Here is a 57671-nt window from a genome sequence, read left to right on the forward strand (position 1 = left end):
TTAATTTGTTTCGCTTGCTCAGCAGCATTACCTGTATAAGATGCAGGTGTCATTTCAGCAAGACGCGCACGATCTGCTGCAGGAACAGCTTCTAATTCGTTACCATTCACAAAATTCACCATCATTTCGCGAGTCATTGCTTGACCACGAGTAAGGGCTTTAAGTTTTTCGTATGGTTTTTCAACGTTATAACGACGCATTACTGTTTGAATTGGTTCAGCAAGAACTTCTTGAGCGTTGTCTAAGTCTTCAAGAATACGGTCGGCATTCAATTCAAGTTTGCCCACACCTTTCAAGCAAGCTTCAAATGCGATCAAGCTTTGTGCAAAACCAACGCCCATGTTACGAAGAACAGTAGAGTCAGTTAAGTCACGCTGCCAGCGAGAAATTGGAAGCTTTTCACCAAGGTGAGCAAGGACTGCATTAGCAATACCCAAGTTACCTTCAGAGTTTTCAAAGTCGATTGGGTTCACTTTGTGTGGCATTGTTGAAGAACCAACTTCACCTTCTTTTAATTTTTGTTTGAAGAAACCAAGAGAGATATAACCCCAAACATCACGGTTGAAATCGATAAGGATTGTGTTAAAACGGCGAAGCGCATCAAACAATTCAGCCATGTAGTCGTGTGGCTCAATTTGAGTTGTATACGGGTTAAACGTGAGACCTAAAGATTCAACAAATGCTTGCGAGTGAGCAGGCCAGTTAATTTCAGGGTAAGCAGAAAGGTGAGCATTATAGTTACCTACTGCACCATTGATTTTACCTAGAAGCTCAACATTGTTGAATTGTTTGATTTGGCGTGCAAGACGGTATGCCACGTTTGCCATTTCTTTCCCCAATGTTGTTGGGCTTGCAGTTTGACCATGTGTACGAGACAACATTGGTTGATCAGCGTGTTTTTCTGCAAGTGCAACAATTGAGTCCACGATTTGTTGCATAGACGTAGCTAGTACTTCACGACCGCTTTTCAGCATGAGTGCATGAGACAAGTTGTTGATGTCTTCAGATGTACAAGCAAAGTGAATGAATTCACCCGCATTTTTAAGTTCATCAATGTTTGCAATTTTCTCTTTTAAGAAATATTCAACCGCTTTTACATCGTGGTTGGTTGTGCGTTCGATTTCTTTGATACGGTTAGCATCGTCTTCAGAGAAATTTGCAACGATTGCATCTAAAGCTGCATTTGTTTCGTTAGAAAAAGCTGGCACTTCAGTAATTTCTGGGCGATTTGCAAGTGCTTGTAACCAGCGCACTTCAACAGTCACACGAGCATGGATTAAACCAAACTCAGAGAGGAAAGGGCGCAAAGCATCACATTTGCTTGCATAGCGACCATCTAATGGAGAAAGTGCGGTTAAAGCGTTCATAGCAATTCCTTAAACTTTGGAATGAAACGTAAAACAGAACTCGATATACATCAGGTTAAACCACCTGAAACTGTAAACGAGCGAGATCTTGAATATCTTTCAGTAACTTGCGTTTGGTGAAGATCATGCTCCATGAACTTCCACCTGACTGACGCCATAAATGCGCCATCTGTAAACCTGTAAACAATGAAGCACGAATACGATTGGTGTGCGAAGAATCCTTAAAAGCTTCTGCATTGCCTTTCACCATAATGCGAGGATTAATCTGTCCTGCAGTTTCGACATAGGTTTGAGCAAGGTTTGCAAGAATACTTGGATGTAGATAATTATGATCAAAAAAGGAGAGTTGTTTTAGTATTTTTTCTTGTGATTTTTCAATAATTTCAACGAATTTTGGGTTGCTATATACTTTCTTTTCTAAATGTAATAATGCCATCGCATAGGACATTGGAAGTTTTGCATTGGCAAATTTAGGTATTCTTGATTTTGGTGCAGTATTGAATGGTTGGGTGATGCTACTTTCTAAAGTTTTCAATCCCAGAGAAATATCTGCAAGCTGGTTAAAAAAATCTAAGGTTTGACAATTCTTATTGGAAGTAGGGCGAATATTTAAACTCGCCTTAATTAATTGTTCTAAATAGAAGTTACCGTTTTCACCAATATTTTGTCGACCTGCAATGGCTGTCATATGTGTCAGCTGAGTCGATTGAAATACTGCTGCCAAAGCCAAAGCTCTGTTTTGACGATCATTCAGAGTCTGAAGCTGCTGGAACGGTAACTCTGTCATGCCTGAAAATTCCTTTAAATAAAATCAGGTTTAGGCGCATTGGTATGATGAATCACACCGCCACCTAAACAAACTTCATCCGCGTAAAACACAACGCTTTGTCCTGGCGTAACAGCACGTTGAGGTTCATCAAATTCTACACGTACACCTTGCGGTGCATTTGGGTCATTAAATAAGACACATGCTTGATCAGGTTGTCGATAGCGAGTTTTCGCTGTGCAACGGAAACCATTTTCTGGAATCTCTTGCTCACCTGCAACCCAATCAATCGCTTCAGACCATAACATGGTACTTTGCATGAGGGGATGCTCATGACCTTGGCCAACAACTAAACGATTGCCTTCGATATCTTTGTGTAATACGAACCAAGCACCTTCTTCAGCGCCTTTCATTCCACCGATACCAATACCACCACGTTGACCGAGCGTATAGTACATTAAGCCGTGATGATCACCAACCTCTTTACCATCTTCAAGGACAATTTTACCCGGTTGAGCAGGTAAATATTGCTTCAAGAAGTCATTAAATCGGCGTTCACCAATAAAACAGATACCTGTAGAGTCTTTTTTCTTCGCTGTTGCAAGATCTAAATCTTCAGCAATTTTACGAACTTGAGGCTTTTCAATTTCACCGACAGGGAACAAGGTTTTGTTAATTTCACGACCATGAACGGCATGTAGGAAATAAGTTTGGTCTTTGTTGTTATCCACGCCACGGAGTAAAGGCGCATATTGCTCACCTTTAGAGTTGGTCATGGTTTCACCGCGACGAGCATAGTGTCCTGTTGCGATGAAGTCAGCACCTAATTTCATGGCATGATCGAGGAATGCACGGAACTTAATTTCTTTATTACATAAAATATCTGGGTTTGGGGTGCGCCCCGCAGCATATTCAGCCAAGAAGTGCTCAAATACACGATCCCAATATTCCATTGCGAAGTTGGCTGTATGTAATTTGATACCGATACGATCACATACGGCTTGCGCATCTGCAAGATCATCCATAGCCGTGCAGTATTCTGTGCCGTCATCTTCTTCCCAGTTTTTCATGAAAAGACCTTCAACTTGATATCCTTGTTGAAGTAATAAAGCCGCAGAGACAGATGAGTCTACACCACCTGACATACCGACGATGACACGTTGTTGCATAGGATTAGGCATCCAAATTTGAAATTAAGGGAGAGTTTTGGTGCTCATAAACGAGCGATAAAGGAAATTTTTGTCCTGATTGGGCATCTTGAATGGCTTTGATGACCAATGGGCTACGCGCGCGTGCCGTTTCTAACAGCTCATCTAGGCTCATCCAAACTGTACCTACGATACCTGTATCTAATGTTGCATTGGCAAAATAATGTGTTGATTTTGCTAAAAAACAGAAGCGGTAATAGGTACGATCTGGAAACATAGGTGGGGTATAGGTATATATACCCAATAAATCTGTGACTTCAACTTGGTGACCTGTTTCTTCCATGGTTTCACGAACCGCGGCTTGAATAAGGGTTTCACCAGCTTCAACATGACCTGCAGGTTGATTAAAAACGGTGTGCATGACACCTTCTGTTTGTTCTTCTACAAACAGATATTTACCATCTTTTTCAACCACTGTTGCAACAGTGACGTGAGCAGTCCAAGCGGTCATAAAAAAGCACCAGATGAAGGGAAGGCATATTGTATAAAATTTTGAGGTGTGTGGCTATGATGGGAGGGGATTTCTTTGAAGGCGTTCTATCTTAAGTTTAACTAAGAAGTTCTTTGGATCAATAATTTAATAAAGGGCGTGGAACATGAAGAATCAACAAAAAAGCCCAATTTAAGTAAATTGGACTTTTGAATGTAATTTAAGATTATGATTTATATGAAATAAAAAAGATAATTTCGCATAAGGTGTATTATGTTAATTTTAGGAAAACTTAATCGAAGTGAAATATATAGCTCAAATCATAGAATTTAATGAGGATCTCGAATTCATTCTAAAAATTAAGGTTCGTAATGAAATTCTAGAGGTATTTAGTTCTTCAATACCCTCATGTATTGATCTCAAAAAAAATTACCTTATAGATTTAGAAGCTACTATTTTTGATAATTACCTTATTGAGAAAATACATTATCCCCATCAAATTAAGCAAATAGATAATAGTCTAAGATATGAAATTATTGGATATTTAAAAGAAGGGAAGATAGATGTTAATGGCTTAATTTTTGAAGATGATATTTTAAATAGAGATTTTTTTTACTTAGATAACAATACAGTAAAATGGACTATCGATAGAATTAATGCTGACTTTGATGACAGAGATTGATTCCATTTAACATAATGGCTGTTATGCGAAATTCCATAGATATTTTAATTCTCTTGAAAATAAATATTTATAAATCAAATATCTCTAAAAGGAGCTGTTTCTAATACTTTTTTTATCTCATTTTCTTTTTTTACTTTCCATTGATCACTGATTAAACCAAAAAGTTCAATTTGTTTTGAAAAAGCGAGTCGACGGAAATCTTGTCCTCTAGTTCTATTCTTAAGTTCAAACTCAAACGAATAGCTAGATATAAAATTATCCATTATCCAATAAAGCAACTCTTCAAAATCCTTAGTTGTTTTTTCAAAAAAAACTTCTCCTCTTTCTTCAGAAATATACCAATATTTATTTTCAAGGATTAATACATATGGAGCTCCATCATTCTGAACTGCGGGCCAAACTCTTTTTTTTCCCAGCCCAATTTTTTCACAAATTTGATCAACCTTACGTTGAATTTCTAAAAATGTAAGCATTATTCTTTGATTCTCCAAATGTTCTTAATATCTATTTAACATAAAATCTCTTATGCGAATTCAAAATTATTTATAATTCCCCGAAACCTTTACATAATTCTGCGCTGAATACGGCAGAAACGCTTTTTCTTTATCAGTCAGTGGACGCACTTTTTTCACTGGGCTACCCACATACAAATAACCACTTTCTAATACTTTGTTGGGTGGAACAAGCGAACCCGCACCGATCATCACATCATCTTCAACAACAACATCATCCAAAATAATCGTTCCAATACCGACTAAAACACGATTACCAATAGTACAACCATGTAATTTCACATGATGACCCACAGTAACGTCCTCACCAATAATGAGCGGTGAACCTTCAGGTTTATCAGCTTTCTTATGACTGACATGCAACATGGAATGATCTTGGATATTGGAATTTTTACCAATCCGAATAAAATTAACATCACCGCGGATCACAGCATAAGGCCAGACTGAAACATTCTCAGCCAAGAAAACATCACCAATCACTAACGCAGTTGGATCAATATAATTTGTTGTATCAAATTGTGGGTAAGTCTCTAAGTATTTGCGGATATTTTCAGTCATAAAAAATTGCCTGTTTTTATTCATTATAAACAAAAAAGCACCCAAAAGAATTTGAGTGCCTTTATATCTTTAGTCAAGCTGTGACTTAAAACAAATTACTAAAGAACTGTTTGATATGATCAATCATACGCGAGAAGAAACCAGCTTCTTCAACAGCTTGCAAAGCAACAAGCGGCTTCTCCGCAATAACTTTGCCGTCAAGTGTCGCTGTTAATTTACCTACAACTTGCCCTTGTTGAAGAGGGGCATTTAAGTTCGGTTGAACCGCAATTTGAGTCTGAATGGCATTTGCTTGACCTTTTGGCATAGTCACGTTGAAGTTTTCAGCAAGACCCACACTCACTTGATTGGATTGACCAAACCAAACTTTAGAAGTGGTCAACTCTTTTTGAGCGGGTTGAACACTGACAGTTTCAAAGTTTGCATAACCCCAAGATAACAAATCACGTGTTTGCGTTGCACGTGCTTGCATTGATGGAGCACCAAAAATCACTGAAATTAAACGCATCGGGCCACGTTTAGCTGAAGTCGTTAAACAATAACCAGCTTCAGAAGTATGACCTGTTTTAAGACCATCTACACTCGGATCTGTATATAGCAACGCGTTACGGTTGCCTTGCTTGATCCCGTTAAAAGTAAACTCTTTTTCAGAGTAAATAGGATAATACTTTGAACTGTCATGAATGATGTGCTTCGCAAGCGTAGCCATATCTTTCGCAGTAGAATAATGACCTTCAGCAGGCATACCTGTTGAGTTCATAAAGTTCGTGTTGGTCATGCCAATACGCTTTGCTTCTTGGTTCATGCTGTGTACAAATGTACCTTCATTCCCAGAAATATGCTCAGCCATCGCCTTAGATGCGTCATTACCAGATTGAATGATAATCCCGCGTAACATTTCCAATACGGTTGCTGTGCCATTGAGAGGTACATACATACAAGATTCTGTACTACTACCACGACACCAAGCAGACTCGTTCATCCGAACTTTTTCATCTTCTGTGAGTTCACCGTTCAACAACTTTTGTTCAATAATGAAACTGGTCATCATTTTGGTCATTGAAGCAGGCGCAAGTTTTTCATTTTCATTTTTACTTGCGAGAATTTGACCTGTTTCATAATCCATCAAAACGTAAGACTTGTTATTGAGTTCTGGTGGTGAAGATAAAACAGTTGCTGCATAAGTAAATGAAGGTAATAGTAATAATGCAGCAATGGCGCTTTTTCGGGTCATTCTATGTAGTTCCAATCTTGTATGAACGCAAAAATCAGCTTTGCATTCTAGGACAAAGCAAAGCCGACTTCTAGCAGTGGAGTCGGCTTATTTCAATCGAATTGTAACTATTTCGTGCTCTATTTAACTGAAGACTGATATTTTTTTATATCCTCGCACACTTGTTGATTTGCTTTGTCTCCAGCGTTTTTCGCATCTTGTCTCGCTTGAGCTAATGCTTGCTGATAATCCTGTTGTTTAATTAGATTGTTCAGCGTGGTTTGAGGTGAGTTTTCGTTAGGTAAATAGTCTTTTAATAGCTTTTGATAGCCTGCTTTAAACGCTGCATCTTCTTCCACTAAACTTGGGCATGATTCTGAAAAGACATAGATTGCAGCGAGTTCATCTTTAGTCACTTTTTGTTGAGTAACTTCGATATTTTCTTTTAAGTCTTGAGCATTGGCGAAAGTGAAACTTGAAAACAACATTGAACTGCTGATAAATGCGGTTGAAATCAATTGTAAAAAACGGTTTTGCATAAATGACTCAAAAATTAGTAAGTTAGTTATAAGAATAGAATAATCTTTTTTCGTGTTTAAAAAATAGAGAAAGTGTATTAATGCTGTTGGAACTCAGAAAGTAAAGAAGAAAAGTTCGGATTTGAACAAGGGGATGACTATATGCCGAGTTTTCAAGATTAAAGGCGTTTAAAACCTCAACATCCATGCGTGTGCTCATTGTTGTGTGTGGGGATTTTGATTAGGCTATCGAACAGATGGGATTACATGAATTGAGTGAATTGTTTTGAATATTTTGATTGCCAACGATGACGGTGTGTTCGCACCAGGAATACAAGCATTAGCACAAGCATTAAAACCTTTGGGTCGAGTCGTAGTAGTTGCTCCAGAAAGTGAGCGGAGTGGTTTTTCAAGTGCATTAACGCTTGATCGTCCATTGCGACCCGTGCAAATTTCAGAGGATGTATGGGCAATTAATGGCACGCCAGCGGACTGTGTTTATCTGTCCATGAATGGTCTATTTGATTTTGAATTTGATCTAGTTGTAAGCGGGATCAACAGTGGAGCGAATTTAGGTGATGATGTGTTGTATTCAGGTACAGTTGGGGCCGCGTTTGAAGGCCGACTCATGAAACAACCTGCAATCGCAGTTTCATTGGCTGGTCCAAATGTTCGTTCGTATCAAGATGCTCAAGATTATGCACAAGCTGTAAATTGGGTATATGAGTTTATTAAAAATGGTTTGCCTGAGTTACCACCGCGTCATATTTTCAATATTAATATTCCGGATACGGCTGAAATAAAAGGGACATTAGTGACTTATCAAGGAAGAAGAAAACAAACGAAACCGATTACCACACAAGTTGACCCGAGAGGCCGTCAAGTTGTTTGGATTGGTTTGGCTGGAGAGGCCGTAACAGATCCCGAAAAAAGCCAACTGGGTTATCAGTCAGACTTTTATGCCATTGCAAATGGATATGTCAGTGTGACACCGATCCAAATGGATGCTACCAACTATCAGGTGTTGGCTTCACTTGAATCTCAGTTAGAGCTTTAATTGAACGACCACAGGTAGGATGTGTTATAACTTTGTGAAAAATATATTTGAAACGGTGAATTTAGCATTAATTTTGCTACTCTTAAGCCGAATTCAGTCTTTTTAATCTTTTGTCAGAGAGGGAAATCATGCTTTTGGCCAGACCCAAAACAGTTTTGAAGTTGTCTAAACCATCTATTCACTCAGCATTGATCGCGGTTGCTGTCGCTTCTTTTCTTGGTTTGTCGGGCTGTGCATCGAAACCCCAAATCCACAATTCTGCTCGTTATGCGGTTGCTCCTGACTTCTATACAGTTCGTTCTGGCGACACTTTAAGTAAAATTGCGGCACGTTATGGATTGAGCTATTTGAGCATTGCGGAGATGAATGATATTGCACCGCCTTATCGCATCTATGTAAATCAATCTTTAAGATTAAAACCCTCTGGCAATCGACAAGTGACACGTTCGACCACGCGTCCTTTGACAGCGACTGAAACTCAGATTCAACGTCAAACCATTCAGTTACCAACAAAACCAGCTGTGGGTACGCCACCACCACAAACCACACCAGTACCAGCGGTAACTGCTGCAGTACCGACGACTTCGACTAAAGCAACTTCATTACGCTGGGTGAAACCATCGAATGGTCCAGTCATTGAAAACTTTAATGTGGCAAGTAATGTCAAGGGATTACGTTTTGGTGGCAATGTTGGTGATCCAATTTTTGCAGCAGCTGATGGTCAAGTGGTTTACGCTGCTGATGGTTTAAAAGAATATGGTAATTTGGTGCTCATTAAACATATTGATGGTTATATCACTGCGTATGCGCACAATAACCGGATGTTAGTGAAGAGTGGGCAAAACGTAAGTGCAGGGCAACAAATTGCAGAAATGGGCTCGAGTGGTGCAACCCGTACGATGCTTGAGTTTCAAGTTCGTTTAGATGGTAAGCCAATCAATCCAGCAAATATTTTGCCAATCAACTGAAGATATTTAGTGCAATTTAACAATTTCTTCGTATAATACAATGAGTTGCTTTTGTTAATTTTTGTTAATTAGAGAAGCATCTCATAATTTCAGAGGGAAATTTATGTTAGATCAACTTCGCTCGATGGGCGTATTTGCATGTGTTGTTGAAAAAAGCTCTTTCAGTGGTGCTGCTCGAGATTTAGGCATTACGACGAGTGCGGTTAGTCAGCAAATTCGTTCACTAGAACAAGAAATGGAAGTAACACTTCTGCACCGTTCCACAAGAAAACTAAGTTTAACGGAAGCAGGGCTGGCCTTTTTTCATAGCTGTCAAGAAATGCTCGCTGCAGCAGAGCGCGGTAAAATTCGAATTAATGAGTTACGAGACGATTTAGTTGGTGATTTACGTATTGCAACAACGCCAGAACTCGGTGCAACCCATGTAGTTCCTGCGCTGTCGCATTGGATTTCGGCACATCGTGGTTTAACCGTTCACTTTGAAGTTGAAAATCAGTTTGTCGATTTGATTCAAGAAAGAATCGATATTGCAGTGAGAATGTGTTCTCGCGTAGATGAGTCTAATCACTTATCTTGTCTGCCGCTTGCACGCGTGGATCAAGTCTTGGTGGCTTCACCAAGTTATTTGAATCAAAATGCAGTTATTTCAAGACCTGAAGATTTAGCACAGCATGATTTGATTCCAGTAAATATTGTAAAAAATCAGCAAATGATGACATTTGAACACAGTACATCGCGTGAATTGGTGAATGTGTCCATGGAAAATCGTTTACAGACAAACAATGTTTATGTCGCTAAATCATTGTGCCAAAATGGTCACGGCATTGCGCGATTATTATATCTAGATGTGCAAAAAGAATTAATGAATGGCACATTGGTTGAAGTTTTACCTGAATGGAAGTTACCTGCATACACTTTGAATGCAATGACATTAAAACGTGAACAACAACCAATGAAAATTCATCGCTGCCTAGATGCTTTAAAACAATATTTCAGCCAGTTGCCTGGTGGTCGAGTATTCCAAGAAGCATCTTAAGTGTTCTTCTTAATAAAAAAGCCGCAATATGCGGCTTTTTTATTGATCTTGGCTTAAGCCAAGAAGTTTTTAATCGCTGGAACTAAGCGTTTTAATAAATCATCAGCTTGTTCTTGATTCATATTCAACGCTGGCAACAAACGAACGACATTACCTGCGGTGACATTAATAATTAGATTGTGCTCTATGCGTGCAATATCCACCAACTCTGCGCATGGTTTTGGTAATTCAATACCAATCATCATACCAAAGCCGCGAACAATAACGTTTTGATCTGCAAGTTGTGTACGGAATTGATCAACTAAGTATTGGCCAATTGTTGCTGCATTTTCAACAATATTTTCTTTTTGCATCAAATCGATAATCGTGTACACAATGCGCGAACCTAATGCAGTACCACTATAAGTTGATCCGTGGTTACCTGCAGTAAGAATACCTACACCTTTACCTTGAGTCATCACTGCACCAATTGGGAAACCATTACCCAAGCCTTTAGCTGTCGTCATGACATCAGGAATAATATTGGTATGTTGATACGCGAAATATTTTCCTGTACGACCGTTACCTGTTTGAACTTCATCTAGCATCATCAACCAATTATGTTGATTACAGATTTGACGAATTTCTTCAAGATAACTAAAACCTTGAGGGGCAGTATTTACACCACCTTCGCCTTGAATCGGTTCAACGAGAATCGCGACGATATCTGGATGGTTGATTGCTGCTTCTTCAATTGCCTCAATGTCACCAAAAGGTACTCGGATAAAACCTTCAACGAGCGGGCCAAAACCTTCTTGTACTTTTTTATTGCCTGTCGCAGAAAGTGTTGCCATTGTACGACCATGGAAAGAATGATCAGCTACAATGATTTTCGGAAGAGCAATACCTTGCATATGACCATATTTACGCGCAATTTTAATTGCACCTTCATTTGATTCAGCACCACTATTCGAGAAGAAAATTTCTTCCATACCAGATACTTCAGCTAACTTTTGCGCAGCTGCAGTCTGCCAAGGTACTTCATAAATATTACTGGTGTGAATAAGCGTCGCCGCTTGTTCTGCAATTGCTTCTGCCAAAACTGGATGTGCATGACCTAGACCACATACTGCAATGCCAGTCAGCGCATCTAAATATTCTGTACCTTCAGCTGTATAAAGATACGAACCTCGGCCACGCACAAAGCTGATCGGTTGACGGCTGAATACAGGCATCAAATGAGATGGTTGATCAGTTTGAACTGGAGCGAGGGTGATATTGTTCATGTCTAACTCGTATTTGTTAGGTGGAAAATAAAAGTTTATCTAAGCAAAATCTGCTTAAGATTAAAAGCCTAATTGCAAATTAAACTGGAAAAATTTACCAATCCATACTCTTTACGGCGGTTTTAGGTATAATGCAGGCAGAATAGTTGAGGATTTAATCAATGACTGAACAAGTGCGTGATACAGAAGCGTTAATTCGTGATCAAATTGCAAAACATGCAGTTCTTCTTTATATGAAAGGCACACCACAGTTCCCACAATGTGGTTTCTCTGCACGTGCAGTTGAAGCATTGAGCCAAATTGGTCGCCCATTTGCTTATGTAAATATTCTTGAAAATCAAGACATTCGTGCGACTTTGCCACAAATTGCAAACTGGCCAACATTCCCACAATTATGGATCAATGGTGAGTTGATCGGTGGTAGTGATATTATGCTAGAAATGTTCCAAACAGGCGAATTAAAAACGCTCGTGGAGCAATATAGCCCAGCGCCTGAAGCTTAATTTAAGCGCAATAAAAAAAGCACCAATGGGTGCTTTTTTTATTTTGAAAACTTCAAATTAGTTTGAAGTCTCATCAGCGAGTTGAGAAGGTTGTTCTTCAGCATTGATCGCTTTATCTTTTTTAGCTTTGTCTTTTTTCTTCTTTTTTTTCTTTTTCGTTGGCTCTTCTTCAATTTCAGCACCATCTTCAATGGCTTGCCAATATTCTAGCTGCTCCATGACAGCAGCATAAATTGAACCTTTGGTATAGCGACCTTTTTTATTTAATTCTCCGACAGGACGCGCCATGAGAATCTCAAGTGCTTGATCAATTGTGTTGATGGCATGAATATGGAATTGACCGGCCTCGACAGCATCAATCACATCTTGACGTAACATTAGATGCTGCATGTTTTGACGTGGAATAATGACACCTTGTTTGCCTGTTAAACCTTGAAGTTTACATGCATCAAAGAAACCTTCGATTTTGGCATTGACGCCACCAATCGGTTGTACTTGACCCAGTTGATTCATTGAACCCGTAATCGCCCATGACTGATCAATCGGCAGTTGGCTGATCGCAGAAATTAAAGCGGAAAGTTCTGCAACGGTTGCACTATCACCATCGACTTGACCGTAACTTTGTTCAAAAGCCAAAGCGGCAGAGAAGTGCAAGGTTTGTTCACGTCCGAAATGTGCTTTCAAGAAAGATGACATTAACAGTACACCTTTAGCATGAAGTGAACCTCCTAACTCCACGCTACGTTCGATATCTAAAATATCGCCGCCACCCTGATACACTGAAGCAGTCAATCGTGATGGTAAGCCAAACTCGACATCTGCGTAGTGAATCACAGACAAAGCATTAATCTGACCGAGTCGATGACCACGCGTTTCGATAAGCTGTGTACCACGAGATAAATCTTGCCAGTACAACTCTCGTAAATAACCTAGACGATATTGGCGGTGTTTGAGCGCAGTGCCGATATGTTCTGCTGTCACCATAGTTGCATTAGATTTGGATGCATGGTGATGAGATTCATGAATCAGATCACCTAAAGTTAAGGCATGTAGTGACAACGAACTCTGATCCTCTGCTTGACGACTTGAGTCGGTCAGTAAAGCAGCCAAGGCAGAACGATTAAATGGAAGGAGTTTAGAGGATTGAACATAGTCTGCAATCAAATGCATATAAGCTTGTTCATTTTCGTCATTACGTTGTAATGTGTCAGTAAAATCAGCTCTGATTTTAAAGATACTTCCTAACTCAGGCTCCACCTCCAGAATCTCATAATAGATTTCTGGTTCAGCCATTAAAATGACTTTCAATTGTAATGGAATCGATGCTGGCTCAATTGAAATGCTGCCCGTCAGCGTTAGCATGTGCTCTAGAGATGAGAGTTTAATTTGACCAGACTTAATCGCTCGTTTGAGTCCTTGCCATGCATAAGGTTGTTCTAAAAGCTGCTCAGCCTCAAGCATTAAAAAACCACCATTGGCACGATGCAGTGCACCAGGTCGTATTAAAGTGAAATCAGTGCTGATAGTGCCATTTTGCGTTAATTGTTCAACATGGCCAAGTAAGTTGTAATGTGTGGGGAAATCTTCAAAGATGACTGGTGCCCCAGAATTTGGCTTGTTGCTAATGACTAAATTTGCTTGATAACGCGCAGGGACACGGTTAAATAATGCAGGTGAAAAATCAATTTCTTCCTGTTCGAGTACGGTCTCCACATTGTCGATAATATCTTGAGCATATAGTTTTAAATATTGTTCAAGATGTTTGATATCTGGAAATTTATTTAAAATATGTTCCATGCGGGGAATAATGACTTGTTTGGCAATGTCACGATTCAACTCAGACACCATATCTCGAGCTTCATCTTCGAGATCACCAATCTGTAAACCTAAACGCTCAAGCTTTTTATCCATATAACGAATATTGGACGCAATTTCAGAACGTTCTTTGCTACTCAGTGCATTGATGTCATCTTGAGACATCTCTTGAATTTTATTGTCTTTAAGATGAACAGGAATAAAGCAGTGTTCTTCATTACGACTGATCAACTTTAAATCAAGCTCTTCACCTTCTTTGGTAAGCTCAATCAAAGCTTGTTGTTGTTCATGACCTGTCGTTAAACGAATTTTTTCAATCCGATTGTGATACGTTTCAGCACTAAAACGACGTTCGAGCTGTTTGAAAATGGTTTGCCATGTTTGATGTAGCGTACTTTGAAACTTTGCGCCTTGTCCTGCAGGAAAGTTAAGCGCAATTGGGTTGCGTGCATTTTTGAAGTTGTATACATAAACCCAATCATCCGGTGTAGGCATATCTTTGGCATGTTGTTGGAGTAAGCGCTTGATCATGGTGCGTTTACCCAACCCTGCAGTACCCACAGCAAAGATGTTATAGCCTGAGTATGGAAGGGCAATGCCTGCTTCTACAGATGCTTTAGCACGATCTTGTCCTAAAAAATTATTAAGAGGCTTGATACGTTTTGTAGACGCAGGAATATTGTCATAATTTGGAATATGCGTCAGTTGTTCTGGTTTGAGTGCTGTTGCATTCAAGGTGTTTTGCGTGGCTTCATGTTCAAATACGGATAGGAGCTTGTTTTGTGAGTTTTGTTCTAAGTTTGTGGATGTCGTGGTTAAAGCTACTGCGGTAGAACTAATTTGATCGTGTCTCTGGGTCACAGGTGAAATCCAAAACTATAATTTACATTTGATAGTTTAAGGTATACAGGTTTAGCCAAAAATATCAAGTTGAGATAGATCAAATTGATGAAATACTCGGTGAAGTTTGCGTAAATTATATTGAAACCAAGCGCATTACAGAGTTGAATAGCGAGAGTACTTTTCACTGAAAATAACAACGCAATGACATCACAATCTTCGTCACCAGAATCAGCTGGATGGACTTCGGCATTTAAAGCCTTTCTTGATCGACGCGCGATCATTATGCTTTTTTTGGGTTTCTCATCAGGTATCCCAATTTTTCTGATTTTTTCAACTCTATCTTTCTGGTTGAGTGAAGCCGGTATTCAGCGTAGTACCATTACCATGTTTTCATGGGCAGCCTTAGCTTATGCCTTCAAGTTCATTTGGGCACCTTTGATTGACCGATTACCATTGCCTTATTTAACAAGGAAATTGGGTAAACGACGAGGGTGGTTGTTGGTTTCACAGATTTTGGTCGCAATTGCTATTTGTTCAATGGCATTTACTGATCCGAGTATTCATGGAGGAAGTATAGGGCCATTTTCAAGTTTAACGTTCATGGCGATATCCGCAATCTTTCTCGGATTCTCATCAGCGACACAAGATATTATTGTGGATGCTTATCGTATTGAGTTGACACAAGATACGAGTGTTCAGACGGTTATGGCTTCGACCTATAACGCAGGTTATCGAATTGCGACCATCGTAACTCAGCTCGGTGCATTACTCTTCGCTGCATCACTTGGTACAGCCATGGGTAACTATATTTATGAGGCGTGGCAGTCCACCTATTTGCTCATGGCTGGATTGATGATGATCGGGATTGTGACGACTTTAGTGATTCATGAACCGGTAGTAAATCAAGAACCTCATCAGTATCAAGCAAAGGATTATTTTCAGTTATTTATCGTCTTTGTGATTTCAACAGTAGTCTTCGTTTGTGGGTTTCTCCAATTTGGTGCTTGGATTTCACAGTTAAATATCGATGGTAATTTTCTGTCATTTATCGGGCAAGTTTTACGTTTCTTCGCAAGTGTGGCGTTGGCTGTGTTGGTCGTATTTGGATTAACCCGAGCAAAACTCATTGATGAAAAAATAGTCGTCGAGACATGGCTATCACCGATTTTAGATTTCTTCAAACGTTATGGTTTGAAAGTTGCGTTAGCTATTTTATTACTCATTGGTTTTTATCGAATTTCAGATATTGTCGCTGGGGTGGTCGCCAATCTTTTTTATCTTGATTTGAATTTTGATAAAGAAGAAATCGCTTGGTTTAACAAGTTTTTCGCCATTTTTTTTGTAATTTTAGGTGGCTTCCTTGGAGGCTTATTAGCTCAGCGTTATAACATTATGAAAATGATGTTGGTGGGCGCTATTGTTGCCAGCACGACCAATCTCATCTTTGTGGGGCTCGTAAAATCTGGACCAACGATGAATCAAGTCTTGGTACAAATGGGAGGTCAACAGCATCAAGTGACTCCTGATGAAGTGGGGAACTGGTCTTTAAAGCTCCCTGCATCTAATTTTGCTGAACATAATAGTATTCAAGTGTTATCCACCCCTGATGGTTATGATAAAGCCCTGAATGTTGAAATCCCGCTTCAACGCTATTCGAGTCAGGATGATTCTCAGATTTTCATCCAAGCCATTGGAGGGGATAATGTTCTCTACCAAGATGAGTTAAGCAAGGATGTCATTATTCGCGGTCAACTCTCGAACTTAAAAGCTGAAAGCACACTACAAACACTGAATATTCGTATTTCAAATCAGCAAGTGATACCTGCGAAGTTGGATCAAAATAATTGGAGCGTGGTCGTCCCCGGAGACAGTCTAAAAGACCACACTAAATTTACGGTGCAAGCGGTTGTGCAGCATGCTGGTCAGGCGCATGAATTAACCCAAGATCATATTTATAAAACAGTTTCAACGATCCAACCGAAGTCACGTATGGCTTTATCTGATCTTCCAGCTGTTCAAGTTGATAGTGATCAAATAGTCGAACTCAAAGGTAAAGTGGTTGTCCCTTATAGCAAGGTGTGGCTGGTGATGGGGATTGTATTTGACAATCTCGCATCAGGACTTGCTGGTGCAGTATTTATTGCGTTCCTATCAAGTTTGACTAGCGTTTCATTTACAGCAATGCAATATGCAATTTTTAGTTCATTGATGTTATTACTTCCAAAGATGATTGGTGGCTATTCAGGTACAATAGTGACAAACTTCGGTTATTCATCATTCTTCTTTATGACTTTTTTAATGGGTTTACCTATTTTGTTACTTGTTATTTGGGTGGCGAAATTGTTAAATCAGTTGAAAAGTACATCTTTCAATCAATAGGTAAATTTTATGCGAATGTTACATACCATGTTACGTGTAGGCAATTTAGAGCGTTCATTGGCGTTCTATACTGAAGTACTCGGTATGACTTTGCTTCGTAAACGTGATTATGAAGAAGGTCGATTCACTTTAGCCTTTGTGGGTTATGGTGATGAAGAAAACAATACTGTTCTTGAGCTAACGTATAACTGGGATACAGACAGCTATGAGCTGGGTAATGCGTATGGTCATATTGCGATCGCAGTGGATGATGCGTATAAGGCGTGTGAAGAAATCAAAGCACGTGGTGGTAACGTTGTCCGTGAAGCTGGACCAATGAAAGGCGGCGTAACCGTAATCGCTTTTGTGGAAGATCCAGATGGTTACAAGATTGAACTTATTCAACAAGACAGTAACGCGAGAAATAATTAAATTTCACTCGCTGATTTGTGAGTAAAATTTTAAAGATAAGCCCAATCAATGTGTATTGGGCTTATTTTCAATTCAGATAGAATAAAAAGAGGGATATGGGGTGCTAAAGTTCTTAGCGTTAGATCGTTTCACGATATTGCTGTTTGTTATGGTGATTTTAGCGTCAGTGATGCCAATTTCAGGTGTTGCTGCTCACTATTTTTCTTATTTCACCACGATTGCAATTGCAATCCTATTTTTTTTACATGGTGCAAAGTTATCACGTGAGGCGGTGATTCAAGGCATTAAACATTGGCAATTACACAGTTTGGTCTTTGCACTGACGTTCGCAGTTTTCCCAATTCTAGGATTAATAGCTAAACCTGTATTGCTACCGCTACTTGGACAAGAACTGTATTGGGGCTTCTTGTTTATGTGCTTTTTACCCTCAACAGTTCAGTCTTCTATTGCATTTACTTCTGTAGCAGGTGGTAATGTCGCAAGTGCTGTGTGTAGTGCTTCATTCTCTAATATTATTGGTATGTTTATCACTCCTATATTAGTGACCTTATTTATTTTAGGTCAGTCTGATCATGGGTTCGATCCAACCAATGCGATAGTCAAAATTATTCTGCTCTTATTGGTTCCATTTATTCTGGGACAATTATTGCGTCCTATCGTTTTTCCTCTGATTCAAAAAGCCCCGAGTATTGTCAAAACTTTTGATCAAGGATCAATTCTTTTGGTGGTGTATGGCGCATTCAGTAGTGCAGTCGTAGCAGGTCTATGGAATGAAGTCAGTGGGGTGACCTTAATGTGGTTAATTATTGCATGCTCTGTGCTTCTGACTTTGATTATGCTTTTAGCCTATCACGCCCCAAAGTGGTTTGGATTTAATCGTGCCGATCAAATTGCTGTATTTTTTTGTGGTTCTAAGAAAACACTCGCAAGTGGAGTGCCTATGGCGCAAATTCTTTTCATTGGACAACCTATGGGGATGATCATATTGCCAATTATGATTTTCCATCAAATCCAATTAATGGTGTGCGGAATTATTGCAAATCATTGGTCCAAGCAAATTGAAAAGTCTTAAAGGAAAAATTCGCTATCTGAAATAAAGTGGCGTATAATGTCGTCCACTTGTTGTGCTTAGCTCTGACGGAAGCCGTCTCGGTGGGCCAAAAGAATGGTCTGTTGTGGTGTTGATCTGCTGTATTTCAGCCTTTCCTCTGCGTCTGTTGTAATGGATGAAGAGAGTGATCAATTGCGATGACAGCTAAAGCCTTCTTAACTCTATGGAGAATCGACCATGCGCGCCGATATTCACCCAAAATACGAAAAATTAGTTGCTACTTGCTCTTGCGGTAACGTAATCGAAACTCGTTCAGCTGTTGGTAAAGAAACACTTTACCTAGACGTATGCTCAGCTTGCCACCCATTCTATACTGGTAAGCAAAAGAACGTTGACACTGGCGGTCGTATCGACAAGTTCAAACAACGTTTTGCTGGTATGTCACGTTCTATCAAACGTTAATACCCAAAATAAAAAAAACAGGCGTTCAGCCTGTTTTTTTATGTCCAAAATTTGGAATTAACTTTGATCTTGAACATTCATGAGCTGATCCAATTTACGCTGGTAATAATCACCTTGTAAAAATCTCACGTCGACATTCCACGCGTTGGCAAAGCTATTCATATCATTGAGATTTTTGAGTAATAAATTGACTGATCGATGACTATTGAAGTATTCAATCGCTTGTTTAAAACGTTCAATACCTTCTTCAGTATTTAAATCATCTGTGAATTCTTCATGCAGCGTGAAATTCTGAATATTGGCAACTTTGAGAATGAGATCGCTACATTTACTTAATCCAAACTCGCAAACGGCAATATCTGCACCTTGTGCTCTCAATACCTCAATCGCAGGCAGAATTTCATTTAAATGTTGAGCAATGTATTTTTCTTTAAACTGTAAAATCAGTGGTTGAGGTGCTTTTGCTCCTACAATCATGAGCAGTTTTGAAATTAATTCTGCCAATTGATGATGCTTTAAAAGAACATGGTGTCGTAAATTAATAATCAGTTTAGCTTCAGGATATTGTGTTAAAAAATTGTGCAGTTGCTTTGCTGCTTCAACCAAAATCCATCGGTCAATTTTAATAGACAACTCAGGGTCACCCACCAATTCTTCAATATCGTCCAATTGAATCCATTGGTTTTCAAAAATAAACCCACTGCTTACTTCATAGGTATTAAGACTAGTGTCTTCTTTATCATAGATTTGTTGGAACTTTAGCGTAATTTGATCGCGTTCAAGAACTTTACGAAGATGTACTAGGATATCGCCGTGAACTTCGTCTGACTGTACAGGTTCTTCAATTGCTTGAAATACAAATTCTGTTGAATGATCAGGCTCTACTTCAGAAGAAGGTGTATTCAACTGAATAGAGGTCGGCTCATCTGCTTGAGTAACTTCAAAATGAATCTCTTCAATTTCTTCAAGCGTTGTCTCTAAAGCAGCATCATTGCTCAATAAATTGGGTAGGGGTGTGTTATAAGCATTTGCAATGAGCTGTTCAAAATTATCTACATTTAAATCTGACAGTTTGAAGAGACTATAACCAATTTTGACATGCTGTTGATAGGTTTGATCTCCCAGATTGACGAGCCTAGGTTTTTCAAGCGCATGTAGTGCAGAGAGTCTTGATTTTAGAACTTCAATCGTTTCAGCTTGAATGATAGTGGCATACAGGGCTGTTTCAATTTTAAATACAGCGCCATTGGTCTGTTCGAGAATAAAGTCTGAAAGTTTGCCGAAATAGCCTTTAAAAGTATCCCAATCAGAACTCAAGATATAGTCTGGACAACTGGCTAGGCTGAAGATGACCAAAGCATTTTCTTGAGCAGGGTGTTCTTCAAGATGTTGTAAAATTTTTGCCAATGTTGTGTGTGGTGCAATTCTACTGTCTTGGTGAGGTGCAGTCTCAAGTTGAGGACTAAATGGTTGATCATCCTGTTGAAAATGCGTTGAAATCGTAATTTCAATGATTTGATTTTGATCTGTAGGATTACATTCAATTTGGACTGGATTTTGATGTGTTAACTGTGGATTAAGAGAAATCAGTTCAAAAGGTCCATACTCAAATTTACCGAAAGCTAATTTTTTAAATCGTGCTTTAAAAGATTGAATATCCTCAGGTTGTATTAAATCAATGAGCGGGGATCCAATAACGTCATCAAACGTGTTGAAGCCAAATAAATGCGTAAACTCATGGTTGCATTCAACGACAATCCCTTCTTCTATGATTGCAACTGCTTTTTTATGCTCTTCGATCCAATTTTGTTTAATTTGAACATTGTGTTTCAGTACATCCGTTAATTGCATCTGATTTTTTTGTAAGCGACTAAAAGCCAATGCTCGAATAATTTTAAGTAAACATTGTTCAGGTTGATCAATATTTAAAACATCGTAGATGCCCATCGAAATGAGTTTTACTTCAGACATTTCTAGCGCTTCTGGAGCTAGATAAAGTGTTGGGGTAAAAGCTTTATCAGAATCTGCAAGCAGTCGAAGAAAATGAGTTAAGGTCAGTTCATAGGCACGACCAAACAGAATTAAATCCCAATCTAAATGAAGTTGCTTTTCAAGACTCACTTGATCATCGAGTAGCACTGCTTCTACCTTGTACTCGCGTTTTTCGAGTAAAGAGATAATATGGTTATAACGAATCTGATTATCATCGACAATGAGTAAGCGCATTCCAGATTGCTTTAATTGTGTTGATAGAAGTAGGTTTTTCACTTCAATGCTTCCCATACGTCTTGAAAACGATTTGATTCAAGGTTTTGATGTTGTAAAAATTCATCAATCAGATATTGCTGCTCATCATTAAATAATTCAAATTCAAATTGAACAAAACTTTGTGTGATGAGCATGGTCTTTATCAATTCTACTTTGATATCTTGATCAGTTAAGCGTAAATAAATAGATTGTTGTTCTTTGAAAAACTGTAAATTTGGCAAAATAAGAGAATGCTGTGGAGCATCAATCTTCAAGGTATGTACAAATAAACATGGATGATAATTAAAAGAACTTCGATCTGTATAAACTTTTGCGGCGCAAGGGTGGATGTCGGGTCCAATCACTTCAAGCCCAAGTTCATAGCTTTTTTTAACAGATTGTTTGATCCAACGAATTACACCACCTTTCCATTTGCTGCTCACTCCCTCATTGATCAGGATAAATTCACCAGTTCTTAAATTTGGAGGTGCTTCTTCTTCTAACCAACGTACGCGATAACCATTTAAACTGATATCTAAAACTTGAGCCGCATGGATTTGACGTGCCTGTTTATCTAGAACCTTGTTTGATTTGTCTGTATAGGCATCTGGGTAGTCATTTAAATATGTAAATGCAAACTCGTCTTCTGATTTTGATTTAGGCGGTGTTAGTCGTAAGGTTTCGCTAAAAGTTTTGGTTTTAGAGAGATAATAATGAGCGGTAAGTAAACTGAAACAGAGTTGTAACTGAGCGGAATGTTCATAACGTTCATGTCGGCGTTCAATGGTCGAGCCTAAAACATTTTGTACATGAAATTTAAGAGGCGCAGTTAAATATGCTTTCTCTTTCTTAGATAAATATTCATTGTCCTTTTGAATGGTTAAGTTGACATGCTCAAGCAACGATTGTGTCGCCACGAAAATGTTTGGTTTAAAACTCTCATGGTGTTTTCGGTTGTAAACTGGCGGATGATCTTTAGTGGTATCAATGACGTAACGAGATAAAGCGGTTTCGCGTGGTAAAACTTGCACTAATTGTGCCCAATCCGCTGTGCATTGATAGAGCGCGTAGATCTCAGAAGGACGAATTTGGTGAGTATTAAATATTTCTAATAATAAGACTTGGGCATAGCACTGTTGAATATTTTTTAAAGCGTGATGAGTGCCTTGCAATAAATTAATATTGACCGTGTGTTCTTGGTTTTTTAATGCCAAATCATACAGATAATGGGTCATTAACCATTGCTTAGACAAGGCAGAACGATAAAGCATCTGTTGTTGTACTAGCAATAAACCCAATTGTTGAAGAGCGTAATAACTGGAAAGGAGTCGTGCAGTTTTCACATTACGCTTTTGAGCAAACTTCAAAATAGAAAACTTTTGTTGTTTTAGCTGCATTTCACTGCGCTGTGCAATATCTATGTAGATATCAGCAAATAATGTTCTCAAGCGAGTGGTTAATTCTATAATATCTTTGTTACGGTCAGATAGAAAAAGACCTTGATTTAAAAAGTTTTTTTCAAGTCTCTCTAAAATATTTTCGATCAAAGGGTGTAGCGCTTGAATAAGATCAAAGCGCAATGTTTCCGAACATTTGAGTTCAGCGATTTCATATAGGGCTTTCAACACCGCTTCAGAGGTGTCACCTAATTGCATAATTGAAAGTTGAGATGCCCAAAAACCCAAGTCCTGAACATTTGCATTTGCAAAACTCAGTTGATCTCGAGTCAAGGCAGTAGGATAGTGAAAAATTTCTGAAATCTGAGCCTGAAGCATGTGAATGAGTCTCTAAAAAGTGGCAACTCCATAAAGCGGTGTTTTATTCTGTTCTCCCGCAATTTCTCTAACCAGCTTTGGAACCAAGTATCCAGGCAACCTTGCCAAAACCTCTTTATAGATTGAATCAATAGATTCACTTGGTAAATCAAAATGCTGAGCACCTTTCACTTTATCCAACACATGTAAATAATAAGGCATCACACGCGCATCAAATAATCGATGACTTAGATCAACCAAAATATCAGGATGATCATTAATACCTTTTAATAACACAGCTTGATTCAACACCAAAATATTTTGTTGTGAAATTTGCATTAATTTCGAAGCGGTAAAGTCATCAATTTCAGTAGCATGGTTTGAGTGTACCACTAGAATAATACGTAGCCTACTGTTTTTTAACAGAGAAATAAGTTCATCATCAAGCCGATTTGGGATAACGATTGGAACTCGAGAATGAATACGCAAAATTTTAAGATGTGGAATTGAACTTAATCTATCGATCCAAACGGCAAGTTTACGATTTGAAAGTGTTAGGGGATCCCCTCCGCTTAAGATCACTTCATTGATTTCTGGATGAGCGAGTAAGTAGTCTTGTATTTTTTTCCAGTCGTCATTTTTAGGTAAATTTTCTTGATATGGAAAATGACGTCTAAAACAATAACGACAATGAACAGCACATGCACCTGTTAAAGTCAGTAAAAAACGTGACTGATATTTATGTAATACACCTGGAATTAAATTGGCAGCCTCCTCATCAAGGGGGTCTGTCACAAAATCAGGATGTTCATTTAACTCCAGATGATGAGGGAGTACTTGAAGTAACAGTGGATCATCAGGATTAGATTTTTGCATCTTCGCGACGAAGGCGCGAGGGACTCTTAATTTAAATTGGGCTGATGCCAAAATTGCACCATGTATTAAATCTTCAGGTTGCAATTCCAAGAGTTCAATGAGCTCATGTGGGTCAGTGATTAAATCGCTGAGTTGATTTTGCCAATGTTGCTCTTGATACAAATAGTGGGTCATACAGTTTAAATTTAGAGGGAGATGAAAGGCTTCATTTTAAATCAAAACCCATTGAAAAACTCAGTTGTGTCCTGATTAAGCCTTCTTTATTGAATGTTGGGATGAAAATACTCAAGCCTAAAGATGATCAAATTAAGTCTACAACAGTAGTTCTGCATGGAACTTAGACAGCTTAAACGTTGTATTTCGGAATTTATCATTGCGGCAGAGTAGGTTGGTCATTTAGAATACGCAACATAAATGCATGTGCATGTGGCATATCATGCACCTGTCAGCCTTGCTAAATGACAGTGTAGCAGCCCATCGCATTAATAGATTAAAGTTAGTAAGTTTGGAGTGAGCCTCTCATGGCCTATTATTCTACGAACGATTTCAAGTCTGGCCTTAAGGTAATGCTTGATGGTAACCCATGCTCAATCATGGAAAACGAATACGTTAAACCAGGTAAAGGCCAAGCGTTCAACCGTGTTAAATTACGTAACCTTAAATCAGGTAAAGTATTAGAAAAAACATTTAAATCTGGTGATTCTTTAGAAGCAGCAGATATCGTAGAAGTAGAAATGGACTACTTATACAACGACGGCGAACTATGGAACTTCATGGATCCTGTGACTTTCGAGCAAATTGCGGCTGACAAAGTTGCAATGGGTGATGCTGCGAAATGGTTGAAAGACGATTCAAACGAAAAATGCACAATCATGTTATGGAATGGTGTTCCTTTAACAGTGAATGCACCTAACTTCGTGGTATTAAAAATTGTTGAAACTGATCCAGGCGTACGTGGTGATACTTCTGGCGGTGGTGGTAAACCAGCGAAACTTGAAACAGGTGCTGTAGTACGTGTTCCATTATTTGTTCAACAAGAAGAAAGCGTTCGTGTTGATACACGTACTGGTGAATACTTAGAACGTGCATAATGGTGTAAATTTATACTATTATCGAAAGGGATGATGACAATCATCCCTTTTTTAATGCCAAGGTCTAAGGTAAAGAAGAATTATTGAGGAGTATAGTCGCAAGGGAAAACAGCAGTAACACGAATAATAAAATTGAGCTGATTGCAAATACGAAATAATGAGGGTTTGATATGGATCAAATACAACCGAAGTCATCCATGACTTCGAAATTGATTTGGATTATTGTGGCCATAATCGGTGCAGTATCCTTTGGAATATTAGCGGTTAGTCGTGGAGAACATGTCAACGCAGTTTGGCTCGTACTCGCTGCAGTCTGTGTTTACAGTATTGCATATCGTTTTTATAGTTTATTTATTGCTAATAAAGTATTCGAGTTAAATGCTCGGCGTTTAACACCTGCGCACCGTCTAGCGGATGGTCTAGATTATGTGCCTACAAATAAAAGTGTTCTGTTTGGTCATCACTTTGCTGCGATTGCAGGTGCTGGTCCGTTAGTTGGGCCTATTCTTGCTGCGCAAATGGGTTATTTACCAGGAACGATTTGGCTGTTAGTCGGTGTTGTACTGGCAGGTGCAGTCCAAGATTTTCTAGTTTTATTTATTTCTACACGCCGTGACGGACGTTCACTGGGTGAAATGGCAAAACAAGAACTGGGTTCATTTGCAGGAATTATTGTGATGCTTGGCGCATTAGGGGTAATGATCATTATCCTAGCTGTGCTTGCACTCGTCGTGGTTAAAGCATTAACCAATAGTCCATGGGGTGTGTTTAGTATTGCTGCTACCATTCCAATCGCATTATTTATGGGCGTATATATGCGATATATCCGTCCAGGAAAGATTGCCGAAGTTTCAATCATTGGCTTTGTACTGATGATGCTCGGTATCATTTATGGTGAAAACATTGCGCAACATCCTTATTGGGGGCAATTATTCACTTTATCTGGTACAGAGTTAACATGGGCATTGATTATCTACGGTTTCATCGCTTCTGTATTACCAGTATGGTTGTTATTGGCGCCACGTGATTATTTATCGACTTTCTTGAAAATTGGCGTGATTGCAGGTTTAGCATTGGGTATCGTATTTGCGATGCCTGAATTAAAAATGCCTGCAATTACCCACTTCGTAGATGGTACGGGACCTGTATTCTCTGGATCACTTTTCCCATTCTTATTTATTACCATTGCCTGTGGTGCAATTTCAGGTTTCCATGCATTGGTTTCATCAGGAACTACACCTAAGCTCGTAAATAATGAACGCGATATCCGGATGATCGGATACGGCGGTATGTTGATGGAATCATTTGTCGCAATCATGGCGATGATCTGTGCAACGATCTTGGATCCAGGCGTTTATTTTGCCATTAACTCACCAGCTGCGGTGATAGGAACGACGGTTGAAAGTGCCGCAGAGGCGGTACGTAATTTAGGATTTGTGGTTACACCTGAAGCTTTAACACTACTTGCCCAAGAGGTTGGTGAAAGCACAATTCTTTCTCGTACTGGTGGTGCACCGACGTTTGCGATTGGTATGGCGCACATCATCACTGAAATTTTTAATAGTCGTGAAATGATGGCATTTTGGTATCACTTTGCGATCTTGTTTGAAGCGCTATTTATTCTAACTGCTGTTGATGCAGGAACACGTGCTTGCCGTTTTATGGTTCAAGATACTGTGGGTATTGTTGTCCCTGCGGTTAAAAACTCTAAGTCGTTTGTGGGCAACTTGATTGGTACTGCCGTTGCAGTGGCAGGCTGGGGTTTCTTTGTATATCAAGGTGTAGTTGATCCACTGGGCGGTATCAATAGTTTGTGGCCATTATTTGGTATTGGTAACCAAATTTTAGCTGCGATGGCGCTGATGCTTGGTACTGTCATTTTATTCAAAATGAAGAAAGAAAAATATGTGTGGGTCACCATTGTTCCAACGATTTTCCTCTTCATTACAGCGATGACTGCTGGTTGGCAAAAAATCTTCCATGAAAATCCAAAAATTGGATTCTTGGCACAAGCAGATCGTTTCAATGCGGCTATTGAGCGAAACGAAATTTTAGCGCCTGCGAAATCCATTGCGGAAATGCAAACTGTTGCTTTATCTAATCAGATTAATGCTGCGTTATGTGCATTCTTTATGATTGTTGCTGTGGTGATGTTGTTTGCTGCCATTAAAGTGATTCGTCGTGCTTTAGCAAATCCGCAGCCAACGGCTCAGGAAGCTGAAGCAATTTATACTGATCAAGTCCCTGCAGGAGAGACCAAATGAGTTTGAAAGAACAAATTCGTCAAAAGCTGGCATTGGGTAAAATCATTAAATTCACGATTTTGGCTCAGCCGAAGAAGTTTTTAATGTTGCATGGAATCAAAACAGTTCAACTGATTTGGCAGCGGCTACAACAAAGTTTTCGTTTAATGGTGGGTGTCCCAGATTACCAAAACTATGTAGAGCATATGAAAAAGCATCACCCTGACCTAGAGCCAATGGATGAAAAAACTTTTCATCGTTATTGTGTCGATGCACGCTATCCAAGTGCAGCAGGCGGTATGAAAAAATGTCCATGTTAATTTTCTAATATTAAATAAAAAACGGCACTGAGGTGTCGTTTTTTATTTGTTTTAATTGTATAAAACCTGACAAATTTATTGTTCTGAAACTCGTATACTCTTGATCAATAACAAAGGATAAAAACATGAAAATTGGAATTTATGGTGCAGGATCGATTGGCTGTTATATCGGTGGAAGAATGGTCGCAGCAGGCCATCAGGTGACATTTTACTGTAGGGAAAGAAGCTATCAAAAATTAAGCCAAAATGGATTGGAGCTCAGTGATTTAAACGGCTACCATCATAAGCTCACTCCAGATCAATTAAGACTTACAACAAATCTAGCAGAAGTCTTAGACACGGACTTAGTCATGATTTGTGTAAAATCAGCAGCGACAGAGCAAGTGGCATCTGAAATACGAAGCTGTGACACTCTCAATAAACCGAGTCTCATCAGTTTTCAAAATGGGGTGAGTAATGTTCCACGGTTAAAAAAAATGCTGCCAGAATGGGAGATTATGGAAGGAATGGTTCCATTTAATGTCGCAGAACTCAAACCGTCTCATTTCCATCAAGGTTCTGATGGAACATTAATGATAAAAAAATTTGTAGAAAGTAATCAGCTAAAAATAGTGTTAGATGCGGCGAAACTGCAAGTTGAATTCCGTGATGATATGTTAGAGGTACAGTGGGCTAAAGTCTTATTCAACTTGAACAATTCGATTAACGCTTTATCTGGTCTAACTTTAAGAAATCAACTTACTAATCGAATGTATAGAAAGTGCCTTGCTCAGGCACAGTTAGAGACGCTTCAAATTTTAAAGCAGGCAAATATTAAACCCGCACAATTAACGCCTGTACCAGCGAACATCATTCCTCATATTCTTCGACTTCCTAATTGGTTGTTTAAGTTGATCAGTCGCAAAATGTTAGCCATTGATCCACTAGCTCGTTCATCTATGAAGGATGATCTGAATTTAGGGCGCACGACGGAGGTTGATTGGATTAATGGTGAAGTGGTCAGACTTGCTAATACACTCGGGGGGAATGCACCGATCAACAGCTATTTTATTGAACAGATCAAGCTGGCGGAAAACAATAATTCAAGCCTTCAAATTGGACCTGAAGAGATGCTCACACAGTTGAAGCTTATTCAGCATTAAGTTTGATACTGATTCTTTAATACACTGATTATTAGAAATATTTGAGAAAATAAAAAAAACCTGTATGGTAGAAATATATAGTTTTGGAAATGTAAATGATGATTTGGGGAATGAAGCAGAGTGTTCAATCAAAAAATATTATACAGCCTGAGTTAGAATCTCAGATTCAATCATTTACTCCCAAAATTTCATTATTTCTAGAACAAATCAATCAAATTGTTTTGGATAAAAATACGCAAACTGAATTGGCTTTATGTAGTTTAATTGCAGGTGGTCATATTTTATTTGAAGACTTACCTGGATTGGGTAAGACCACATTGGCCAGTAGTTTGGCATCATTATCAGGTTTATCATTTCAAAGAATCCAATTTACCAATGATATGCTCGCCAGTGATGTAATTGGCGTGAATGTTTTTAATCAAAAAGAGCATCAGTTTGAATTTAAGTACGGACCTGTCTTTACCCAAGTTCTTTTGGCAGATGAAATTAATCGCTGTAGTCCTAAGACACAGAGTGCATTGCTAGAAGCGATGGAAGAGGGCTACGCCACGATTGATGGACAGCGTTATGCTTTACCTCAGCCTTTTTGGGTGATAGCAACTCAGAATCCACTCTTTCAAAGCGGGACTTATGCACTACCAGAGTCTCAGTTAGACAGATTCCTCATGCGGTTATCTCTTGGCTATCCATCTCGCCATGCAGAAAAAATACTTCTTCAACAAGAATCACGTGCCAAATTAATCGCACAGTTGATCCATGTATTTAATGAGACTGAAATACTAAGATTGCAATCCTTGACTCATCAAGTCCATTTAAGTGATGCAATTCAAGACTATTTATTGGATTTGGCTGCGGTAACACGAAAAAGTGCGCATGGTTTATCGACGCGTGGATTATTGGCTTTAAAACGAGCATCACAAGCGAGAGCGATCGTGCATGCCAGAGCCTTTGTCATTCCTGATGATGTAAAAGCTGTATTTTCAGCAGTATGCGCTCATCGATTAAACTTGAGTGAGGATGAGACGGTCTCCCTAATGAATCAGGTTAAATTGATTTGAGGGTATGCAGGTGACCAGTATCTGGAAGCAATGGTTAAAAAAAAGATTTCGGTTTGAGCAGAGTAAAAAAATTGGTCAACGCGATATTTTGATTTTTATTTATCAGCAAGGTTTCTTATATCTTGTGTTGATTTTGATCACATTTATTGCGGGTATTAACTATGCCAATAATTTGATATTAGGTTTCTGCTTTTTAATTAGTGCGATCCTATGCATTAGTTTTTATATCACCTTTAAACAATTGCATGGTCTTGAGATAGACATCATTACTGATGAAGTTGGACAGGTAGGGCACTCGATTTTATTTAAAATCTACTTGAATCAACCTTATTCATATTCACGTTATTTATCGATCTCCATCGATTCTGAGACACAGCACATTCACATTGACCAAAAACAGTCTGAATGTGTTATACCGATTCATGTTGATCAACGAGGACAGTATAACTATCCCGATATACACATTGCTTCAGTGTATCCATTTGGTCTTGTTCGAGCTTGGACTTATATCTTTCATGGACGACATGCATGGATTGCGCCACAAGCCAAAATAAATCCGAATACAAGCTTTTCAAATGCATTTGTATTGGATCAGGAAAAAGATGAGTTTAAAGAATTAAGAAGTTTTCAGGTCGGCGACTCATTACAAAGTGTATCTTGGAAGCAGGCTGCTCGTGGACAAGGTTTGTATATTAAAGTTTTTGAAGAGCATCAACAGGATCGATGTGTTGATATTCATTATCATCATATGCCATCAGTCGAGCATGAAGAAAAGCTCAAATATATGATGGGTGTGGTGGAGCAGTGTGAGCAATTACAAATTCCTTTTAAGCTGGTGTTACCTCATGCCGAATTGAATCAAGGATTTGGAGCTGAGCATATCAAGCAGGCTAAAATTCTGCTTGCTCAGGCATAAAGTGTGAAATAGAAAATAGGTTTTGATATATGGTACATCCTAAAGTTTCACAATCCATGCTATTGAGTTTGGCACTCATTTTATTTATCCAGATTATTTATCTGCCTTATGCTTTAATTTTGGTGCTCTGTATTGAGCTTATATATTTATGGCATATTCAAAAAAGTAAAAAAAATGTCTCCAAAGCAATAAAATTTAGTTTTACAGCAATTGCACTTGGCGCGATTTATCTGCATTACCATACCTTTGTTGGTGTTGAGGCTGGGGTAGCATCGCTGACAACTTTTCTATTTGCAAAAGCATTAGAAACCCAAAAAAAACGTGATTTGATCATCGTTTTTAATTTTGCCTTATTCGTGGCGGCAAGTACGTTTTTATACAGTCAAACGTTGTATGTTGCTTTGGGAGTGGTGCTGTGCTTAGTGAGCTGTTTTGTAGGACTCTATAGAATTCAAACCGCGGAGTTTCTGTCCACTCGAGAAACTAAAAATGGCTTAAAGCACGATATCATTCATGTCGGCAAATTCATCGGATTGGCAATTCCTTTTTTTATATTGCTCTTTATTTTTTTCCCACGATTACCTCCGCTTTGGCATCTCCCGATTCAACAAAATAAGGGAATGACAGGAATCAGTGACTCTATGTCCCCAGGTGACATTGCTGAGTTGTCTCAGTCAAATGAATTGGCATTTCGTATTATTGGTGATATCACAAAATTATCGACGCGTTCAGAAATGTATTGGCGAGCTTTGGTCTTAGATCAATATGATGGTCAAAAATGGACGAGTCATGGATTTAATAGAGGGTTAAACGAGTTAAACTCTTATCAACTTTCTAGTTTAAATCAAAAAGTTGAATATCAGTATTTGGCTAAAGATCCTTCTGTAGAATGGATCATGGGATTAGAGCAATCTGTACCTCAACAACGAAATTATTATCTCCGTTATGACGGTGGTATTTCAGCTCAACGACCTATTCAAACGGCTCAACCCATAAACTTAGTTTGGTTAGGGCGTGAGACGAAAATAAATCATGAACTTAGTCAGTTCCAAATTCAGTATTACACTCAGTATCTCCATCAGCGTGATATCAAAAGTCAAAGTTTAGCGTGGGACTTATTTATTAAAAGTGGAGAGCAGCCAGAGCGTTATATCCAGCAAGTTTTAGACTGGTTTAAGCAAAATAGCTTTCAGTATTCTTTATCTCCCGGTGTTTTGAGTGGTGATCGGATAGATGCATTTATGTTTAATTCACGACAAGGATTTTGTGAGCATTTTGCTTCTAGTTTTGTCATGATGATGCGTTATGTCGGTATTCCTGCCCGAGTCGTGACTGGTTATCAAGGAGGTCAATTTGCGCCAGACCAGAAAAGTTGGGAAGTGAGGCAGTTAGATGCACATGCTTGGACTGAAGTATATTTTGGAGGTCAATGGCAGAGGATTGATCCCACTGCAATGATTGCTCCTGAACGTATTGATCAGGGAATGCAAAATTTAATTCAAAATAATCAAACACTCTACTCTGAGAATACAAATTGGTCAGTTGCAAAATATCCTTTTTTGACAAAAATTCGCGTATGGAGTGATTACGCAAGTTATCAATGGCAAAGTAAAGTTGTTGGATATAATGCTGATCAACAGCAGAGTTGGATGACAAAATTTGGAATTCATTCAGTTGCTTCAGTGTTTGTGATTATCCTTGCAGGCTCACTGATCATATTAGGATGTTATGCGCTATGGATGTTGAGAAAAAAGAGAAAACACTATTCACAAATCGATTGGGTACTTTATGTTTTCAACAGAAAATTAGGACTTCACAGTCGCCGTTATTCATATGAAACCGTTCGACAATGGTTAGAAAGAATTTCATCACCTTTAAGTCAAAATAATAGAGCTGTTTTCCTCGAAATTATCATTCTGTACGAGCGCTTAAGTTATTCACAATCGAGTATTTCTAAACAAGAGTTCGCAAATTTTAAGTCAATGATTAAAACTTGTTCATATCTTTTGGTTAAATATGAAAAAGGCTTGTCAGCCAAGTGATTTTTGCATAAGATGCGAAGCATTCTAGGTGTATAGCTCAGTTGGTTAGAGCGCTACGTTGACATCGTAGAGGTCTCCAGTTCGAGTCTGGATATACCTACCACGATTTAAAAAAAAGGGCTTAAGTATTTTACTTAAGCCCTTTTTTCGTAATCAAGACATTACTTCTTTTTTTAAAAGTAAAGTATTCGTTATCACTTGCTCTATCAAGAAAAATTGCGTTTCGAAAAATCTCTAAATTTGATATTAAATTATATATTTTAAGTATAAATACCCAAAATGCTTTAATCTAAATATTGGGTATTTCCGTAATTTATTAATATACCCGTACATTAACACTTACAATAACGCCCGAAATGTACGCTTTTGCCATCCTGTTTAAATATGAGACACGTATAATGTTCATATTACAGGGAAGTTGAGATCAACGTTCATTACCAGTTCTTCACTTTTCATTCAGAAGTAATGAAATTCATACAGTATTATCAAACTAAAGATGGATACTATTTTGTATGTTATTTCATCAAAATAGCGTACTAAAAGCTTATTTCATTGACTGAAATGCGACGAAGAACGATACTCTCAACGTTTTAATTTAAGCAAATCGGTTCTAAGAGACTGGACCAAAAGTTCGGTGCTCTGTAACTCAATCCAAAGCAAGGGGCTATATATGGCTGGTGGAAAGTCAACTATCATCTACACACTGACCGACGAGGCGCCATTACTGGCGACTTACTCACTACTGCCGATCATTGAGACCTTTACTAAGCCTGCTGGTGTTGAGATTGTAAAAACTGACATCTCAGTTGCAGCACGCGTGCTCGCTGAATTCTCTGAATACCTTAGCGAAGAGCAGAAAGTATCAGACAATCTTGCAGAATTAGGTCGTCTTACACAAGATCCAGACACAAACATCATCAAACTTCCAAACATCAGTGCATCTGTAGCTCAGTTGACTGCATGTATCAAAGAGCTTCAATCAAAAGGCTATGCAATTCCAGATTATCCTGAGAATCCTACGACTGAAGAAGAAAAAGCACTTAAAGCACGTTTTGGTAAATGCTTAGGTTCAGCAGTAAACCCAGTATTGCGTGAAGGTAACTCTGACCGTCGTGCGCCTGCTGCTGTTAAAAACTATGCGAAAAAACACCCACATTCTATGGGTGAGTGGAAACAGTGGTCACAAACTCACGTTTCTCACATGGATGAAGGTGACTTCTATCACGGCGAAAAGTCTATGACTTTAGATCGTCCTCGCAATGTGAAAATGGAATTGATCACGAATTCTGGTGAAACTATCGTTCTTAAAGACAAAGTTGCACTGCAAGACGGCGAAATCATCGATTCAATGTTCATGAGCAAGAAAGCGCTTTGTGACTTCTATGAAAAAGAATTAGATGATTGTAAAGAAGCGGGCATCTTGTTCTCTTTACACGTTAAAGCAACCATGATGAAAGTTTCACACCCGATCGTATTTGGTCACTGTGTGAAGATTTATTACAAAGAAGCGTTCGAAAAACACGGTAAACTGTTCGACGAACTAGGTATTAACGTAAACAACGGTATGGCTGGTCTTTACGAGAAGATCGAAACTTTACCGACTTCTTTACGTGAAGAGATCATCGAAGATCTACACGCATGTCAAGAACACCGTCCTGCTTTAGCAATGGTGGATTCAGCAAAAGGTATCACTAATTTCCATTCTCCAAACGACGTGATCGTAGATGCTTCTATGCCTGCAATGATCCGTGGTGGTGGTAAAATGTGGGGTGCTGACGGTAAGCCTTACGACTGTAAAGCAGTAATGCCTGAATCTACATTTGCGCGTATTTACCAAGAAATGATCAACTTCTGTAAGTGGAATGGTAACTTCGACCCACGCACAATGGGTACTGTACCTAACGTTGGTCTAATGGCTCAAAAAGCTGAAGAATACGGTTCACACGACAAAACATTCGAAATCGCGCAAGCTGGTGTAGCTAACATCACAGATATCGAAACTGGCGAAGTTTTAATGTCTCAAAACGTGGAAGAAGGTGATATCTGGCGTATGTGTCAGGTGAAAGATGCACCGATCCGCGACTGGGTAAAACTAGCTGTAACACGTGCACGTAACTCTGGTATGCCAGCAATCTTCTGGTTAGACCCATACCGTCCACACGAAAACGAATTGATCAAGAAAGTTCAAAAATACTTAAAAGATCACGATACAGATGGTCTAGACATCCAAATCATGTCTCAAGTACGTGCAATGCGTTACACACTTGAACGTGTTGCTCGTGGTCTAGATACAATCTCTGTAACGGGTAACATTCTACGTGACTACCTCACTGACTTGTTCCCAATTATGGAGCTTGGTACTTCTGCGAAAATGCTGTCTATCGTGCCTTTAATGGCGGGTGGCGGTATGTACGAAACTGGTGCAGGTGGTTCAGCACCTAAACACGTACAACAACTTGTTGAAGAAAACCACTTACGTTGGGATTCTTTAGGTGAGTTCCTTGCACTCGCTGTTTCACTTGAAGAGCTTGGTATAAAAGAAAACAACCCTAAAGCTAAACTTCTTGCGAAAACATTGGATGCTGCAACTGGTAAATTACTTGACAACGACAAATCTCCATCACGTCGTACAGGTGAGTTAGACAACCGTGGTAGCCATTTCTATTTAGCGAAGTTCTGGGCTGAAGAATTAGCAGCTCAAGACGAAGATGCTGAATTAAAAGCGACATTCTCTACTTTAGCGAAGACTTTAGCTGAAAATGAAGAGAAGATCGTTGCCGAACTTGCAGAAGTTCAAGGTAAATCTGTTGATATCGGTGGTTACTACGCAATCGATCAAGAGAAAGTAAATGCAGTTATGCGTCCAAGTGCAACTTTAAATGCTGCTATTGCAAGCATCTAATAACACTTAAGTTGAACTGAATTCCAGTTTGGCGGATTAAAAAAGCTGGTACTTCGGTACCAGCTTTTTTTTGTTAAAATTTTTGTAAATAAAACACTGATTACGCCAAATTAGAGAGAGCTTAAGGGGAGGATCTAAAAAACTTTCATTCAATTTGCATGCATTTCTGATTACAATGCGTTTTAATTTATTTTTAACTTATCTAGCTGTTTGGATAAGTTCTGTAGGTGCCCGCATGGAAATCAAAGTCAATTATCTCGACAATCTTCGACAGGAAGCAAAGTTCGACGATTTCACGGTTATTGCCGATCAACCTATTCGTTATAAAGGTGATGGATCTGCACCAGGCCCATTTGACTATTTTCTTGCGTCTTCAGCATTATGTGCAGCTTATTTTGTAAAGGTGTATTGTGCTGCACGAGATATTCCTACAGAAAATATTCGATTATCCCAAAATAATATTGTTGATCCAGAAAACCGTTATAAACAAATTTTTAAAATTCAAGTCGAATTACCCTCAGATATCTCTGAGAAGGATCGACAAGGTATTTTACGTTCAATCGACCGTTGCACTGTAAAAAAAGTCATTCAAACAGGTCCTGAATTTGTTATTGAGGAAGTTGAAAGCATTGATGCGGATGCTCAAGCTTTACTTATGCCAAATATTGCCAAGGAAAATGTGACTGTTATTCCGGGCAAAGATTTGCCGCTTGAAGAAACGATTGCCAACATGTCTGCAATTTTGGCGGGCTTAGGGATGAAGATTGAAATTGCGTCTTGGCGGAATATAGTGCCAAACGTATGGTCTTTACATATTCGCGATGCACAAGCGCCAATGTGTTTTACCAATGGTAAAGGTTCAACGAAAGAGAGTGCCTTAGCATCTGCATTAGGCGAGTTTATTGAACGTTTGAATTGTAATTTCTTCTATAACGACCAATTTTGGGGTGAAGAAATCGCAAATGCTGAATTTGTGCATTACCCAGATGAAAAGTGGTTCCAACCAGGTCCAAATGGTGAATTGCCATCAGAAATTTTAGATGAATATACACTTGAAATTTACGATCCTGAAGATGAGTTATTAGGCACACATCTGTACGACACAAATTCTGGCAATATTGAGAGAGGTATCTGTTCGTTACCATTTGTGCGCCAGTCAGACGGTGAGATTGTATATTTCCCTTCAAATTTGATCGAAAATTTGTATCTGTCAAATGGTATGAGCGCAGGAAATACCTTGGCTGAAGCACAAGTACAATGTTTATCTGAAATATTTGAGCGTGCGGTTAAGCGCGAAATTTTAGAGGGTGAAATTACCCTGCCAGATGTACCTGAACATGTTCTAGCAAAGTACCCAAAAATAGTTGAGGGTATTAAGGGACTTGAGGAGCAAGGTTTTCCAGTGCTGGTCAAAGATGCTTCATTAGGTGGGAAATTCCCAGTCATGTGCGTGACATTAATGAATCCAAGAACGGGTGGCGTTTTTGCATCATTCGGGGCTCATCCAAACTTTGAAGTTGCATTAGAACGCAGCCTAACAGAGCTTTTACAAGGTCGTAGTTTTGAAGGTTTAAATGACTTACCACGTCCTACTTTCAATAGCCATGCACTGACAGAACCAAATAACTTTGTGGAACACTTTATTGATTCATCGGGTGTTGTGTCTTGGAGATTCTTCAGTTCGAAATCTGATTATGATTTCGTAGAGTGGGATTTCACCAGTCAAGGTGAAAATACAAACGCTGAAGAAGCTGAAAAGATGTTCAATATCCTAAAAGAGATGGGTAAAGAAGTTTACATGGCTGTATACCAACATTTAGGTGCAACTGCATGCCGAATTCTAGTGCCAGGATATTCTGAGGTGTATTTGGTTGAAGATCTGGTTTGGGACAATACCAATAAAGCTTTAGCCTTTAGAGAAGATATTCTTAACTTACATCGTTTAGATAATGAACAGCTCGAAGCTTTGCTAGAGAAACTTGAAGAAGTTGAAGTGGATGACTATACCGATATTATTACCTTGATTGGTGTTGAATTTGACGATAATACGGTGTGGGGTCAGTTAACTATTCTTGAATTAAAACTATTAATTAACTTAGCTTTGGAAAATTTCGAAGAAGCGAAAGACCAAGTAGAACAGTTCTTACAATACAACACCAATACTGTAGAACGCGGTTTATTCTATCAATGCATGGATGTTGTATTAGAAGTATTGTTAGATGAAGAGATGGAAATTGAAGACTACGAACCAAATTTTAGACGTATGTTTGGTGATGAGAGAGTCGATGCTGCAATAGGCTCAATCGAAGGTGATGTACGTTTTTATGGATTAACGCCAACCAATATGCAACTCGAAGGTCTCGATCGTCATTTAAAACTTATTGAGAGCTATAAGAAGCTTCATGCTGCCAGAGCACGTTTTGTTTCTCAACAAAACTGATCGAATGAAAGGCCACTATGAATAGTGGCCTTTTTATTTTAAAGATCAGCAAATCGATGCATCTAGTTAGGGTGCTCAATTTTTTATAATAAAATGAAGTGGTTATGAAAAGTACTGATAGTATTTATTAAAAATAGTAATTTGTTGATATTTAAGGAAAATAATTCTATTTCACTGGTATTATTTGCTAAATGCATTATCATAGTGCATGACGAGTTAACTTAAGGCGAGCATTATGAATTTCTTGAAAAAAAAGAATAAAGCAAGTTTCGTTTTCTTTATTATTACTGCGTATTCCTGTTTAGGGTTTGGATTAGGTTACTTGATCTGGGAATACCTCCAAATGAAATAATGTTCATATTGATCGGTAATATTGCAAATTTAGAAAGTATTCACTGTTAGCAAGCTTAATTTACTCTACCATTTAAAATTAAATGATCTAAAAATCATCAGTGATTTTTTAAGGGGTATATTTAAATTTATATTTTTTAACGTGATTTAAATAAAGATTAAATTTTAGTGTTTTATAACCTATGACTGTGTATTCAGCCCTTCAAATTCAGTCTATGTTATAATTAAAAATATATCCCGATAGATCGAATTGTCTAGCGACTGTTCAATTGATAGATCATCATATCAAAGCTGCTTTATTGCAGCTTTTTTAATTGTGCTTCAATTTATCGGAAATGTCATTTTGGTACGTTTATTGAATGCGTCATCTGAGCTACATTTGCCAATGAATCATTGAATAAATGATCTAAATAATTTTTACGAATCGCTCGATCTTAAGCAGGGGCTCGACAATGACAAATCCAAATTCTTCAGCGGGTTTGCTTGAACGCTTATTTAAACTAAGCGAAAACAAAACAACTTTTCGAACTGAAATTATTGCAGGTATGACGACATTCCTGACAATGTGCTACATCATCATTGTCAATCCAATGATTCTGTCTGAAACAGGAATGGATCATGGTGCGGTATTTGTTGCGACATGTTTAGCAGCAGCAATCGGTTGTTTTGTCATGGGTATTATTGCCAATTACCCAATCGCATTGGCTCCGGGTATGGGCTTAAATGCATATTTTACCTATTCGGTATGTTTAGGAATGGGTGTGCCTTGGCAAACCGCTTTAGCTGCGGTATTTGTGTCTGGTCTGGTCTTCATCGCGATCAGTATGTTTAAAATTCGTGAAGCTATCGTGAATGCCATTCCAATGTCTTTAAAATTGGCTATTGGTGGTGGTATTGGTTTATTCCTAGCATTAATCGCTTTGAAAAATGCTGGCATCATTGTGGATAATCCTGCGACTCTAGTGGGTTTAGGTGATTTAAAACAACCAACCGTTCTCTTAGCCTTATTCGGTTTTTTGATGGTTGTTGTTATGCATCACTTTAAAATACGTGGTGCGATTATCATTAGTATTTTAGTGTTGACTGCAATCTCAACATTCCTAGGATTGAGTGAATTTAAAGGTGTGGTTGGTCAAATTCCTTCAATTGCACCAACATTCATGCAAATGGATTTTGAAGGCTTATTTACCGCAAGTTTAATCGGTGTAATTTTTGTGTTCTTCTTAGTTGATCTATTTGATTCAACAGGAACGCTGGTTGGTGTTTCACATCGTGCTGGTTTACTCAAAGATGGTAAATTACCACGTTTGAAGAAAGCTCTGTTTGCCGACTCTTCAGCGATTGTTGCTGGTGCTGCATTAGGTACATCATCAACGACACCATATATTGAGTCTTCTGCGGGTGTAGCAGCAGGGGGGCGTACAGGTCTTACAGCGGTAATAGTTGGCTTACTTTTTATTGCTTGTTTGTTCTTAGCACCGTTGGCTCAATCTGTTCCTGGATTTGCAACTGCACCAGCCTTACTCTTTGTAGGGGTATTGATGATTCAGGGTATTACACATATTGATTGGGATGATATTACTGAAGCGGTTCCTGCTTTCTTAACGATCGTGTTTATGCCGTTCACTTACTCAATCGCTGATGGTATTGCCATGGGTTTTATCAGTTATGCGTTGGTGAAGTTACTTACAGGTAAAGCATCTACGGTGCCATACATGGTATGGATTATCGCAGTATTATGGGCGCTGAAATTTGCAATGTTTGGCGGCTAATTTTTAACAGTCTTTAAAAGGGTGTAAACTCAGTTTGCACCCTTTTTATTTTTTGGTTTCATGAGGAGTAGCAATGAACCGTGTTGAGTTAATTAAAGCTTTACCTAAAGCTGAGCTTCATGTCCATATTGAAGGGACATTTGAACCTGAGTTGATGTTTGCCATTGCTCAGCGCAATGAAATTGCAATCCCATATCAATCAGTTGAAGAAATCAAACAGGCTTATAATTTTCACAATCTGCAATCATTTCTAGATATTTACTATGCAGGTGCGAATGTATTGATCAATGAGCAAGATTTTTATGATCTTGCATGGGCATATTTTGAAAAATGTGCAGAAGATCGAGTGGTTCATACTGAAATGTTTTTTGATCCGCAAACCCATACGGATCGTGGTGTGTCATTTGAAACGGTAATTAAAGGCTTAAAACGAGCTTGCCACGATGCTGAGGTCAAATTAGGCATCACAACGCATTTGATTATGTGTTTCTTACGTCATTTGAGTGAAGAGGCAGCATTTGAAACACTTGAACAAGCTTTACCTTACAAAGATCAAATTATTGGGGTAGGGTTAGATTCAAGTGAAGTTGGGCATCCACCTTCTAAATTTGAAAGGGTATTCACAAAAGCACGTGATGAAGGATTTTTGGTTGTTGCTCATGCAGGTGAAGAAGGTCCAGCAGAATATGTCTGGGAAGCTTTGGATTTACTTAAAGTGAATCGTATTGATCATGGTGTACGTTCTGAAGAAGATCCAAAGTTGATGCAGCGCTTAATTGCAGAAAAAATGCCGCTTACGGTTTGTCCATTATCAAATTTAAAGCTTTGTGTTGTAGATGATATGGCAGATCATAATATTCGCCGTTTGTTACAGCAGGGTGTGCATGTAACCGTCAATTCAGATGATCCATCTTATTTCGGTGGGTATATGAATGATAACTTTATTGCGATTGCTGAGGCCTTAGATTTAACAAATCATGAATTAAAGCAACTAGCTATAAATTCATTTGAAGCATCGTTTATTTCCGATGTGCAAAAACAAAAGTGGAAAGATAAAATTCTCGCAATTTAAAACAGTTAAACTTGTTTATGTGAAATACTGGAAGGTGGGGGCAAAATCCCACCTTTGGTTTAATATGCTTTAAACAATAGAGCCGAATGTGATGTTGAAATTGAAGTCTTTGTTTTGCCTGAGTCTGCTAATGTTGCCCGTAGTTATCGCGAATGCAAATACGACATTGACACAGCGTATATTAAAGCCTGTCATCCAGTATCAATGTGAGCGTGAAGTCGACCATTCAAAAATATGGAAAATAACGACATATTTAATGAATGAAGAAAACAAAAAGAAATTAAAATTAGAAACCTGTGATTGTGTATCAAATCATGCTTTAAAAGATATTCCGGCTCAGGAACTTGCCAAAGCAACAGTTAACGAAGATATCAAGCAAGAAGTCATTCGAAAAGCCATGTTGAATAGCCTAAAAGCATGTGTGATTAGCTCTAAATCTAAGTCAGAAATTTAGAGCCGTACTCAATCAATCTTTAGGTTGTTTGGTCATGCTGTCTAAGACATGATCTTTATCTATAAAGTGATGCTTTAATGCCGCAGCAATATGTCCGAGTAAAAGTAAACCTGCAGCCCAAGAAATCCAAATATGAAGTGGTTTTACAATTTCAGTTACTTGAGGATTCTCACCTATTAAAGCAGGTAGATCAAATAAGAATAATACTGGTGCAGGGTAGCCGAGACTCCAACTCCATAAGCAACCCGTAATTGGTAAAGCCAGAAGCATAAAATAAAGTCCAAGATGCCCTAAATGTGCGAGTCTTTTCATGAGGGGAGACATTGTCTCTGGTAACTCGGGTGCAGGATGAGTGTAGCGCCAAAAGATACGAACCACGGCCAGAAAAATAATGGTGGTTGCAATATTTTTGTGAAGCGTGATGACGTCACCTTTGAAGCTACCATCTACTTCATAACTTAAAAAATTGCCGCTATAAAAGCCGATCGCCCACGCCGTGATAAAAATAATCGCCATGACCCAATGCAAGACTTGAGCTGTACGTGTGTAATATTTGGATTTATTATTCATGATATAAACTTATGATTGAATTTCGCACATAATAATTTAAGCATAAATTATTTATAAGTATTGAAATGGGACACAGTGTTGAAAATATGCAACGGAATGCGACTTATAACTGAACATATAGTCGGGAAATTCAAAAAATCTATTTCTTCGTGAGGTGACATTAGGCAAAATAGCTCAATTCGTAAGATCATAAGGATAACACTGTGAAAAAATTAATTGCTTTACTCGCACCAATGACATTAGTGCTTGGGGCTTGTGCTACTGGTACAACAGGGACATCATCACCTACAGCAAATACAACTCAACAGTTAGGTTCGGCTGCGCTTAAAATTGCGATCAATGCAAAATGTACAACTGAATTAAATAATATTTCTGCGTGGAAAACTGCTACAAAATTAATGACAGCAGAGCAGAAAGAAAATATCCAAGGTGAAATCTGCGGATGTGTAAGTGAAAAAGCTCCTCAAAGCGTGACTACGGTTGATTTGGCTACAGCGGCGATTGATCCAGCTGCACGAGCAACAATCGTTAGCAATATCGTGACTAAAACCATCAATGAATGTGTAGCTGAAGCTGTACGTTAATTTCAAAGATATATGAATGGGCTGATTTTGATCGGCCTATTTTTTTAAGGATAAATTAGGAAAATGATGTTGATTGCTGGTGCTGATGAAGCAGGGCGCGGTCCACTGGTGGGATCGGTCGTTGCGGCTGCTGTAATTTTGGATCCTAACAATCCGATTCTTGGATTGAATGATTCTAAAAAACTCAGTGAAAAGAAACGTGAAAAATTATTTATAGAGATCAAAGAAAAAGCACTAGCTTGGGCTATCGCTGAAGCGAGTCATCAAGAAATTGATGACCTCAATATATTGAATGCTTCGTTGTTGGCAATGCGTCGTGCCGTTGAACAATTGACTGTGCAACCACAACATGTATTGGTTGATGGTAATAAAATTCCCCAAGGATTGAGTATGAGTTGTGATGCTGTGGTGGGAGGAGATGCATTACATCCAGAAATTTCTGCTGCCAGTATCCTGGCTAAGGTGACACGTGATCATCAAATGTTAGAACTTGATGCTAAATATCCTCAGTTTGGTTTTGCAAAACATAAAGGCTACCCGACCAAAGCTCATTTTGAAGCCATTGCACAGTTTGGCGTGGTAGAAGAGCACAGGCGTAGTTTTGGTCCAGTACGCAAATCATTGGGACTTTAAACAGCTTAAACACCAAAAATTTAAAGCGGCTAAATTTAGCCGCTTTAGTCACAAAATCATTTCTAATCAACGATTGAAATCATTTTGAGTGTAATTCTCTTCTTCGTAAGAAGGTTGGTAATCTTGGTCAAGATGTTGCAAGTGCTCATGCATCGCACGTTCATGCTGAATTCGTTGATAGATTTCTTCACGATGTACAGATACTTCTTTAGGCGCATTCACACCAATTCGCACTTGGTTACCTTTTACACCAAGTACAGTGACACTGACTTGATCCCCAATCATTAATGTTTCACCAACACGACGGGTGAGAATCAGCATGTTTATCTCCTTGCTTAAACGCTAAACCTGCGATAGTTTTTTCAAAAAGTGAAAATAACAACCTCGGCACCACGAAATATTTTAATAGATAAATGTGACGAATTTAACCATTCGCACAGGACTATTGAAATTATCCCATAAACCTCTAGACCTAATATAACAGAGCCACTATAGGAAAAACTATAGTGGCTCTGAATATTTCTTCATCAAGTATGCATTGTTTCTGCTAACTCATGGCAGAAAATTAAGCACGTGCGCTAGACTCACCATGTTCGCGGTCAAGACCAAACGCAGTGTGAAGTGAGCGAACAGCAAGCTCTAAATAATTTTCTTCAATAATAACAGAGATTTTGATTTCAGAAGTTGAAATCATCAGGATATTGATGCCTTCATCAGCAAGTGCTGTAAACATTTTACTTGCAACACCAGCATGAGAGCGCATACCAACACCTACGATAGATACTTTTACAATATCATCACGTGTTGCAACTTCACGAGCACCGATTGCTTGAGCAGTTTCTTCAAGAATTTTTTTAGCTTTAGCAAGTTCGCCACGATTGACTGTGAATGTGAAGTCAGTTGTACCATCTTCTTCAACGTTTTGGATGATCATATCCACTTCGATATTAGCATCACCAATCGGTTTTAAAATTTTAGATGCAATACCAGGAAGATCAGGCACACCTAAGATAGTTAATTTAGCTTCGTCACGGTTAAATGCGATACCAGAGATAATTGGCTGTTCCATGTTGTCTTCCAATTCAGTAGTGATAAGTGTTCCGACGTTGTTTTTAAATTCTTCGTCAAATGCGCCATCATTTTCATTGTCGAAGCTAGAGAGTACGCGTAAAGGGACTTGATATTTACCCGCGAACTCAACAGAACGGATCTGTAAAACTTTAGAACCAAGAGAAGCCATTTCAAGCATTTCTTCAAAAGAAATACGATCAACTTTCTTCGCTTTTGGTGCAACACGTGGATCTGTTGTATATACACCATCCACATCTGTATAAATTTGGCATTCATCCGCTTTGAGTGCAGCTGCTAATGCAACACCAGAAGTATCAGAACCACCACGACCCAAAGTTGTTGTGTTTCCATTAGCATCAAAACCTTGGAAACCTGCAACAACGATGACACGACCAGCATCTAATTGTTCAGTCATGACATCTGTATCAATTGATTCAATACGTGCTTTTGTGAATGAGCTGTCAGTTTTAATACCAACTTGGCGTCCAGTCAAAGATTTCGCTTCCACACCGATAGAATTCAGTGCCATTGCTAACATTGAAATCGTTACCTGTTCACCCGTTGAAACCATTTGGTCTAATTCTCGTGGGTCAGGGGTGTCGGTAATGGCTTTCGCTAAAGCGAGTAGGCGATTAGTTTCACCACTCATTGCTGATACAACAACCACAACCTTGTGGCCGTGATCATGCCAACGCTTTACACGACGAGCAACATTTAAAATGCGCTCAGGAGTACCCATTGAAGTACCGCCATATTTTTGAACGATTAATGCCATAGTTGTTCCATATAAACCATGACCTTGAAGAGTTGTTCAAGGTCAGTTACACAAAAGGTGAAGTTTTATTTTGCAGCTAGCCAAGCAGTTAATTCTGCCATGACAGAAGCAAACTTCTCGTTAAGTGGCGCGCCACCTTGTGCCAAATCAGGCTTACCACCACCTTTACCACCTAGCTCAGTTGCTAAGTGTTTGATGATGTCACCTGCTTTTATAGAAGCTGTGAAGTCTTTAGCTACAGATGCGATCAAGCTCACCTTGTCACCCTCTACACCTGCAAGGACAATCACAGCATTTTCTAATTTTGATTTCACGCCGTCGTGTAGATTGCGAAGTGATTTCGCATCCATACCTTGAACAGTCGTGATTAACGTTTTGCGACCTGCAATTTCCTTAACTTGGCTAAGTAGTTCACCCGCCTGTAAATGTGCAAGTTTTTGATTCAATTGATCGATTTGCTTTTGTAAGCTTGATGCTGTGTCCGCTAAGGCTTCAACTTTCTCAATCGTTTGATCTTTTTGTGCTTTCAATAAGCCATTAATCGTGTTGATGTCTCGATCAGCTTTTTGAGCCACCTCAATTGCTTTCGTACCTGTAACTGCCTCAATACGACGTACACCTGCAGCAACACCGCCTTCAGAAGTGATTTTGAACAGACCAATGTCACCTGTACGTTTTACGTGAATACCGCCACAAAGTTCGATCGAGAAGTTTTTCTCTTCAATGATTGAACCCATAGAAAGTACGCGAACTTCTTCGCCATATTTCTCACCAAACAACATCATCGCGCCTTTAGCTTTTGCAGATTCGATGTCAAGGAGTTCGGTTGTTACAGGCGTATTGGCAATCACTTCAGCATTTACCAGACGTTCAATTTCTTGAATCTGTTCAAATGTCAAGGGTTGATCATTGGCAAAGTCGAAACGTAACACGTCAGAAGCAACCAATGAACCTTTTTGTTGAACATGTGAACCCAAGATTTGACGAAGTGCAGCATGTAGAAGGTGAGTCGCAGAGTGGTTACGTGCTGTTGCTGCACGGATGTCTGCTTTAACTGTTGCTTCTACATTTTGAGTAACTTTAAAGTTACCCATGGTCACGATACCTTGGTGAACGAACGCACCACCAGATTTTTTCGTGTCTTGAACTTCGAAAATACCTGTATCGTTTTTAAAGATACCTGTATCACCGATTTGACCACCGCTTTCTGCATAGAAAGGTGTTTGGTTTAGAACGATTAAAGCTTCATCACCTTCAACGACTTCATCAACTTGTTCGCCATCTTTATAGATTGCGATGATTTGACCCTCACCAGCAGTTGCATCGTAGCCGTCAAACTGAGTTTCGCCTTCAACTTTTACAACGCTGTTGTAGTCGATTGCGAATTTACCCGCATCACGTGCACGTTGACGTTGTGCAGCCATTTCTTTTTCAAAACCAGCTTCGTCAATGGTTAAATCACGTTCACGTGCGATATCCGCTGTAAGGTCAGTTGGGAAGCCGTACGTGTCGTAAAGTTTGAATACCACTTCGCCTGGAATTACAGAACCTTTTAAGTTCGCAAGTTCGCCTTCAAGCAATTTCAAACCTTGTTCTAAGGTTTTAGCAAATTGCTCTTCTTCTTTTAAAAGTTGCGCTTCGATACGCGCTTGTTGTGCTTCAAGTTCAGGATAGGCAGCGCCCATCACCTCAATTAAAGGCTTTAACATTTTGTGGAAGAATGAACCTGTCGCACCCAATTTGTTACCGTGACGTACTGCACGACGGATGATACGACGTAGTACATAACCACGGCCTTCGTTTGAAGGGTTTACGCCATCAGCAATCAAGAATGAACATGAACGTGCATGGTCAGCAACCACTTTTAAAGACGCAGGGTATTCAACTGGTTTGCCTTCAGCTTGTGCTTTCGCTTCAAGTTCAGCAGTATCTAAACCAATAATTTCAGCTGCAGCTTTAAGCAAATGTTGGAATAGGTCGATTTCGTAGTTTGAGTTTACGTGTTGTAAAACTGCAGAAATACGCTCTAAGCCCATACCTGTATCTACTGATGGCGCTGGAAGAGGGTGAAGTACGCCATCAGCAGTACGGTTAAACTGCATGAATACGTTGTTCCAAATTTCGATGAAGCGGTCGCCATCTTCTTCAGGTGTGCCTGGTAAGCCGCCCCAAATGTGATCGCCATGGTCATAGAAAATTTCAGAACATGGACCACAAGGACCTGTATCGCCCATTGCCCAGAAGTTATCTGAAGCGTATTGACCGCCTTTGTTGTCGCCGATACGGATAATGCGAGACTCATCTAGACCGATTTCTTTGTTCCAGATGTCGAATGCTTCATCATCAGTGTGATAAACCGTTGCATATAATTTGTCTTTAGGTAGACCTAACCATTTTTCATTGGTTAAGAAATCCCAAGCGAATTTAATCGCGTCACGTTTAAAGTAATCTCCGAAAGAGAAGTTACCTAACATTTCAAAAAACGTATGGTGACGAGCTGTGTAGCCCACGTTATCTAAGTCGTTATGTTTACCGCCAGCACGAACACATTTTTGTGATGACACTGCACGTACATAATCTCGTTTTTCTAGGCCTAAGAAGCAATCTTTGAACTGGTTCATACCAGCATTTGTAAAGAGCAAAGTTGGGTCGTTGGCAGGAACTAGAGAACTCGACGCGACACGTGTGTGGCCTTGCGATTCAAAGTAACGCAAAAATGCTTCACGAATTTCAGCTGATGTCATAAAACGAGTACTCACAACCAAGTCACTCCATTAATTCTGTATTGGCAAATAATATGTCTGGGAAATAAAGTGCGAATTCACAAAAAATTCACCCCAGCATACCGGGCTAAAAGTTTAAAAACGCCAAATTATAACGGAATTTGCCACCTGTACCAATGATTTTAAAGTGTTTTAATGACAATTCTCTTTAATTCTGATTTTAGGTGAAATTTTAATCATTATTGGTGTTGAGATCATTTTCAAATGCTTAAGCAGTGTATCTCGCACGAAGATCAATCAAAAATATTGAGTAGTCATAAGACCATTATTTATTACTGTATATTTTAGAAATACTTTAACATAGAGCTTTCACGAACTTGTATTAAAGAGTTGAAGGTTACATATGCAGCGTATCGCAATTAATGGATTTGGACGAATCGGGCGAAATGTTTTAAGAGCTTGGTTTGAAAATCCAAAACAATTCAATTTTGAAATCGTTGCGATTAATGATGTGGCTGATGTAGAAACTTTAATTCATTTATTTAAATATGACACCACACATGGAAGATTTCATGGGGAAGTGGAGTTGAGTTATGTGGCAGAGCAAGTATTTCTCAATATTTATGCCTATCAAAAAAAATTATCTATTGAAGTCCACTGTCAAACAGAACCTGATCAACTGCCATGGAAGCGTTTAAACGTTGATGTTGTTTTAGAGTGTACTGGTTTATTTAGATCTCGAGCAGAAGCGACACGCCATCTCAATGCTGGCGCTCAACGCGTGATAATTGGGGCTGCACCTTTTGATACGGTTGATGCTGCAATCGTCTACGGGGTAAATCATAAAGAGGTTAAAACTACGGATCAGATTATTTCGAGTGTTTCATGTACGACACAAGCATTGGTTCCTCTGGTCAAAATTATTGACGATGCCTTTGGCATAGAAAGTGCGTTAATGACAGAAATTCATGCTGTTACAGCGGATCAATCCGTTTTAGATCATGTTCACCGCGATTTACGTCGTGCGAGGGCATCTGGGCAAAACATTATTCCAACGACTTCATCTGCTCTAGGTGCAATTAAACGTGTCATGCCAAAAATGGAAGGGCGAATAGACGGTTACTCAATTCGTGTTCCTACCATTAATGTGGCAGCTATTGATTTGACATTTATAGCGCAACAGCCAATTACAGACCATCAGTTAAATGAAGCGTTAATTTCAGCAGCACGAGAGCAATTTTCGGAAATTATGTCGGTAACAGATGAGCCTTTAGTATCATCTGACTTTAATCATTCTCCATTTTCACTCATTGTAGATTTAACTCAAACCATGGTGGTCGGGAAGCAAGCTAAAGTCTATGCTTGGTATGATAATGAATGGGGATATACGAATCGTTTACTGGATTTATGTCATTCATTTCCAGATCAGTCATGAAACTGAAATGCTGTGTCTTTTATAAAGGCTTATGTCTATAACATAGATTGACTGCTAGTGCGTTCAGAATTACCAATCGAAGCTTATGAATAATCTAAAATTCCGATTTAATTATTTAAAAGTCTGATGCACATGGGGGTTGATCGTGATAGACTAGGAGAAATCGGGTGTGTTCCCGATTTTTTTATGCGGATTTGTTCCGCGCTGACAGAATTTAGGTTTACAACATGCCCATTTCAGAGACATGGTTATTACCTGATGGTGTAGCTGATGTATTACCAGAGCAAGCGCAAGTTATTGAAACTTTGCGTCGTACCGCGTTAGATTTCCTCGCAGCTCGAGGTTATCAATTGGTGTACACGCCATTTATTGAATACATCGAATCTCTATCTTCTCTTTCAGAATCGAATCAAGATTTAGACTTAGCCACATTTAAAGTAATTGATCAACTTTCAGGTCGTTTACTTGGTGTGCGTGCAGATATGACGCCTCAGGTAGCGCGTATCGATGCACACGTGTATCCAGTTGAAGGTGTTGCGCGCTATTGCTACGCTGGAACGGTACTTCATACCAAACCACAAGGTTTCAATACCACACGTGCGCCTTTACAGCTCGGTGCTGAGTTGTTTGGTTCAGAGAGTATCGATGCTGACGTCGAAATGATCGATGTCATGTTGGAATTATTAAAAAATACAGGTGTAAATGAGGCGATCCATTTAGATATTGGACACGTTGGTCTATTCCGTAGCTTAGTTAAACATGCAGGATTGAACAAAGCTACAGAGTCGCATCTATCTGATTTATATCAGCGTAAAGCATTGCCAGAACTTGCTGAATATACGCAACATCTTAAATTCGGATCTGATTTTTATTCGCTTGGTCGTTATGCAAGTGATTTAGTCGCTTTAAAATCACATTTAAGCCAAGAAATCTTAGAAGATTCGGCATTCCAAGAAGCATTTAATGCAGTTCAAAGCACACAAGATGCGATTCAGCAACGTTGGCCAAATCTGCATATTGGTATCGATGTAGTAGAGCTTCGTTCATATCACTATCACACTGGCTTAATGTATGCAGTGTATGCACCAAATCGTGCTGCGCCATTAGCTCAAGGTGGACGTTATGATGGTATTGGTGAGCATTTTGGTCGTGCACGTCCAGCAACTGGCTTTTCATGTGACTTATACGCTTTAAGCGCTGGTCAATTTAAAGCATTGGAAGTGATCGTTGCACCTAAGGGCAATAATGCTGACCTAGTCAAAGCAATTCAAGGATTACGTGATCAAGGCAAAAGCGTTGTGCAGTTGCTTGGTCAAGATGAGTTGAATTCAGTACCTAACGCGACTCACCAGTTGGTGAATCAAGCGGGTGAGTGGAAACTCGAACAGATTTAATCACCTGATTTGAATACTAAATTTCAAATCATGTTCTTCAATTTTAACAGCATGATGCAATGAGGCTATTATGGGCAAGAATGTTGTGGTACTTGGTACCCAATGGGGCGACGAAGGTAAAGGTAAAATCGTTGACCTGCTCACAGATCAAGCGGCTGCAGTTGTTCGCTATCAAGGTGGACACAATGCAGGTCATACTCTCGTCGTAGGTGGTAAGAAAACTGTTTTACACCTCATTCCATCTGGTATTTTACGTGAAAACGTACTTTGCTTAATTGGTAACGGTGTAGTGCTTTCTCCTGAAGCGTTAATCAAAGAGATGACGATTCTTGAAGAGCAAGGTGTGCCAGTTAAAGAACGTTTACGTATTTCTCCAAACTGTCCATTAATTTTGCCAAACCATATTGCATTAGACCAAGCACGTGAGAAAAAACGTGGGAATGCCAAGATTGGTACAACAGGTCGTGGTATTGGTCCAGCGTATGAGGATAAAGTTGCACGTCGTGCGGTTCGTGTCGCTGATTTAGTGCGTGGTGGTGATCATCTTAAAGCATTGCTTGAAGAGTTACTTGAATACCATAACTTCCAATTAACACAATTCTACGGTGTAGAAGCGGTTAAGCTTGAAGACGTGCTTGCGTTATGTGATCAATGGCGTGAAGTTGTTGCTCCACTGGTTGTTGATGTTACTGGCGAATTGCATAAATATCGTAAGAACGGTGACAACATCATGTTTGAAGGTGCTCAAGGCTCACTTCTTGATGTTGACCATGGTACTTATCCATACGTAACATCTTCAAATACGACTGCTGGTGGTGTGAGTTCTGGTTCTGGTCTTGGTCCATTACACCTTGACTATGTATTGGGTATTACCAAAGCTTATACAACTCGCGTAGGTGCAGGTCCATTCCCAACTGAGTTGGTTTATGATGCTGCAAACGATGTTGGTGATGCAATTGGTAAACACCTTGGTACTGTAGGTTCAGAATTTGGCGCATCTACTGGTCGCCAACGTCGCTGTGGTTGGTTCGATGCTGAAATCCTTCGTCGTTCAGTAGAAGTGAACTCACTTTCGGGTATTTGCTTGACTAAACTTGACGTTCTTGATGGTTTAGAAGAAATCAAAATCTGTGTGGGTTATGAAGCTGCAGATTCGGGCTGCGTAGGTTCTTCTGATGCACTTGCATTTGAAACTTTAAAACCAATTTACGAAACAATGCCTGGTTGGACTGAGTCTACTTTTGGTGCTAAATCTTTAGACCAATTGCCAGAAGCAGCAATCAACTATATTAAGCGACTTGAACAGTTAATCGAATGTCCAATCGACATCGTATCAACTGGTCCAGACCGTGATGAAACGATTATTCTTCGTCACCCGTTTGAAGCTTAATTAAAAGTTTCAAAAAAGCCCTGTGATATCACAGGGCTTTTTTTGATCTAAACAACGACCAAAGTTGTATAAAAATTGGCTGTGCTGAATCTTAGAGATTGTTAAAATCGAATGTATAAAATAATAGAGTGTGCAGGATGCATAAAAATACTTCTGGAACAATGTTTTATTCGTTGTTATTTGCAATGGGGGGGGCACCCACGATTGCGATGATGATAATTCGATCTCAAACAGTAGCCGAAGATGTGGTCTACCAAGTCTTTATTGGGCTGTCGATTATGATCGCTTGCATATTGGTCCCTATTATTTTAATTCAGAACACCTATTTATTTTTTAAACGTAAAGATGAGGAGCTTGAAACTCGTTTAAAACCGTGGAGTCAAACCTATCTCGTGCTTAATATTTTTTGTTTGGTCTTTTGGATCAGCTATCAATTTGTTTACTAAATTACATAACAAATAAAAAAGTGAAGAAAAATGAGATATTAAGCTTAGTTGAGTTTGTCTATAATTATGAACAAGTACTTTCAAGTAGATTGGAACATTATAATGAAGAACAAATTATTGCTCGGTCTTACAGCATCTGCGGTAATCTCGATTTCAGGGTGTACAACATTTGCGGATATGGCGGGTGCGGACTCAGCGACATTAAATGCAGCTGCTGCACAAAGTTACTCGCAAGCCATTGATACAGCTCGCAGCAAGGGCTTATTGGATACAAGCTCAAATACCTATAAGCGTATTACGAATGTCTACAATCGTTTGCGTCCATATGCTGATCAAATGAATCAAACGGGTCAGCCATTCCAATGGCAGGTATCTGTAATTAAATCAAGTGAATTAAATGCTTCTGTCATGCCAGGTGGTAAAGTTGTTTTTTATACAGGTATTGTGGAACGTTTAAATTTAACAGATGCTGAAATTGCGGCCATCATGGGACATGAAATGATCCATGCTTTGGAAGAGCATGCAAAAAGTAAATTGGGTGCTCAAGCTTTAACTGACTTGGCTTTAGGTGTTGGTTTAAGTGCAGCTGGGGTAGGTCAAGGTGGCGCAGCAGTTGCACAAATTGGTTCTCAACTGGGTGTAGGGTTGCCTTATTCACGTAACTTGGAGAGCCGTGCTGATCAGGGTGGATTAATGTTAATGGCTCGAGCTGGTTATAACCCACAAGCAGCGATTACATTATGGGAGAAAATGGCTAAAGCAAGTAATGGTGGCAATGCATCTTTCTTATCAACACACCCTTCAAATGCTCAACGAATTGAGGCGATGCGTAAAAACTTACCTGCAGCTCAAGCGATTTATAACCAAAGTCGCCGTTAAAAGAATAAAGCTAAAAAAGGATGCGTTAGCATCCTTTTTTTTATATTCACCACTTAGTAAATTGTTATCACAGTATGGCTTTGATTCAAATGTATTGAAATCGAATTTATTAGACACTTAAGGTGCTGGATTTGGCTGTTGTTTATGGATGATCTCAATTTCCTGAAGTATTTCTTCTGACAATGACACATTAAAAGCATCAATATTTTCTTTGAGTTGATTTAAATCGGTTGCACCAATGATTGTGCTGGTCACGAAGAACTGCTGCTTAATGAAAGCTAACGCCAATTGCGTTAATGTCAGTCCATGTTTTTCTGCTAAGACGGCGTATTGTTCAGTTGCCCATTCACTTTCAGGATTACTATAACGCACAAATCTAGAGTATAAGGTGACTCTGGCATTTGCAGGTCTCGCACCATGTCTAAATTTTCCTGTTAAATAGCCAAAAGCGAGCGGTGAATAGGCCAGTAAACCGATGCCTTCAAATTTAGCAATCTCCGACATGCCGATTTCATAGGTACGATTTAATAAGTTATAGGGGTTTTGTACAGAAACAAATTTAGACAGCCCTAACTTTTCAGCTAAATGTAGAAATTTCATGGTTCCCCATGGTGTCTCATTGGAGAGTCCGATATAACGAATTCTGCCTTTATTAATTTCCGCTTGAAGGGCAGATAAGGTTTCCTCGAGTGGTGTGATATCTAGTGTACTGTGAGCATGGTGATTGGTATAACCCAATTGACCAAACATATTGGTTGGGCGTTGAGGCCAATGCAGCTGATAAAGATCAATATAGTCAGTTTTTAAGCGTTTAAGATTTAAGTCTAAGGCTGAGCTAATATCGCTGGCATTATAGCGAGTTATACCGCTTCTAATATTGCTACCACCTTGACCTGGACCTGCAATTTTTGAAGCAAGAAAAAGTTGATCACGTTGGCCACGCTGTTGAATCCAATTGCCGATAATTTCTTCCGTCGCGCCTTGAGTTTCGACTTTAGGTGGTACTGGGTACATCTCTGCAGTATCCCAAAAATTTAACCCCCGCTCGAGTGCATATTCCAGTTGTTGGAAAGCCTCGGACTGGCTATTTTGCTCACCAAAGGTCATTGTTCCTAAACAAATTTCGGGAACGTGTATATCTGTTTGCCCAAGTCGATTAAATTTCATGCTCAACATCCTTGCTGTATTTTTTAAGTTGATATATTGAAATCATACCTAATCTAAGATTCAAAACGTATGTAAAATAAATTCGAAAGTTTTCAGAAAAAAGGCAATAAAAAAGCAAATCGTCAGATTTGCTTTTTTGAATGTAGATCAGATGAAAATTTATTCATCATCATTGTTGTCAAAGTCGTCTTCAACAGAATTTACTGCTTCTAATGATGAATCAAAAATTAAGATAGCTTTACCATCAGTTTCAATCATGCCTTGTTCTTCAAGTGTTTTAAGAACACGACCAACCATTTCACGTGAACAACCTACAATACGACCAATTTCTTGACGAGTAATACGAATTTGGCGTCCATTTGGAAGAATCATTGCTTCAGGTTGAGCTGACAAGTCGATTAAACAACGTGCAATACGACCCGATACATCAATAAATGCTAGGTCAGTTACTTTTCGAGTTGTATTTTTTAAGCGACGAACGAGCTGTGCGAACACCGCATAGCTAAGATCTGGATACTGCTTACTTACTTCATGGAAGTTAGCATATGAAATTTCAGCAATCTCACATACATCACGTGTACGTACTTCTGCAGTACGCTGAGGATTACTTTCAAATAATCCCATCTCTCCAAAAAAGTCCCCTGGGTTTAAATAGGCTACAACAATTTCACGTTCATCATCTTCACGTAAAATAATTGAAACCGACCCTTTTAAAATTAGATACAGAGATTTCGACTCTGAGCCCGCATCAATAATTGAAGTTCGTTTTGGAAATCTATTGATGTGCGCACGCTTGAGCAAAGCTTTGACAGATTCAGGTAATTGACCTGGCGACAAAGCATCTGTACTAAGTTGTGAAAAATTAGAAGTCATGCTTTTTAAATTCCGATTTGGATAGTAACTAGATCTTTAGACCTAAATAAACTTGCCACGTGAAGCATAAGAGGTGAAATTCCTTATCAGCTCAATATATGCTAGTGTACAGTCCTAAGTAAATTTATAGTTTTTTTTAGGTAGTTGCAATGCATACTAGCGTACATTGGTTAGAGAATGTTGCTTTTGAAGCAAAATCTGAAAGCGGTCACCAAATTATCATGGATGGTGCTGAAGCTTACGGTGGTGAAAACCGTGGTCCACGTCCGATGGAACTTATATTAATGGGGCTTGGTGGGTGTGCTTCGTTTGATATTGTGACTATATTAAAGAAATCTAGACAAGATGTGACTGGTGTTGAATGTCAGTTGAAAGCCGAGAGGGCAGACACAGTTCCTGCGGTTTTCACGAAGATACATTTGCATTTTGTGGTTACAGGAAAAGCAGTCAAAGAAAAGCAAGTCGCTAAAGCGGTTGACTTATCTGCAGAAAAATATTGTTCAGCAAGTAAAATGCTTTCAGATGGCGGTGTTGAAATTACACATGATTTTGAAATTATTGAAGCGGAAGCTTGATTTTATCGAGTTGAAAAAAAGCAACCTTAAGGTTGCTTTTTTTATGTAAAGTCATTAAATCAATTTTACTCTTGTACCCATGGCAGATTGTGAAATCGCCAACCATTATAAGTACCACGATGGGAGTTAGGGTCTAAATCACCTTCAAAACCTTGATCGATATTGTATACGTTCGTGAAACCTGCATTATACGCAACACTTGCTGCTGCCGCAGAACGCTTTCCACTACGGCACATGAGCAAAATGATGTCATATACATTAACAAAAGATTGTAACTTCTCTAAAAACTCTGGGTTACGTTCAAGTGAGATGCCTGTCAGCCAAGGAATATGTTCTGAATGTTCGACATAACCTACGAATTTTCGCTCTTCATGTGTTCTGACATCAATAATGATCGCTTGTTGGGATTGGAACAAAAGCCACGCATCTTGGGGTTTTAAAGAGCCTGCAAAAAGGAGTGTATGATCTTCTACATTTTTTTTTGCTTCAGATAAAATAAATTTAATTTTATCTTGATGAACTTTATTTTCTGAGAGATTTATAAAATGATTCATGTAAGTATGCTTGAATGATTAAATCATCCGTTTATGGAAAACGGTGATTATTATAAGTTTTATCTATATTCTTTAAATAAATATAAAATTGATTGTTTATCTTATAAATTCATATTGAATGATTTTGCACAACATGTACCGATTAGGTCGATATAAGTTCGGCGTACTCCTATGTGATGATTTGAGAACAATAATGACCGTTTACTGAGAATATATTTTCTTTGTCATATGTAGTGAATAGTAGATAAATATCATAATCACCATGAAAAAATTGTGAAGTGGTATTGAAAAATGTATGAGCAGCACAAATATTATAATTATAATCTATCTTTATTTTTTAAATAATTGAAATTTAAGAAAATAATTAAAAAACCGACTTGAAATATGACGCTTCTCACCCATTAACTAAGCAAGTACCAAATTTGTTGTGAGGAAAATAATAATGCGTTTTGAAAAATTTACAAATCGCTTACAGCAAGCCTTATCTGATGCGCAATCTTTAGCAATGGGCAAGGATCATACAGCGATTGAAGGCCTCCATATACTATCGACACTGCTTGAAGAGCCATCAAATATGAGTTTGTTGCAGCAGGCAGGGGCGAATTTACGAGAATTGAGCACAAAGTTGCAACAGGCGCTTGATGATGCACCAACACTTGCCCATCCAACTGGGGATATCAATCTCAGTCCAGATGCGGTTAAAGCGCTTAACTTGGCAGATAGTTATGCACAAAAATCGGGTGATGAGTTTCTTTCAACAGATTGGGTGTTACTTGGTTTAGCAGAAACAGGTGCAACCAAAACTATTTTAAATGCGGTTGGTGTTCAATCCGCAGGTTTAAAAGCGGCGATAACTAAAGTTCGAGGTGATGAAAAAG

51 protein-coding genes and 1 tRNA gene (2 of these 52 running past the window's edge) are annotated in these 57671 nt (G+C 38.9%); 32 read left to right on the top strand and 20 right to left on the bottom strand.

What is annotated here, in order from left to right; translation table 11 throughout:
• The 4 genes in view from purB to BMW42_RS01155 are tightly spaced (at most 55 nt apart) and all read right to left on the bottom strand, a layout consistent with a single transcriptional unit that may run on beyond the window.
• Positions 1–1367: the 5' portion of an adenylosuccinate lyase gene (purB, locus tag BMW42_RS01140; RefSeq protein WP_092766083.1), read on the bottom strand. The gene continues 22 nt to the left of window position 1, outside the view; the window shows 1367 of its 1389 coding nt (coding positions 1–1367); its start codon is at positions 1365–1367; its stop codon lies beyond the left edge, outside the window.
• 55 nt (positions 1368–1422) lie between these two features.
• Positions 1423–2154 (bottom strand): high frequency lysogenization protein HflD, encoded by a 732-nt coding sequence (hflD, locus tag BMW42_RS01145; RefSeq protein ID WP_092766084.1) that lies wholly within the window; start codon positions 2152–2154, stop codon positions 1423–1425.
• Between the two features lie 14 nt (positions 2155–2168).
• A complete protein-coding gene (mnmA, locus tag BMW42_RS01150; RefSeq protein WP_092766260.1) occupies positions 2169–3302 on the bottom strand; it encodes a tRNA 2-thiouridine(34) synthase MnmA in 1134 nt (377 codons plus the stop codon).
• Between the two features lie 4 nt (positions 3303–3306).
• A complete protein-coding gene (locus tag BMW42_RS01155; protein ID WP_092766085.1) occupies positions 3307–3792 on the bottom strand; it encodes an NUDIX hydrolase in 486 nt (161 codons plus the stop codon).
• Between the two features lie 280 nt (positions 3793–4072).
• Between BMW42_RS01155 and BMW42_RS01160 the strand changes: the two genes are divergently transcribed.
• Positions 4073–4453: a hypothetical protein gene (locus BMW42_RS01160; RefSeq protein ID WP_092766086.1), complete on the top strand. Its 381-nt coding sequence runs from the start codon at positions 4073–4075 to the stop codon at positions 4451–4453.
• Between the two features lie 74 nt (positions 4454–4527).
• Here BMW42_RS01160 and BMW42_RS01165 read toward each other — a convergent pair whose 3' ends face one another.
• The 4 genes from BMW42_RS01165 to BMW42_RS01180 all read right to left on the bottom strand — a co-directional run bounded on the left by BMW42_RS01165 (position 4528) and on the right by BMW42_RS01180 (position 7275).
• A complete protein-coding gene (locus BMW42_RS01165; protein WP_092766087.1) occupies positions 4528–4926 on the bottom strand; it encodes an Imm63 family immunity protein in 399 nt (132 codons plus the stop codon).
• Between the two features lie 66 nt (positions 4927–4992).
• Positions 4993–5523 carry a gamma carbonic anhydrase family protein gene (locus tag BMW42_RS01170; RefSeq protein ID WP_092766088.1) on the bottom strand — a complete coding sequence of 177 codons (531 nt, stop codon included), beginning with the start codon at positions 5521–5523 and terminating at the stop codon, positions 4993–4995.
• Positions 5524–5608: 85 nt separating this feature from the next.
• The gene (gene dacC, locus BMW42_RS01175; protein WP_092766089.1) at positions 5609–6757 is read right to left on the bottom strand and encodes a D-alanyl-D-alanine carboxypeptidase PBP5/6; all 1149 of its coding nucleotides are present in this window, start codon (positions 6755–6757) and stop codon (positions 5609–5611) included.
• A 119-nt stretch (positions 6758–6876) separates the two neighbouring features.
• Positions 6877–7275 (bottom strand): MCR_0457 family protein, encoded by a 399-nt coding sequence (locus tag BMW42_RS01180; RefSeq protein ID WP_092766090.1) that lies wholly within the window; start codon positions 7273–7275, stop codon positions 6877–6879.
• 265 nt (positions 7276–7540) lie between these two features.
• On the opposite strand from BMW42_RS01180, the gene surE reads away from it, so the two are divergent.
• The 3 genes from surE (at position 7541) to BMW42_RS01195 (ending at position 10315) form a co-directional block, all read left to right on the top strand.
• On the top strand, positions 7541–8311 hold the full coding sequence (gene surE, locus BMW42_RS01185) for a 5'/3'-nucleotidase SurE (RefSeq protein WP_092766091.1): 771 nt from the start codon (positions 7541–7543) through the stop codon (positions 8309–8311).
• Positions 8312–8439: 128 nt separating this feature from the next.
• Positions 8440–9279: a peptidoglycan DD-metalloendopeptidase family protein gene (locus tag BMW42_RS01190; RefSeq protein WP_035270483.1), complete on the top strand. Its 840-nt coding sequence runs from the start codon at positions 8440–8442 to the stop codon at positions 9277–9279.
• Positions 9280–9382: 103 nt separating this feature from the next.
• Positions 9383–10315, top strand: coding sequence for a LysR family transcriptional regulator (locus tag BMW42_RS01195; RefSeq protein WP_092766092.1), 933 nt, complete (start codon positions 9383–9385; stop codon positions 10313–10315).
• Between the two features lie 53 nt (positions 10316–10368).
• Here BMW42_RS01195 and BMW42_RS01200 read toward each other — a convergent pair whose 3' ends face one another.
• Positions 10369–11580, bottom strand: coding sequence for an aspartate aminotransferase family protein (locus BMW42_RS01200; RefSeq protein WP_092766093.1), 1212 nt, complete (start codon positions 11578–11580; stop codon positions 10369–10371).
• A gap of 161 nt (positions 11581–11741) precedes the next feature.
• Here BMW42_RS01200 and grxD point away from each other — a divergent pair, with 161 nt between their 5' ends.
• On the top strand, positions 11742–12083 hold the full coding sequence (gene grxD / locus BMW42_RS01205) for a Grx4 family monothiol glutaredoxin (protein WP_092766094.1): 342 nt from the start codon (positions 11742–11744) through the stop codon (positions 12081–12083).
• A 57-nt stretch (positions 12084–12140) separates the two neighbouring features.
• On the opposite strand, the gene BMW42_RS01210 is transcribed toward grxD, so the two are convergent.
• On the bottom strand, positions 12141–14759 hold the full coding sequence (locus BMW42_RS01210) for a Lon protease family protein (protein WP_092766095.1): 2619 nt from the start codon (positions 14757–14759) through the stop codon (positions 12141–12143).
• A gap of 183 nt (positions 14760–14942) precedes the next feature.
• Here BMW42_RS01210 and BMW42_RS01215 point away from each other — a divergent pair, with 183 nt between their 5' ends.
• The 4 genes from BMW42_RS01215 to rpmE all read left to right on the top strand — a co-directional run bounded on the left by BMW42_RS01215 (position 14943) and on the right by rpmE (position 19044).
• The gene (locus tag BMW42_RS01215) at positions 14943–17120 is read left to right on the top strand and encodes an AmpG family muropeptide MFS transporter (protein ID WP_092766096.1); all 2178 of its coding nucleotides are present in this window, start codon (positions 14943–14945) and stop codon (positions 17118–17120) included.
• A 9-nt stretch (positions 17121–17129) separates the two neighbouring features.
• The gene (gloA, locus tag BMW42_RS01220) at positions 17130–17531 is read left to right on the top strand and encodes a lactoylglutathione lyase (protein ID WP_092766097.1); all 402 of its coding nucleotides are present in this window, start codon (positions 17130–17132) and stop codon (positions 17529–17531) included.
• Positions 17532–17631: 100 nt separating this feature from the next.
• Positions 17632–18603, top strand: coding sequence for a bile acid:sodium symporter family protein (locus tag BMW42_RS01225; RefSeq protein ID WP_092766098.1), 972 nt, complete (start codon positions 17632–17634; stop codon positions 18601–18603).
• 216 nt (positions 18604–18819) lie between these two features.
• On the top strand, positions 18820–19044 hold the full coding sequence (rpmE, locus tag BMW42_RS01230; RefSeq protein WP_004971624.1) for a 50S ribosomal protein L31: 225 nt from the start codon (positions 18820–18822) through the stop codon (positions 19042–19044).
• Between the two features lie 57 nt (positions 19045–19101).
• Here the strand turns inward: rpmE and BMW42_RS01235 are convergent, their stop codons facing one another.
• Genes BMW42_RS01235 through epmB form a run of 3 tightly spaced genes read right to left on the bottom strand, consistent with a single transcriptional unit; the run spans position 19102 to position 24095 of the window.
• Entirely contained in the window at positions 19102–21312 is a 2211-nt protein-coding gene (locus BMW42_RS01235) for an EAL domain-containing protein (protein WP_171260660.1), read from the bottom strand.
• Positions 21309–23066 (bottom strand): GTPase, encoded by a 1758-nt coding sequence (locus tag BMW42_RS01240; protein ID WP_092766100.1) that lies wholly within the window; start codon positions 23064–23066, stop codon positions 21309–21311. The genes BMW42_RS01235 and BMW42_RS01240 overlap by 4 nt, the downstream gene beginning before the upstream one ends.
• Before the next feature lie 12 nt (positions 23067–23078).
• Positions 23079–24095, bottom strand: coding sequence for an EF-P beta-lysylation protein EpmB (epmB, locus tag BMW42_RS01245; RefSeq protein ID WP_035265849.1), 1017 nt, complete (start codon positions 24093–24095; stop codon positions 23079–23081).
• 347 nt (positions 24096–24442) lie between these two features.
• On the opposite strand from epmB, the gene efp reads away from it, so the two are divergent.
• The 14 genes from efp to BMW42_RS01315 all read left to right on the top strand — a co-directional run bounded on the left by efp (position 24443) and on the right by BMW42_RS01315 (position 41724).
• The gene (gene efp / locus BMW42_RS01250; RefSeq protein WP_035265851.1) at positions 24443–25012 is read left to right on the top strand and encodes an elongation factor P; all 570 of its coding nucleotides are present in this window, start codon (positions 24443–24445) and stop codon (positions 25010–25012) included.
• A 170-nt stretch (positions 25013–25182) separates the two neighbouring features.
• On the top strand, positions 25183–27276 hold the full coding sequence (locus tag BMW42_RS01255; RefSeq protein ID WP_092766101.1) for a carbon starvation CstA family protein: 2094 nt from the start codon (positions 25183–25185) through the stop codon (positions 27274–27276).
• Complete coding sequence (locus BMW42_RS01260) at positions 27273–27575, top strand: YbdD/YjiX family protein (protein ID WP_092766102.1); 303 nt, start codon at positions 27273–27275, stop codon at positions 27573–27575. The genes BMW42_RS01255 and BMW42_RS01260 overlap by 4 nt, the downstream gene beginning before the upstream one ends.
• Positions 27576–27700: 125 nt before the next feature.
• A complete protein-coding gene (locus BMW42_RS01265; RefSeq protein WP_092766103.1) occupies positions 27701–28717 on the top strand; it encodes a 2-dehydropantoate 2-reductase in 1017 nt (338 codons plus the stop codon).
• Positions 28718–28815: 98 nt separating this feature from the next.
• On the top strand, positions 28816–29775 hold the full coding sequence (locus BMW42_RS01270) for an AAA family ATPase (RefSeq protein WP_092766261.1): 960 nt from the start codon (positions 28816–28818) through the stop codon (positions 29773–29775).
• Between the two features lie 10 nt (positions 29776–29785).
• The gene (locus BMW42_RS01275) at positions 29786–30691 is read left to right on the top strand and encodes a DUF58 domain-containing protein (protein ID WP_092766262.1); all 906 of its coding nucleotides are present in this window, start codon (positions 29786–29788) and stop codon (positions 30689–30691) included.
• Between the two features lie 29 nt (positions 30692–30720).
• A complete protein-coding gene (locus BMW42_RS01280; protein ID WP_092766104.1) occupies positions 30721–32733 on the top strand; it encodes a transglutaminase family protein in 2013 nt (670 codons plus the stop codon).
• A 26-nt stretch (positions 32734–32759) separates the two neighbouring features.
• Positions 32760–32836 (top strand) — tRNA-Val (locus BMW42_RS01285).
• 567 nt (positions 32837–33403) lie between these two features.
• A complete protein-coding gene (locus BMW42_RS01290) occupies positions 33404–35635 on the top strand; it encodes an NADP-dependent isocitrate dehydrogenase (protein WP_092766105.1) in 2232 nt (743 codons plus the stop codon).
• Positions 35636–35870: 235 nt separating this feature from the next.
• Complete coding sequence (locus BMW42_RS01295) at positions 35871–38075, top strand: OsmC domain/YcaO domain-containing protein (RefSeq protein WP_092766263.1); 2205 nt, start codon at positions 35871–35873, stop codon at positions 38073–38075.
• A 235-nt stretch (positions 38076–38310) separates the two neighbouring features.
• Positions 38311–38427: a hypothetical protein gene (locus BMW42_RS14685; RefSeq protein ID WP_092766106.1), complete on the top strand. Its 117-nt coding sequence runs from the start codon at positions 38311–38313 to the stop codon at positions 38425–38427.
• 451 nt (positions 38428–38878) lie between these two features.
• Positions 38879–40198, top strand: a complete 1320-nt coding sequence (locus tag BMW42_RS01305) for an NCS2 family permease (RefSeq protein ID WP_092766107.1) — start codon at positions 38879–38881, stop codon at positions 40196–40198.
• Between the two features lie 73 nt (positions 40199–40271).
• On the top strand, positions 40272–41270 hold the full coding sequence (locus BMW42_RS01310) for an adenosine deaminase (protein WP_092766108.1): 999 nt from the start codon (positions 40272–40274) through the stop codon (positions 41268–41270).
• Positions 41271–41400: 130 nt separating this feature from the next.
• Positions 41401–41724: a hypothetical protein gene (locus tag BMW42_RS01315; RefSeq protein WP_228143066.1), complete on the top strand. Its 324-nt coding sequence runs from the start codon at positions 41401–41403 to the stop codon at positions 41722–41724.
• 12 nt (positions 41725–41736) lie between these two features.
• On the opposite strand, the gene BMW42_RS01320 is transcribed toward BMW42_RS01315, so the two are convergent.
• A complete protein-coding gene (locus BMW42_RS01320; protein ID WP_092766110.1) occupies positions 41737–42294 on the bottom strand; it encodes a cytochrome b in 558 nt (185 codons plus the stop codon).
• 203 nt (positions 42295–42497) lie between these two features.
• Between BMW42_RS01320 and BMW42_RS01325 the strand changes: the two genes are divergently transcribed.
• Positions 42498–42878 carry a hypothetical protein gene (locus BMW42_RS01325; protein ID WP_092766111.1) on the top strand — a complete coding sequence of 127 codons (381 nt, stop codon included), beginning with the start codon at positions 42498–42500 and terminating at the stop codon, positions 42876–42878.
• Positions 42879–42944: 66 nt separating this feature from the next.
• Positions 42945–43511: a ribonuclease HII gene (gene rnhB, locus BMW42_RS01330; protein ID WP_092766112.1), complete on the top strand. Its 567-nt coding sequence runs from the start codon at positions 42945–42947 to the stop codon at positions 43509–43511.
• A gap of 66 nt (positions 43512–43577) precedes the next feature.
• On the opposite strand, the gene csrA is transcribed toward rnhB, so the two are convergent.
• The 3 genes from csrA to alaS all read right to left on the bottom strand — a co-directional run bounded on the left by csrA (position 43578) and on the right by alaS (position 48116).
• Entirely contained in the window at positions 43578–43832 is a 255-nt protein-coding gene (csrA, locus tag BMW42_RS01335) for a carbon storage regulator CsrA (protein ID WP_035265869.1), read from the bottom strand.
• Positions 43833–44076: 244 nt separating this feature from the next.
• Positions 44077–45357: an aspartate kinase gene (locus BMW42_RS01340; RefSeq protein ID WP_092766113.1), complete on the bottom strand. Its 1281-nt coding sequence runs from the start codon at positions 45355–45357 to the stop codon at positions 44077–44079.
• Positions 45358–45422: 65 nt separating this feature from the next.
• The gene (gene alaS / locus BMW42_RS01345) at positions 45423–48116 is read right to left on the bottom strand and encodes an alanine--tRNA ligase (protein ID WP_171260661.1); all 2694 of its coding nucleotides are present in this window, start codon (positions 48114–48116) and stop codon (positions 45423–45425) included.
• Between the two features lie 367 nt (positions 48117–48483).
• Here alaS and gap point away from each other — a divergent pair, with 367 nt between their 5' ends.
• The 5 genes from gap (at position 48484) to BMW42_RS01370 (ending at position 53624) form a co-directional block, all read left to right on the top strand.
• Positions 48484–49515: a type I glyceraldehyde-3-phosphate dehydrogenase gene (gap, locus tag BMW42_RS01350; protein ID WP_035265873.1), complete on the top strand. Its 1032-nt coding sequence runs from the start codon at positions 48484–48486 to the stop codon at positions 49513–49515.
• Positions 49516–49742: 227 nt separating this feature from the next.
• Positions 49743–50909, top strand: a complete 1167-nt coding sequence (locus tag BMW42_RS01355; protein WP_092766115.1) for an ATP phosphoribosyltransferase regulatory subunit — start codon at positions 49743–49745, stop codon at positions 50907–50909.
• Between the two features lie 70 nt (positions 50910–50979).
• Positions 50980–52299 carry an adenylosuccinate synthase gene (locus BMW42_RS01360; RefSeq protein WP_035265875.1) on the top strand — a complete coding sequence of 440 codons (1320 nt, stop codon included), beginning with the start codon at positions 50980–50982 and terminating at the stop codon, positions 52297–52299.
• Between the two features lie 137 nt (positions 52300–52436).
• Entirely contained in the window at positions 52437–52745 is a 309-nt protein-coding gene (locus BMW42_RS01365; RefSeq protein WP_092766116.1) for a phosphoethanolamine transferase domain-containing protein, read from the top strand.
• Between the two features lie 102 nt (positions 52746–52847).
• Positions 52848–53624 carry a M48 family metallopeptidase gene (locus BMW42_RS01370; RefSeq protein WP_035265878.1) on the top strand — a complete coding sequence of 259 codons (777 nt, stop codon included), beginning with the start codon at positions 52848–52850 and terminating at the stop codon, positions 53622–53624.
• Between the two features lie 117 nt (positions 53625–53741).
• Here the strand turns inward: BMW42_RS01370 and BMW42_RS01375 are convergent, their stop codons facing one another.
• A complete protein-coding gene (locus BMW42_RS01375) occupies positions 53742–54791 on the bottom strand; it encodes an NADP(H)-dependent aldo-keto reductase (protein ID WP_092766117.1) in 1050 nt (349 codons plus the stop codon).
• A 159-nt stretch (positions 54792–54950) separates the two neighbouring features.
• Complete coding sequence (gene crp, locus BMW42_RS01380; RefSeq protein WP_092766118.1) at positions 54951–55664, bottom strand: cAMP-activated global transcriptional regulator CRP; 714 nt, start codon at positions 55662–55664, stop codon at positions 54951–54953.
• Positions 55665–55813: 149 nt separating this feature from the next.
• Between crp and BMW42_RS01385 the strand changes: the two genes are divergently transcribed.
• Complete coding sequence (locus tag BMW42_RS01385; RefSeq protein ID WP_092766119.1) at positions 55814–56239, top strand: OsmC family protein; 426 nt, start codon at positions 55814–55816, stop codon at positions 56237–56239.
• Positions 56240–56304: 65 nt separating this feature from the next.
• Here BMW42_RS01385 and BMW42_RS01390 read toward each other — a convergent pair whose 3' ends face one another.
• Positions 56305–56793, bottom strand: coding sequence for a rhodanese-like domain-containing protein (locus BMW42_RS01390; protein WP_092766120.1), 489 nt, complete (start codon positions 56791–56793; stop codon positions 56305–56307).
• A gap of 442 nt (positions 56794–57235) precedes the next feature.
• Here BMW42_RS01390 and clpB point away from each other — a divergent pair, with 442 nt between their 5' ends.
• Positions 57236–57671: the start of an ATP-dependent chaperone ClpB gene (gene clpB / locus BMW42_RS01395; RefSeq protein WP_092766121.1), read on the top strand. The gene runs 2141 nt beyond the window's last position; only the first 436 of its 2577 coding nucleotides appear in the window; it begins with the start codon at positions 57236–57238; the stop codon falls past the right edge of the window.

Origin of the sequence: Acinetobacter sp. DSM 11652 (assembly GCF_900109815.1) — a bacterium.
GTDB lineage: Bacteria > Pseudomonadota > Gammaproteobacteria > Pseudomonadales > Moraxellaceae > Acinetobacter.

What these genes read in the sequence shown, in the direction of transcription:
- BMW42_RS01385 (WP_092766119.1), top strand. Translation starts at nt 55,814, where the DNA reads ATGCATACTAGCGTACATTGGTTAGAGAATGTTGCTTTTGAAGCAAAA.
- hflD (WP_092766084.1), bottom strand. Translation starts at nt 2,154, where the DNA reads ATGACAGAGTTACCGTTCCAGCAGCTTCAGACTCTGAATGATCGTCAA.
- BMW42_RS01180 (WP_092766090.1), bottom strand. Translation starts at nt 7,275, where the DNA reads ATGCAAAACCGTTTTTTACAATTGATTTCAACCGCATTTATCAGCAGT.
- BMW42_RS01365 (WP_092766116.1), top strand. Translation starts at nt 52,437, where the DNA reads ATGCATAAAAATACTTCTGGAACAATGTTTTATTCGTTGTTATTTGCA.
- BMW42_RS01295 (WP_092766263.1), top strand. Translation starts at nt 35,871, where the DNA reads ATGGAAATCAAAGTCAATTATCTCGACAATCTTCGACAGGAAGCAAAG.
- efp (WP_035265851.1), top strand. Translation starts at nt 24,443, where the DNA reads ATGGCCTATTATTCTACGAACGATTTCAAGTCTGGCCTTAAGGTAATG.
- BMW42_RS01360 (WP_035265875.1), top strand. Translation starts at nt 50,980, where the DNA reads ATGGGCAAGAATGTTGTGGTACTTGGTACCCAATGGGGCGACGAAGGT.
- BMW42_RS01240 (WP_092766100.1), bottom strand. Translation starts at nt 23,066, where the DNA reads ATGCTTCAGGCTCAGATTTCAGAAATTTTTCACTATCCTACTGCCTTG.
- epmB (WP_035265849.1), bottom strand. Translation starts at nt 24,095, where the DNA reads ATGACCCACTATTTGTATCAAGAGCAACATTGGCAAAATCAACTCAGC.
- rpmE (WP_004971624.1), top strand. Translation starts at nt 18,820, where the DNA reads ATGCGCGCCGATATTCACCCAAAATACGAAAAATTAGTTGCTACTTGC.
- crp (WP_092766118.1), bottom strand. Translation starts at nt 55,664, where the DNA reads ATGACTTCTAATTTTTCACAACTTAGTACAGATGCTTTGTCGCCAGGT.
- BMW42_RS01390 (WP_092766120.1), bottom strand. Translation starts at nt 56,793, where the DNA reads ATGAATCATTTTATAAATCTCTCAGAAAATAAAGTTCATCAAGATAAA.
- BMW42_RS14685 (WP_092766106.1), top strand. Translation starts at nt 38,311, where the DNA reads ATGAATTTCTTGAAAAAAAAGAATAAAGCAAGTTTCGTTTTCTTTATT.
- BMW42_RS01215 (WP_092766096.1), top strand. Translation starts at nt 14,943, where the DNA reads ATGACATCACAATCTTCGTCACCAGAATCAGCTGGATGGACTTCGGCA.
- BMW42_RS01155 (WP_092766085.1), bottom strand. Translation starts at nt 3,792, where the DNA reads ATGACCGCTTGGACTGCTCACGTCACTGTTGCAACAGTGGTTGAAAAA.
- BMW42_RS01370 (WP_035265878.1), top strand. Translation starts at nt 52,848, where the DNA reads ATGAAGAACAAATTATTGCTCGGTCTTACAGCATCTGCGGTAATCTCG.
- BMW42_RS01375 (WP_092766117.1), bottom strand. Translation starts at nt 54,791, where the DNA reads ATGAAATTTAATCGACTTGGGCAAACAGATATACACGTTCCCGAAATT.
- BMW42_RS01255 (WP_092766101.1), top strand. Translation starts at nt 25,183, where the DNA reads ATGGATCAAATACAACCGAAGTCATCCATGACTTCGAAATTGATTTGG.
- BMW42_RS01265 (WP_092766103.1), top strand. Translation starts at nt 27,701, where the DNA reads ATGAAAATTGGAATTTATGGTGCAGGATCGATTGGCTGTTATATCGGT.
- BMW42_RS01170 (WP_092766088.1), bottom strand. Translation starts at nt 5,523, where the DNA reads ATGACTGAAAATATCCGCAAATACTTAGAGACTTACCCACAATTTGAT.
- BMW42_RS01290 (WP_092766105.1), top strand. Translation starts at nt 33,404, where the DNA reads ATGGCTGGTGGAAAGTCAACTATCATCTACACACTGACCGACGAGGCG.
- BMW42_RS01165 (WP_092766087.1), bottom strand. Translation starts at nt 4,926, where the DNA reads ATGCTTACATTTTTAGAAATTCAACGTAAGGTTGATCAAATTTGTGAA.
- csrA (WP_035265869.1), bottom strand. Translation starts at nt 43,832, where the DNA reads ATGCTGATTCTCACCCGTCGTGTTGGTGAAACATTAATGATTGGGGAT.
- BMW42_RS01310 (WP_092766108.1), top strand. Translation starts at nt 40,272, where the DNA reads ATGAACCGTGTTGAGTTAATTAAAGCTTTACCTAAAGCTGAGCTTCAT.
- BMW42_RS01270 (WP_092766261.1), top strand. Translation starts at nt 28,816, where the DNA reads ATGATTTGGGGAATGAAGCAGAGTGTTCAATCAAAAAATATTATACAG.
- BMW42_RS01200 (WP_092766093.1), bottom strand. Translation starts at nt 11,580, where the DNA reads ATGAACAATATCACCCTCGCTCCAGTTCAAACTGATCAACCATCTCAT.
- BMW42_RS01280 (WP_092766104.1), top strand. Translation starts at nt 30,721, where the DNA reads ATGGTACATCCTAAAGTTTCACAATCCATGCTATTGAGTTTGGCACTC.
- BMW42_RS01190 (WP_035270483.1), top strand. Translation starts at nt 8,440, where the DNA reads ATGCTTTTGGCCAGACCCAAAACAGTTTTGAAGTTGTCTAAACCATCT.
- grxD (WP_092766094.1), top strand. Translation starts at nt 11,742, where the DNA reads ATGACTGAACAAGTGCGTGATACAGAAGCGTTAATTCGTGATCAAATT.
- mnmA (WP_092766260.1), bottom strand. Translation starts at nt 3,302, where the DNA reads ATGCAACAACGTGTCATCGTCGGTATGTCAGGTGGTGTAGACTCATCT.
- BMW42_RS01355 (WP_092766115.1), top strand. Translation starts at nt 49,743, where the DNA reads ATGCCCATTTCAGAGACATGGTTATTACCTGATGGTGTAGCTGATGTA.
- gap (WP_035265873.1), top strand. Translation starts at nt 48,484, where the DNA reads ATGCAGCGTATCGCAATTAATGGATTTGGACGAATCGGGCGAAATGTT.
- BMW42_RS01260 (WP_092766102.1), top strand. Translation starts at nt 27,273, where the DNA reads ATGAGTTTGAAAGAACAAATTCGTCAAAAGCTGGCATTGGGTAAAATC.
- BMW42_RS01320 (WP_092766110.1), bottom strand. Translation starts at nt 42,294, where the DNA reads ATGAATAATAAATCCAAATATTACACACGTACAGCTCAAGTCTTGCAT.
- BMW42_RS01195 (WP_092766092.1), top strand. Translation starts at nt 9,383, where the DNA reads ATGTTAGATCAACTTCGCTCGATGGGCGTATTTGCATGTGTTGTTGAA.
- dacC (WP_092766089.1), bottom strand. Translation starts at nt 6,757, where the DNA reads ATGACCCGAAAAAGCGCCATTGCTGCATTATTACTATTACCTTCATTT.
- BMW42_RS01305 (WP_092766107.1), top strand. Translation starts at nt 38,879, where the DNA reads ATGACAAATCCAAATTCTTCAGCGGGTTTGCTTGAACGCTTATTTAAA.
- BMW42_RS01340 (WP_092766113.1), bottom strand. Translation starts at nt 45,357, where the DNA reads ATGGCATTAATCGTTCAAAAATATGGCGGTACTTCAATGGGTACTCCT.
- rnhB (WP_092766112.1), top strand. Translation starts at nt 42,945, where the DNA reads ATGTTGATTGCTGGTGCTGATGAAGCAGGGCGCGGTCCACTGGTGGGA.
- gloA (WP_092766097.1), top strand. Translation starts at nt 17,130, where the DNA reads ATGCGAATGTTACATACCATGTTACGTGTAGGCAATTTAGAGCGTTCA.
- BMW42_RS01315 (WP_228143066.1), top strand. Translation starts at nt 41,401, where the DNA reads ATGTTGCCCGTAGTTATCGCGAATGCAAATACGACATTGACACAGCGT.